The sequence below is a fragment of the Bradyrhizobium oligotrophicum genome (genome assembly GCF_051168495.1).
GTDB lineage: Bacteria > Pseudomonadota > Alphaproteobacteria > Rhizobiales > Xanthobacteraceae > Bradyrhizobium > Bradyrhizobium oligotrophicum_A.
This window is the reverse complement of the sequence record NZ_JBNPVB010000032.1, coordinates 1-52,800: the sequence shown is the minus strand read 5'-3', so window position 1 is coordinate 52,800 and position 52,800 is coordinate 1. Positions and strand designations below refer to the sequence as shown.

Here is a 52,800-nt window from a genome sequence, read left to right as displayed (position 1 = left end):
AACCGCCATCTCAAAGACGGAACGCATGTTGACGATCAAACCGCCAGCAACAAGGTGGGGGGAAATGATCGCTTACGCTCTATCGTCAGTCGCAGATCTTCGACCGTCATGGCGTCGATCTCTGCCGCTCGACGCTCGCGGGCTGGGTTGGCGGCGCATGCTGGTGGCTTGAGGCCTTGCACGAGCGGCTGTGCAAGAACGTGTTCGCCTCCAACCATCTCTTTGCCGATGACACGCCGATCCCGGTACTCGATCCTGGCCGCGGACGAACCAAGACGGGATGTCCGACGGAATGCACGGTAAAGACGGCTCCAAATCGCTCGAGCAGATTATCGAGAAGCTGGAACATGCGGAAACGCGCTTGTCCAAGCGCTAACCCGTACCGAGCGCGGTCAGAAGGGCTCGATCATCTGTTTTACTGACGGAGCCCCGTTTGCGAAGGTTATGTCGAGGATCAGATTGAAGACTTTACGGTCCCACGCCTCAGGATAGCTGCCATCGGGGAGCCCCAGCGCGTAGGCCATATTCGGAATGTTGCCGTGATGCCAGCAGACGACGGTGAGCACCTGTTCATAGCGGTTGTTCTTCAGCAGATGATGGGCCAGCGCTCCATAATCCTGATCGGCAAAGGACGTATCCAGCGCGACCTTGATGTCTGCCGATAGCGGCTCGAGTGTCTCAATGGGCCTTCGGCTGTGCTTGGATTCGGCGGTGGCAAACAGATATGAAGGCTTCTCAAATTCTTGCGGAATATAAGTGACGAGCCGCAGAGCCCGCTGCCGGCCGGCTTCAGACAGGTGTGGATCCTCCAGATCGCCTGTCTTCTCGGCATGGCGCATGATGAGAATACGACCCGACTGCATCGACGCCTCCATGGAAATGCAAATCAAAAAACGGACGAGCGGATCCTGTCAGAGCCCTACGCAAACACATAACGATGGAACCGCGCGGCCGCGGCGTTAAACGATTGAATGCAGCAGCGCATTGGTACAGACGCGTTCGAGCCTAAGCTTCTTTTCTTTCTTGTTCTTAATGCTCATCGCCTCTTCATATTCCTGCAGCAACTCGCCGATCCGGTCACGCAGACCCCTTTTGCTGTCGACGTGGCGCAATCGCGACCCTTGAGCGAGCAGTGCATTGATCTGCGCCACGACGAAAACACCGTCCAGCATGCGCAGCATAGCATCCCGGGCCGGCGAGGCCCTGGAGGGTACCCGCCACTTTGGATCTCGATTTCGCGAGTTTCTTTCTCAGCTTGGCAACATCCTCGTCTGTGCCCTTCCCCTGTGCCAGCTTTTCAAGTTGCTCCAGCATGCCGTCCGGCCAGAACATCAGCTCGGCGACTGCGCGCGCGGCCTTCTTTTTCGGGCGGTCCGTCCACGCCTTGGCAAAAGCCGGGACTACTTGACGAGAGCTTCAGCAAACGCATGCCCTGACATGGCCAGTCCCCCTTTTTTCAATCCCTATCGGCGGTTCATGCGGAGCGTAGCTATCTTTAATGGCTCGGCCGCGAGCGCGTAGTTGAGGTTTGTCTGGGCTTTTTCAGCATGCTCCCGCAAGGCGGCGATGATGGCGGCATGATCGGTCGTGAAAAGCAGCTTCTGGAGCAGGGAGGCGTCGACGGCATCCTTGGGCTTTGCGGGCGAAGTGATGCCGTAGGTAAGGATGTGCCGGATCATGGGTTCAACCAGAATGCCGGGCTTGTTGGCTCCGGTCGGACCCATCTCGGCCTCAGTGCGCCAGAAATCATCGCCATCGAAGAAAATCATCGGCGTGAGTTCATCGAGTTTTTTGACGTAGTAGTTGCGTTCGACGTCCTGAAAGATCTCGCGCATGGTGCCGCCGCCCCCGCGCCCATAGATGATGCCCGCGCGGGAATTGTTGACCAGAGCCTCTTCGCGCAGGCTGTTCTGGAAATACTTCGCGTAGTGCGTGGCAAAGGGCATCGTGGGCTCGGCGCCGTAGAGCCAGGTAGGTATCGCGAGGCTCACCGGAAGAATGGCCGGTGCTTTTGCCCGTGCCTCGAGCGCAACCTTGAGCCATTCGCGCGCCTGGGCGATAGCGTCCAGTTTGTCTTTCTTGATCGTCCAGCCTTTTTCAAAGAGTTCGTCGAGCGACGGCGCGGTCGGGACCGCACTGATAACGCCGATCGCCTCGTCCAGCGGTCCGGTGTCCTTGGAAGATGAGAAGGCCACGCCGAGATGTGCGGCCTCCATCACGCCGGGGCCCCCGCCGGTGACCAGCAGGAATTGCTCGCGTGCAAGATCACGGGCGAGGTACGCAATCGCCTTGTAAGCGGCATGGTTCCGCGGCAGACTGTGGCCTCCCATGATGCCAACGAGCGGACGCTGGACGGTCTTCAGGAAAATGCGCAGTGCATCGGCGATTGCGGCGTCATGCTCGGCCTGTGCGGCGCGGACCGCGAGCGAGGCTGGTAGCGGCCCTCCATTGGCGACGAACTCTCGGTAGATCGCAAAATCCTGCGAGAGCGTATAGCCCATGGTGTCCCATGGATTGAAGCCGCCAAGCAGATCGTCGGACGTGTAGAGCTGGTGCGGTATCACTGTCATAGCCAGAATCCTTGGATCGCGGGCGACGTCTCGACTTGACGATGTCTAGGGCGGCGGCTCGAACTTGCCGCTCTTGGCCATTTGATCGAGGCTAAGGCTGGGCACGAACGTGCGGTCGTTGCGGTAAACCGGCTGCAGCTCCTCCTCGGTGTATTCACGGATTTTGTTCTTGGCGATACCGGCGCCGCTGCCGCCCTGCACCCAGGCCGAGGTCCAGAGCGCGGCAAGGACTTGAACGCTGTCCGCCAGGGACACGATCGTCGCGTCGCGGATTTTCTTGTTGTTCCAGAGCGCGGCGGCGCGTTTCGTCGGGCCTTGACTCGGGTCGTCGGCATTGATGATGTCCATCGGCTCGAGACGGTCTTGCGAGTCGGACATCAATTTGATGACCGCCGTCGCCGCATCATGGCCTGTCTTACCGACGTTAAGGGGCCGCCGGCCTTTAAGCGCGTCATCGATCCCGGCTAGCGCCGTCGCCGTATCCACCTCGAGCATATTCTCTTCATAGATCCCGTGGATCTTGGCTGGCGCCGTTTCCTTGAACGCCTGGAACTCTGGATCATCGCGCGGCACTGGATATTCGCGGCCATTGACCTTACGCATCGGCGGCACGCCGTGATGCAAATAAGAGCAATGCAGCGGCTGCGACGCGTCGCCCACATAGTGAGCCATGACGCCGGCGGCCGCGACGAAACGCAGGACATCTTTCGCCTTGAGATAGGCGACCATGGCGTCCCAGATTTGCCAGATACGGAACGGCAATACGCCAACTTCTGGACCGACACCTGCATTGGCAAAGCCGTCGAAGTACGCCTTCCAGACGCTGGCGGCAATGTCATCCGAGTTCTTGGCACAGCGTTCCAGCATGGAGGGGCCGCCGTTGATGTCCTCGATATCGATGTCGGCGAAATGCTGGATGTTCTCGTAGGTACGCCAGCTATGGACCCAGACATAGTCTGGCACATCAGCCAGCGGCACAAAACCTTCGCGCCCGACCTTGAAGGCCTTACCCTGCGCGATGGTGTCGTCCGGGAAGCCGATGCGCGCCTGGTTGAGCTGCATGAGCTCTTTGAGATCGCCAGAGACCTTGTCGCATGCCTTCCAGCCGATCGAGAAATGACCGACCTTGCCCCAATATTCGTCGTGGCCGAGACTCCAGTTCCGCACGACTTCTGTGTCGAGCGAACGGCAGATGCTGGAGAGAAACGATCCCAGAGCATAGGCGCTTTTCTTGCCGTCCGCGGTGCGAACGCGCTGGCCGCCCCATTGCATGGCGAGCGGCCGCAAGCGCCGGGCGTGAGCACCCTTCTCCGGGACGTCCGGGGCGGTGCCGAGATCTTCGTTCCCGTCCGAGGGGCGGGGGGTCGCCGGCGGATCGTAGAACCAGAGCGTGCCGGAGTCCCCAGGTCGGGTCAGCGGGTGCTCGATCCTGGGGTCTTTCTTCTGGGCCTTATCATCCTCACGGCGCGGACCGATCAGCATGTCCGTCACATGCTCCTGCCCCCCAACCACCTCATAACGGAAGAAGAGCGCCCTCACCTCGCCCTCGATGACGCCGCTGACACCGCCGAAGGCGCGCACAGGGCAACCGATCATGTCGAGGGTGATCGAGTGTTCCGTCGCATCAAAGAGTTCGCCGATCTCGCCGATACCGAAGGCCTGCGAGGTCCAGTCATTGATGTTGTCGATTTTGACCAAGCCCGCATCGAGCGTCAGAAGGGCGCTTTGCTGGCCCCAGAGCGGGAACATGGATGCCATGGGCTGGCGATCGACGGCGATGTTTGATGTGATGCCGACGGGCTCATAGGCGCCGCGGATATAGGCCTTGACGCTTTCCCCGTCGCCGCCGGCGACATGGCGGTTGGTCAGCGCGTAGTATGAACCGCCCTTGCGCGTGAGGCAGGCGAAGGTGCCGAGCGACTGCTCTCCCTGATGCTCGCGTAGGCAAGCATAGCCGCCCCCGAGCAGATGGCTGGCATGGAAAGGTCCCCCGCTTGGCGCCGGCAGCTCCTCGTCGGGTGGTGCTGCGATCACGCAAGTGGGAACGACGCGTCCGTCCGGCAGGTAGACTGTGCTGGGGACAAGATCGCTAGCAAGTTTTTGGGGCTGCTCCCACTGGCGCACGAAGACGAGGACTGCCGGCCATGACCAGGGACGGATGACGGAATTCGCCAGGGTGCGCGGCGCCGTGATGCGGTGCACATCTTTCGGCCGTGGCCGGTCGGGTGGATTATGGGCATACCAATCGTCCTGATGGATGCAGTATCGCCCGATCGCGGTGGCAATGACGTTTTCCAACTGCGAGAGATAGACATGATAAGCCTCGCGCGCGTCGAGCAGATCCTTGATGGAGAGCGACGTGTAGTCGCGTCGCGGAGGAAAAATGCTTTTGGTGCCGGCTGGACGGCGGGTCTGCATGGGCATTACCCCCTTCGGGGGGCGTGATGACTTGGCCATGGAAGGTCCGCTCCGTGGAAAAATGCGGCGGAGATGAAAGGCAGGTCGAGCGAGCGGATCGCTCGCGGTGTAGACAATAAGAATTTGATTCTGTGACGTTTTTTCTTCAGGATGATCACGGCCGGACGGCGGCAACCATCCGCAACAAGTGCTTGCTCTTAAAAGCCTGTTCTTCCCCTAGAAAGTCTCCGCAAGCAGTCTACAACTGGAAATTGACGGACGGCAAGCGGTCAGCGGGTATTTTCCGCAGCTGCGGGCGATGGGTTGGATCTAGCCCGCTCTGCGCGTTCCGCGCTGCACGTATTGCGTGAACCTCAATTTGGTGCATGATAGCGTTTTACGTGTCCGCTTAACCCCCGACTCTCTAGCCCGTGTGGCATTCATAGGGGTCTGCGGATCGGCAACGATTGCTGCCCACCGGTGTTATTCAGAGCTGAAAATTGACGATGTCTAATCGGATGCGTCCGGCCGCGAAGCGCCGCCAGCCTTTTTTGATTCTGCTTGTCACGCTTATCACAATTGATGCCCTCCCCATCGCGAAGGCCCGCGCATGGGGTCAGGAGGGGCATTCGATCATCGCCGAGCTTGCCGAACGGCGTCTCGATCAGGACACCCTGCGAAAGGTCAAAACGCTGCTCGGCGGCGTCTCCATGGCCTCGGTTGCCAGTTGGGCCGATGACTATCGCGCCAATCATCCCGAGAGCGGGGGCTGGCATTTTGTCGATATTCCATTCGATCAAACGGCCTACGATCCGATGCGGGATTGCAAGCCTGAAAAGGGCGATTGCGTCATCCATGCCATCGCACGCTTCCGTGCCGACGTCACCGACTGCTCGAAGTCGCTTACCGAGCGTGGCGATGCCCTAAAGTTCCTGATCCATTTTATAGGCGACGTGCATCAGCCGCTGCACGCCGAAACGCGCTTTGCCGCTGACGGGACCGACGACCAAGGCGGCAACAAGGTGATCGTCACTTTCTTTGATCAACCCAACATGAAGCTCCATGCGCTGTGGGATACAGGCCTCATCATGCACACGGTCTATAATTGGGGAGCTTATGTCACGCGCCTTCAGACCGGCTGGCTCAATGGGCGCGATGTGAGCTCTCTTGACGGCGGCACGCCGATCGACTGGGCCGTTGAAAGCCACAGGTATGTGGCCCTGGCCTATGATATCCCGGCCAATGGCGTGATTAGCCAAGCGTACTATGACAAGGCCCTTCCTGTCGTAGACCGGCAACTTGCTGTCGCTGCGATACGACTGGTGCGGTTGCTGAAAAAGACATTGCATAACGCCGACTCCTGCCCCTGAGAGCGACCATGATCAGAGTGTTTGGCGTGACTGCCGCGCTTCTCCTGGGCAGCATCGGTGGTGCGCAGGCCGACAAGGCGACGGAATGCACCCGCGCCGGCTTCTGCTATTGCATCAACACAGATCTACGCGGCGCCATCCAGCAGAACATTACCGACATCCGGGCCACGATCGCGGCGCAGCGTGCCGCCGGAAAGGCTGTCGGTTATCTCAGCATCCCGATCTCATCGGTGGCGGGCAGCGTTTTCGGCGAGAACATCAAGGTCGCGGCCGAGGTCAAGGAGCGCGTCGAAGAGCGCCTCGGCATCCACGCCGCGTGGCTGCTCAATACGGGTGCAAAAGAGTTCTCTCTGCCGGCGTCTGCCAGTGGCGCCGACTACATGCTCATGTGGACTAACGTGCTTGAAGGGGTCGACGGTTTTGGTGATTTCGATTTTGTCTATTTCGTCGGCCCATCGGAGTTTGCCCGACACTTCGGCCTCACCGGTAAGGCCGATCTGGAAAAGCTCGAGGCTTATTACGACGCAACGGCCAAGACCGACGCCGATCTCAAGAAGATCGACCGCCGCGCATTTCGCGACTATTACGGGCTGCGGGCTTCGATCGCCTTCAGCCTCGGCGCTCACGATGAGTGGGATATCATAAAGACAATCAATCAGAAGCGCATTGTCGACGCCAAGTTCGGTATTCCCAAGCAGATCGGCGTGTTCTTTGATGGAGCGGCGGTCGCGCCCGGCGGTCTGGAGAGTCCTGTTGCGGCCGGTTCTGCGGGCGCCTGCCGGGACTGAGGCATGCGCGCGCTCGAGCGGCTTAGACCGCACTTCGATCACCGGAAACTCGCGAGCGTTGTGATGCAAGCCCTCGATTGGGTTATGAAGACCGTGTCTGAACTCGTCGAACATGTCACGCTGTCACGCGTGGGCTATTCGGTGTTCGTCCTTTTGATCGTTGCCATCCTGCTGAAAAGCCTGATTTCGACTTGGCAGTCTGGCAAGATTACTGTCGGTGAATTCGACTATTATGCCGATGGCATCAAAAAGGCCGAGTTCGGCGAGCAGATTCGCGCTGAGACGTTTGAGTTCTACAATCTGATAGTACGGCTTATCCAGAAGGAGGCCGCACGGACAGCTTTCGAGAATAATAATCCAAAAGAGAAAGAGGACGAAAACCGGTCCGAGCGCTTGCCGGCCATCCGCAACGATGAGCTGGCTGCGCTGAGCAGCAAAAGCGGTGAGCTTCAGCAACTCGAAATCACGGTCTAGGGCGTCAATATTAAAAATCTCCTTTCGGCGCTCGGAGGGCTCGTAACACCCAGCCCACGGGAGATGAAGGCTTCGATCTTCAGCGGCAATAGTTCGCGCCGTGTATTCGTCACCGCGCCGCCGCCGCGGGGCAAGGCAGATGGAGTGCCCGCATTGATTTCCGGAGGCGTGGAAAGCGACACCGCGACGGCATTCCGCATCGCTTGTTACATGATCTGGTCGCAGTGGGAGGCGGCAAGCACCGAGCGCTACGACGCCGTCAATTTTAGCGAGTTCTGCCGCGTGGCCCGCCTGCTCTACATCCGCAACACGTTCGATTCTCTTCCGTCGTACGAATTTCAAAAGCAGAAATTCAAGGACGAGATCGACTTTCTCAAGGATGCGTATCAGACGGCCGCACTCGCACGGCCAAGCTACAATCTGATCTACTCGTCTCTTCGAGGACTAGAGCGCTATGTCGGTGACGAAAAAGTCTCGCTCACGTCGACCACGACGGCTTCAATCGATTCTCTGGTCGATCTTATCAATTTTTTTTCTTTGCAGACAGAGCGGCCTCGGCCGCGCGATCAGCACGGCAATTGGGTCAAAGGGCTCGCGCCCGACATCACGGAACGCAGGGTCATTGATCTCGCCTATTTCCAGGAACAGATCCTACCCGACTGCAAACCAACTCCGAATGATCGAGATACCATACCGGGCGAAGCGCGGATCCAATTTGATAACGTCGTTCGCATACTCTCCGAGCACGACGGGCAGAAGATCGTTCGCTCGGGCCTCATCGTTGCGGACGACACCGTTATAACAGTAGGTATTTATCGTCGCACGCAGGAGCTGGAAACGCTGTCGGCGACCAACACCGACGTGCAGATTGTTCGTTGTGGCAAGCTACTCGAGACGCACAAGATGGCGTCCGTCACTCCGGTCTCCCCGCCTGGGGGCTCCCCTTATTTGCGCCTTATCGTGCCGGGCCTGAGAGCCGTTGCGCCACCGCCCACACTCGCGTCGGAGGATGACAAGCCGTGGAAGCATACGTCGCTCTTTGTCGTCGGCTATCTCGAGCGTTCGGATGGATTGTTTCATGACCGCCGTGAGCCACGCCAGACGGGTATCGACAACAATGATCGGCTTGTTTTCGCCGCGCAGGATCTTCCGTACTGGACGTCCGTCGGCGAGGACGACGACGATGCGGAACGGTTTGATCTCAACATCCCCATGGCGTCCGGAATGATCGGGAGCCCGATCTTCACGTCCGAAGGACAGCTGGCTGGACTGCTCGGCCCTGGCCAATATTTGGGCGGTATGATTCTTGGAGTCGGTATTTCAGCCAAACCACTCTTCCCGCCGGTACTCGCAGCCCATTGAAAGTTCATTCCCACCGTCGGCGCAGCTTTTCTGAGGTCGCGGACACGTCAGGAGCAATCGTCTGTGGAAAGCACTCTTTCATCCATACCCGTCGTCCCGCCGCCGTTCGCCCACGGCTTGACTCATTTTTCGCAGGCGTTGGCGCGGGGTCAGGCGAAGGTTGTGGCCATCGGCTCATCAACAACTGCCGGCGAAGGCAATATCGTGGCCTATCCAGACCGGTTGTTGCCGCTCCTGCGGGCTCAGTACCCGGCTGCGGCCATCAGTCTCGATAATAGAGGGGTCGGCGGACAGGAAGCGCCGGTGGAGTTGTTGCGTTTTGATGCAGACGTCATTAGTCGTCATCCGGATCTGGTGATTTGGCAGGTGGGAACGAATGCCGTCTGGCAGGATCCGGGCCAGGTGCCGCCGCCGCCGACCTTTTTCGAGACTACCAAAGCTATCCAGGACGGGCTTATTCGGCTGCACAACGAGACCGAGGCCGACATCATTCTCATGGACCTTCAATATGTCCCGGCCCTCCTCACGCCGGCCAAAAAAGATAAGGCGATCGCGATGGTGGTGGCGATTGGCGAACTGGCCCGTGATGCGGGCGTCAACGTGTTTCGCCGCTTTGCCTTCATGAAGGCCCTGCACGAGATCGAGGGCGTTTCGTTCGACAAGATGGTCGATCCAACCGATGACAAGCGTCTGCATGACAGCGATTGGGTGACACAACGCCTCGCCTGGGCGCTGAAGCTCGCGATTGCAGCTGGCGCCGATATTGCTTGAGCCTTCGCGTTATTATGAAGGTGTAGAGGACGCCGCCGCGACAGCCTCGCTGTTTGAGAAGGGTCGCTTTGAATGACTGGTAAGCAGGACGTTCGATGACAAAGCTCCAACTAGCCAAGCGCATCGCCGCCATTGTTGTTTATGGACACATTTTTCTGTTCGCGTTCGGTCTTCTGATCACGCTGGTCAGCCCATACGACCGCGCCGACACTGTTCAAATGATCCTCATGGGCTCGCCCTTGTTGGCGATGGTCGGAATTTCAGCCTACCGTTTTATGTCCAATCTTCCGCCGGCTGATACCACGTCCAGTGCGGATCCGGCCTGGGTACGGATGAGCACAGCGACGACCGTGGCCTTTTTGGTTGCGCTGTTCGCAGCGTATGCAGCTGCGACCGTCAACACCGCAATACACGTAAACTCGCTGAAATTCATCGTAGGAGCGATCGAAACAATTTTGGGTGCCTACTTAGGAATTAATCGGGATGTAATGTTTCCGGAGGAAGCCCATGGTAAGTAGTCGGCGGCACTTGTTGGCTACTATGGCCGCAGCTGGTTCGGCCATTGTTTGTGCACCACTCCGGCGTGTCCATGCGCTGGTCGGTGTAGACCAAATGTTTCATTGCATAGGGTGCGGGAGCTTCAAGACGGGCGCGCGCGACAAGTTGTTTCAATGGTTGACGGCGCTCAAATCGCAGGCCCACTCCGCATTCGATTTTTACGTTGGCAGGGAAACCAGAGAGTCGAATTCTTCTCTTAGCGGTTGGCGGATGCTCGCTATCGTCCCATCCGAGTATGTCAGGGACTCGAGTCTCGATTGGGACCTGTTCGAGGTCTTCATGTTTACGGACCCGGACGGTCTGGTGTCTGTAGAAAATTACCAACGACGCACGAAGGGGCTCCTCGCGCCAGCAAGGCCCTCTCGGGATTGGGAATACAGTCGCCCCGACAACGAAACATCAAGAACCCGACTGCATAACATCAGGGATGTCTTGTTGAAACTGACCGAGGAGAAATACCGAGCCAATTAGAGTGGCATCGGCGTTCCTCCGTCAACACCGGATACTTGATCCCGTCTATCTCTTGCCCTGCCACCACCAGCGGCCTCCATTCTTATCGACCTGAGAGGACTTGGTCCTTTATCGGTTTTCAATTCAAGCCGATCGGCTAGACCAGGGCCGAGGCGGCAGCAAATCCCGATTTTACCGAGGGAATCTCTCTCTCTCTGGCTTTGCGGTGGATGGGGCGCAGACCGCAGCTTCGAATATGTCCCCGAAACTAGCTTGCTGACTGGACATTCCGCGGTCGAGCCCGCCGATGACCATCTGCGAGGATGGGAAACTCAGTGATATCTGGCGATTACAGAAACAAGTCTCGATCGTAGGTGAGCAGGGCTTTCACCTTTTTGCCACGCTGCAACTACCAGACGGCGCGGAATGCGCTGATGGAGGCCGCCCAAGGCCTTGATACCCTCGTGAGCATCCGAGATCACGAGCTTCACGCCACGCAGGCCACGGCGTGTGAGCTTGCGCAGGAATGCGGTCCAGAACGTCTCGGCCTCGGATGGGCCGACGTCCATACCCAGCACCTCGCGCCGGCCGTCGCTGTTGACGCCGATCGCGACGATCACCGCGACCGAGACGATGCGCCCGTTCTGGCGCACCTTCACGTAGGTGGCATCGATCCACAGATACGGCCAGTCGCCCTCGATCGGACGGGCGAGGAAGGCCTTCACCTTTTCATCGATCTCGCCACAGAGCCGGCTCACCTGGCTCTTGGAGATGCCGCTCATCCCCATCGCCTGAACGAGATCGTCGACCGAGCGGGTCGAGACGCCCTGGACGTAGGCTTCCTGGATCACGGCCGTCAGCGCCTTCTCAGCCATCCGGCGCGGCTCCAGGAAGCCCGGGAAGTAGCTTCCCTTGCGCAGCTTGGGAATACGCAGTTCGACCGCACCGGCGCGCGTCTCCCAGGTGCGGTTACGGTACCCGTTGCGCTGCGCCAGACGCTCGGAGCTCTTTTCGCCATAGGCGGCTCCGGTCAGCCCGGCGACCTCCATCTCCATCAATCGCTGGGCTGCAAAGCCGATCATCTCGCGCAGAAGATCCGCGTCCGGGGCCTTCTCCACGAGCGCGCGAAGGTTCATCATCTCGTCGGTCATCGGTGGTTCCTCGAATCAGGTTGGTGTCAGCAACCCGACCCTACCGAGCAATCGCCGGTGACCACCGCAAAGCCGCCCACCCGCTACGGCGCAATGGGGGAGCGCGCGGGCGGACGGCTTTGCTCTACCGAGTTACACCACGCCTGGGGACACGACCCTGCAGCATGCGGATTATCGTTTTATGGAACGCGGAGAGCTCACTTTTTCCGCGTCCAACCTTTCCGCAGGGATCCAGGCGGCTGACGTCTTAGCCGGTTTCATAATGCGCTATGTTCAAAGCATTATTGCCCAAGCCAAGATGCCTCCACCCGAAGCAATAAAAGCATTCGGATTGCTGCTGCTATTGGCGGAGCCTGAGCGGGGAACTGGACTCAACTTCGTTCTCGGTCGTCGCGATTTCAATCGTCTTGGCTTGCTGCAGGCATGACATCCGCCTACGTTCTGCGGTTGCCGTTCAAAGGTAGCATGCCGACGCTGTCGGTACCCAACACGCAAACTTGCTAGTCCGACTATCAGCGTGCGATGCAACGAGCCACGATTACCGAAACGTTGTCGCGTCCCCCCGCGTCAAGGGCCATCGCCACGAGATCGTCAGCCACGTATCCCCTAGTGACCACATCCGCAACAAACAAACGCTCGTCGACCTCATCTGTCAGACCGTCTGAGCAAAGAAGTAGCGTCCACGGAGCCGGACTACGCAGATGAAGCGTGTGGGGCTCAAGGCGGGTTCGCCGCAAAGCGCCTCCTCCGAGAGCCTGTGTTATCAGATGGCTGGAACGGCCGGTTATCTCGCCATCGGACAGGCTTGTTGTCCGAGAAGAGGCCGGCGAATCGTCCTTGCTCATCTGTCGGAGGTCACTGCTGCCCATCGAAAAGTAGATACGGCTATCGCCGACGTTCGAGAGTGTTAACGCATCCGGAGAGACCAGGGCCATCGCAAGCGTGCTCGCCATGTTGAAAAACGATGGATGCGAGCTCGCTTTTGCTCTCAAGTCTTCATCAACGCACATGATTGCTCTAGTCGCTGCATCGATGTCGCCTACAACCAGACTTGATCTCATCAGTGAGAGGCGCTCGGCAACTAGTCGGCTGGCAATTTCGCCAGCGCTATGACCACCAACGCCGTCAGCCACGGCAAGCAACACGTCCGCAAACGAGCTTCGCGTGATGCCATGGGAATCGGCATCACCGAGACCTACCCATTGTTCCACCAGTATCGCGTCCTCATTGGTCCGACGAGCCAAACCACGATTCGTGGCCGCGGTGACCTCTAAGATGTACCCAGACTGACCCACGTCACTTTTTCTTTCGAAGAAACACGGGACTGACATCCTTCAGGCCGGCCAAGGACGCTATCTCCCTGACCTGCTGGGGCACTCTCGTAACCACGGCAGCACGAGGGGTAAAGCATTTCTGGGGGGGTTCGTTCAAAAATGGGTGGTTGGAAACAATCGCCAAGTCGTCGTCCTTGATAAGAAAGAATAGCTCATTTTCATCCGGCGTGTGGGCGAGAGAAAACCCGACCCGTTGCTGGGCCTCGAGACATAGCTGCACAGCCGGCTCAAAAGCTCCGGCCTTTCCTTTCGGATTGACGTTCAGCTCGAGCGAAGTCTCGATGCGGATATTGACCCCATTTGACAATAGATCCGTGATCTTCTTTATAACACCTTTGGGAGCCGCTTTTGCGTCAACCGTTCTTGACGTTATCAAGAGTCGGCGTTCAGCCTTGTCCAGAGCCTCATCAAGAAGTTCTCTGAGCTCGTAGGGCGAGCCGAGTCGAAGACCTTGTCTGTCGAGTTTGAGTCTTAGCTCGGTTAGTCGTTGTTCAACTCGAGCTGGATCCGGCCAAGTTTGATCCTCCGGCTTGGGGCGCCTCTTTGGGCGCCCCATCTTCGCCAGAAGTACCGAATACTCGTCCAGCGCCCCAGTGATTTCGCGCTGCAACTGGCTAACTGTTTGGCGGTCGGCAAGCGAATTCCATAGCGCACCGCCAAGGCGGTGGGAAATCGCCCCCATTGCGTCCATATAAGATTGTACCCTGATGAAGCCCGGCTTCTTCGCTCCGCCGTGCCGAGCGAAGAGCATTTCATGCTCTTGGCTGAGCGTATCGCCGATCGCGAACCCAACTTGATAGTCGTTGGATTCGATGCCCCGATAGACAAGTCCGACCGCCTGGCGAAATAGTGTTTGTCGTCGAACGATGCGTCTGATTGCGAGCAGCGTACGCTCGAACGGACGATCGGAGATACGACGTACTGCCGGAACCACTTGATTCAGAGCGATTTCCTCGACCGGCGGCGCGTCGACCGGATAGGGCCGTATCTGAAACGCCCGCATGTCGGAGAGTTCGGTCGCACGCAAAAGACTCTCCTTGCCCAATCGTATGGGGCGTCGTCGAAGACCGTCGTAGTCGAATACTAGGGTCTCGTCTCGATATACGCGAGTGCCTTGGGCCAGAAGCTCCTTTCCACGCTACGTTACGTTGTAGGTGCGATCGGCAGCATCGAGATCATCTTCTGATACTGCTACGAGCTCATCATACGCCAAAGTGTCCAAACCGTCGCGAACGACGACTTCTGAGAGGCCCAATAGACGCGATATTCCCTCCGCCTTCCGCTCGCCTGCTTCGATCGAGCGCAGCACGAACTCTTCGATGGTAGGCATTGATGTCTTCTGGAGCGTCACGGCCTCTACTGTGAGCCGAAACACGGGTAATCCGACTTCTGCAAAGTCCACCAGCTCAAAGCCGTCGCGCGTGTCGAATCGTCGAATCTTTGCCGCGGAAATCATGATCGCAGACTTCCGAGGTGGCAAACATTAGAGTGAGACTCCACCCATTCGATCACCGGACGAAAGGGATTGAAGCCCTTTGCAGTCCTGCAAAAATGATGATCTCCTATCAAAATCAACGCTGAACGGGCTCGGGATAGTGCGACGTTAAGGCGAGGCTTCTCCTTTAGGAACCGCAGTTTTCCTCGTCGGTTCGAAAGAGTGACCGAATAAATGCATACATCAGCCTGCTTGCCCTGGAACGCATCCACCGTATTGCAGACAATCTGCAGCGAGGGCCAATCGGAAGCGTTTCTCTCTGTCATTTCGGAGAGACGCTGCACCTGCGCGGCGTAGCCGGCGATCAGGGCCACATTAATTTGCTTTGCCTGACGTCTAGCTGCGCGCTCCAAGCGATCAAGAGTAGCGCGCGCCCATTCAACTTCCAGAAGATTTTCGAAAGTATTCCTAACCGGTCGCTCGAACCTTCGATGCTCTTTCGAGGTTGTGTACCAAGTGATTGAGGCCTCGATCTCCGGCGTCAGCTTCAGCCCATGCGACTTGATTGGGCTCTGTAGGGTGCCATCATAAAAGCAGTCGCTCACGAGGTTGCCGATCGGCTCAATCATACGGCGTTGGATCTTTAGCTCCGCACGACAGGCTTTCGGCAGTCCCTTTTCGGGCGCAATCATTCGATCGAGGACCGTTGCTCGAATTTCGCTCTTCTCGTCAAATTTTTCGATGAGTTCTTCTCCGAACTCCTCGAAGAAGGGTGGCAGTTGCTTCGGATCGCCTACAATGATCCAGCGATGGCTTCGCGATAGCGGCACAAGTATTTCGGTTGCGGTCGCTTTCGAGGCCTCATCGACGATACACAGGTCGAATTCGACGTTTTCGACGCCTCTGGTCCCCGCTATGCCAACGCACGTTGCGGCGAGAATTCGAGCAGAATTCATTACAGCCGCATTGAAGTCACCGCTGCGTCCCACCCGCAAGTACCAACTCTCGAGTAGTGCAAGACGTTCGCGGCAAAGCCGTACGTTTTCGTTACCGTCAAAGCACAGATCTTGCCACTGTTGTAATTCGCCGATGTCCGTCATGCGGGCAAGATCGGGTCCTAAATCCGGGCATTCCGATAGCTGGGATCTCACCTCTCTCTCTTGTCTCTTAATGGTCCGCAGAGTGTCCTTCAGCAGGGATATGCGGTTGCTGATCTCTGTTGTCGTGACCTCAAGCTCCTCGCTCTCGTCTGGCGACAGCGTTGGCTGGGCAAGCTGGCGCTCCGCGCTTTCGACGCCATCGACCTCTTGATCGATCAATCGTTCGGTTTCGTAGCGACGCCACAACAATTGTACCAGGCGCTCGACTCTTATCCCGAGCTCGACGGTTTGCCGATTTACACCGTTAGCAGCGGCCCACTCGGTCATATTGGCTTCAGCGAGCCTACGCACGCTCTCCGCCCAATCATTGACTTTTTGCTGGAGCAACAGCCGCTGTGAGGTGAGCGCTATTCTTGGATCATCGTTGCGACCAATGCGAATTATTGCGCTGCCCATTTCGGATCTCAGCTTCGTGATGCGCTCTATCGCCTCATCAAGCGCCGTATGTGTCTGGGAGGCGATCAAGATCCGATGTTTAGGAAAACGCTCGAGCCAGGCGGTTACAATCTCGGAAATCAGATCAGTTTTACCCGTTCCGGGCGGCCCTTCGATCGATAGCATCTCGGTCGTTCCCAGAGCCTGGCATATGACGCCAAGCTTCTCGCCGGAAAGGCCCAGACGTTTGATCTCCGCCCCCTCCAAGCGATCAGGTCCGCGCGCGCAGCTGGGGTCTAAAAGAATCTCCCGCAGACGCGGATTGGGAATTCGCCCATACATCACCGCGTCGAGCGCGGAGCCTTGATAACTCAGCGACGATTCGGCCGCCCGCGTATTGAGGAGAAGCTCACCCTTTCTGGGCAACGATTCGGGGTCGCCTCCGTCAACTCTCATTGCGATCTGATCGAGAGTCACGCGAGCAATGGTGCCGAACACGTGCCGACTCCCAACCCGAACGAACCTTTTCTGCCCAAGAATATCGGCGGATTGGGCGATATCAGCGGTGAACGTCACCGTGTCATTGTTTATCCGTCTGCTCACAAAAATGATGGCGCTAGACCGGTTGGCCTCAAGATCGTGACGGTCTCGAAGATAGCTTTTCCAGGCCCGGAATATGCGTTCGCTATTGATTGCTTTCCGTTCCTGAGCGCGTTTGGCGTCGTGACGTCGAATATCTTCGATCAGCTCGTCAAGGCTTTGGGCCGACGAGTCGGGATCAGGTGATTCCGAGAATGAAAATGATAGGCTCGGACGATAGGCTTGATCGCGAATTTCTCCGGCTTTCGCTGGATCCAGTTCATAGGCCGCGACTATTTCGAGCTTTTCACTAGCTCGGCCGCTTCTCACCGCTCGAAATCGCCATGATCCGCCGATTATGTCCAAGGCGTCGAGGGCAGGTTCGCCCTGAGGCGTCCGCTTCATCTCAATGACGCAAATGTCGGAGACTTCTTCCAGGATGAACTCCTCAACGGCATCGTGCGAAGTGAGCTCCAGCGCTGTCTGAAGTCGCGTCATACACGCGTCGGAAAGCTCAAGGTAGCAACGAAAACCAGCCGCATGTTCTCTGGCTCGCGCGTCTTCGACCTGTTTCAACCGAATCTGCAGAGTCCTTGCATCGATCGGACGCCGGCCTGGATCCTCAGACAAGGTATCTTCGATGAGCGGTCGAACCGAGTCAGGGAGGTTTGCCTCCTGGCAAGCGATCGTAAGGTCCGCATCAGATTCGAATCTTCGGCCAACGAGACAAAAGACCGCGATGGCGGCAAGCGAGTAACAATCTCGCGTACGGGTAAACGCACGATCGTCTGCCTCCTTGGGGCTAAATCCAGGAGTTCGCGCGTCAACCAAGGTCCGGCCTGCCTTGGGGAGCCAGGCGTATCGATCATCCAGCACCTTGGAAATTCCGTAGTCCGTAATTTTCGGAATGCCCTGAGCTGTAACGAGGATGTTCCGCGGATTGAGGTCGCGGTGCACGAGGTCGTGTGACATCTGCGCGTACTCGATCGCGCTAAGAAGGGGATGGCCGAGGTTTCTCAGAAAGGCATTCCAGCCGAGCGCTCCGTAACGGAGAATCCAGTCTTCGAGGTTGTCGTCGATCCACTCCATTGCCAGAAACCAATGGCCGGACGGGTCCCGATCCACAGTCAGCATGGTAACGATGTTAGGGTGCTTTAGCCGCTCCAGTGCGTTTACTTCCCGGTTGAAGGACGCGTTCGATCGCTCCTGGTCTGCGGTTTGCTTCATTCGCTTGATAGCGGCGAATTTGTTGGACTGAAGATCGACCGCTTTCTGAATTGTGCCCATTCCGCCCTCCTTGATTTCAGGGAGCAGAATGAATCGGTCGCAAAGTGGTCGCTGAAGCCCGGCGCCCTGTGATGGTGTAACGTCCGTCATGGAGGCCTGTTGCCAGACGCTTCGCCAAGCGAAGCGGATTGCCGAATTGGTTGTCGAACGAGAATGAGTGAATCTCTTTCAAAGCGCGCGTGTTTTCTATATTTATTCGACCATAAGTAGGGGGATTCTACTAGGCTATACCTTGCTTAAGGTTGCCTAGATGGGCGAAATCGTCGCCTTCAGCTGTGGAATTCTGCCCGTTTGGTGCATGTTCCCGTGACGAACGAGCGGAGAGAACGCAGTATGGCGCTGGTCCGTGTGCTTGAAATCGAGAACTTTCGGGCGGTGAAATCCCTTCGCTGGCTGCCTGGTCCCGGCATAAATTGTCTGGTCGGACCGGGCGACAGCGGCAAGTCGACGATCCTTGATGCAATCGATCTTTGCCTCGGTGCACGCCGATCGCTTTCGTTCACTGACGCGGATTTCCACGCCATCGATTTCCGCCGACCGATCCGCATTGCACTGGCTCTTGGTGACCTCGACGACCCTCTGAAAAATATCGATTCCTATGGCGACTTCCTCGTGGGCTTCGATGCGGACACCGGGCTCGTGGAGCCGGAACCCGGCGCCGGGCTCGAAACCGCCCTAACGCTCCAGCTCACGGTGCAGGACGACCTCGAACCAGAATGGACGCTTGTCTCGCCGCGTGCCCAGGCTGCAGGTCGGACACGTAATCTCAACTGGGCCGACCGCACGCGTATCGCTCCGGCGAGGCTTGGCGTCACCGGGGACATGCATCTGACTTGGCGGCGAGGATCCGTGCTGACAAAGCTCAGCGACGGCAAGGCAAACGCATCGAAGGAGCTGACGCGAGCAGCTCGCGAGATGCGCGACGCCTTCGACAAGAAAGAGCTCGAAGAGCTTGAGGAACCGCTCAAGATCGTTAAGGACGCTGCAGGTAATATGGGCGTACCGGTCGGAAAGGCTGTACAGGCGCTGATCGATGCCGGTTCTGTCACGTTCACCGGCGGCACGATCTCGCTGCATGACGATGACGGAGTGCCGTTGCGCGCTCTCGGACTTGGTTCTTCGCGGCTGCTGATCGCTGCCCTCCAGCGGAAGGCGGCCGAAAAGGCGACGACGTTTCTGATCGACGAGCTAGAATATGGGCTTGAGCCGCACCGGATCATCCGCCTGCTCGGTGCGCTGGGTGCCAAGGAAGACGTGCCGCCGCTGCAGGTCTTTGCAACGAGCCATTCACCAATTGCCGTCACCGAGCTGAGCGCACACCAGCTTCATATCGTCCGCAAGAACGACGAGCAGCATACGGTCCGTCGCGCGAGCGACGCCGGGGACGTACAGGGCACGATCCGGGCCCACGCCCATGCATTGCTCGCCTCGTCCATCGTGGTGTGCGAGGGTGGCAGCGAAATCGGCCTATTGCGCGGCCTAGATCAGCATTTCACCAGCCGTGGCGATAAATCGCTCGCAGCAAACGGCGCGGCCCTAGTCAACGGCAACGGCGACGAAACCTTCAACCGCGCGATCACTCTGCAGTCTCTGGGTTACCGGACGGCTATCCTGCGAGACAGCGACAAGCCCGCCCCAGCGAAGGAGGAAGCTACATTCATTGCGAGGGGCGGCAGCGTCTTTGCATGGGGCGGCGGGCGAGCACTGGAACAGGAATTGTTCGACGCGCTTCCGGACGGCCCCGCTGGCGATCTTCTGGATCTTGCCATTGAGGTGAAGGATCGCGCATTGATTGAAGCGCATATCAAGACGATTTCGAAGAACGCAATGAAACTCAAGGATCTGGAAACTGAGGCACTGATAGATGGCCTCAGCCCCGATACTCGCACGCTTCTTGGAAATGCAGCGGCGCGCTTTGGATGGCTAAAGACCATCAGCACGATGGAGACGGCGGGCCGGACTATAGTGGGCCCTGCCTATAGCGAGACTGACGACAGCCTCACCGACGTGATTGACGGCGTTCTGGACTGGGTCGAAGATGGCGGCCGCTGACATCGACCTGCGCACGATTGGGCGTGGACTGGTGATAGCGCCGGCCGGCTGCGGTAAAACCCAACTTATCACGGATGCTCTCGCGAGACATGACGGCTCAAAGCCTATCTTGGTGCTGACTCACACAAACGCTGGCGTCGCCGCACTACGCGGCCGCCTCGAAAAAGCGGGTGTAAAGCCGAGCGCTTACCGCGCAGCAACATTGGACGGCTTCGCCATCAGACTTATTTCGACATTTCCGCAGCGAGCGGGGCATGATCGGCGCATCGTCACCGGCGCCCGACCGAACTATGAGGCGATCCGTGACACGGCTACCCGTCTCGTCGCCGCCGGCCACCTCAATGACATTCTCGCGGCCAGTTTCGCGCAACTTTATGTAGATGAGTATCAGGACTGTTCGACCCGACAGCACGCACTGGTAACGTGGTTGGCTCAGAGTCTATCCACAGCCATCGTCGGGGATCCGTTTCAAGCCATCTTTGGATTCGGCGCCGATCAGTTGGCGGATTGGCAGACGGACGTACTAGGGTTCTTCCCAAAGGCGGGAGAACTTACCACGCCGTGGAGGTGGAACAACGCAGGCGCGCACGATCTGGGTCAGTGGTTGTTATCGATAAGACCCGACCTCGCAGCAGGGAAACCTATCGATCTTCGGACCGCACCGGGCAGTGTGCAGTGGGTTCAACTCGATGGCCGCCAGGACGATGCCTTGCGGCAGGCGGCGGCTTCGGTCGCCGCACCGGGCGACACGAAGGTTTTGATTATCGGCGACAGCACGGACCCTCGGGGACAACGTCGTTTCGCCCGGCAAGTCGAAGGAGCAGTCACCGTCGAGGCGGTGGACCTGCGCGACCTCACGGAGTTTGGCAGTGCCCTCGACCTTGCCAGATCAGACGCGCTCTCGGTCGTGGCCGGCTTCGCAGAAAACTTGATGAGCGCTTTTTCAGCAAGCGATCTGGTCAAGTCCGTTTCGACCGCACACGCCGGTAAACTCGGGCGGGCTCTCACGGCCATCGAGCAAGCGGCCTTAAGATTTGACAATTCGCGGTCGCTTGCAGATGTTGCGGATCTACTCACCACCATCAACCGCGCCGGCGGAGTTCGCTGCTACCGTCCTGCAGTTCTGGCAGCCGCACAGCGCGCTCTTCAACTTGCAACCTCACCGGAGGGACCATCGTTTCGAGAAGCGACTGTGACGATCCGAGAGTACTCGCGGCTCATCGGACGGCCGCTTGCGAAGCGTTCGGTCGGAAGCACCTTACTCCTGAAAGGTCTCGAAGCCGACATCTCGGTCGTCCTCAATGCCGGCGCTCTCAACGCGCGCAATCTCTACGTCGCGATGACTCGTGGATCGCGCCGAGTCTTGGTGTGCTCGCCGTCGCCAATCCTCAACCCTCCCTGGTAAATCGGGGCTACGGCGGTTCGACCCAAGACACTTGCGCCGCCGACATGTAGACGATCGCGCCCCGCTCGGCACCCGTGACACGCAGATAGTCGCGCAGTTGCGCCACATGCGCACTGTGTGTCGTCGCCGCGGGATTCACGTCTGACTTCCAGTCGACGACGAGTGTGATGCGCTCTCCCTCGATTGCGGCTGCATCTGCACGACCCGCAAGAAAACGCGGCGGATTTGCCGTCCAGAGCGAGACTTCGGGCACCAGTTTCGCGAGGAAGGGCGCGAGCTCAGGCAGGGCCAACGTGCTCAGCGCGGTCTCGGCCATCTCGATCGCGTCGGGCCTTGCGGCATCCGTCGGATCATCGGATTGCAGTTGAGCAAGCAGCTCGGTCGCGCGAAGGGTAGCCTCTTCACGAAATTGCTCAAGTTCCCCGGTGAGTAGCTCTTCCATAAGTTTGTGCAGGATCGTACCTCGGAGAGCGCCCGCTCCTACAATCCGCGCCGTCACGTCGGTCGCCGCATCGACTACGAATGCATCAACAAGGTCGGCGCTGCGATCAGCATCGCGGTCGCTCGGACGGTCCCATACGATAGGCGGTGAAGCGGCGTTTAGTCGCTGGCTTTCTGCAGAAAATACCGCCACTGTCTGATCATTGGCGATGGGTTGCGACGCGCTCATCACAGGCTCGGGCAACGCGTCAGCTCGAATCTCGGAAAGTCGCTTTTGCCCCAGATCCATTACCCGCGACCACGATCGCGAGGGAGCGCCAGGCAGATCAGGGATCACCAAGAGATCTCGGGCACGCGTTGTTGCGACATACCAGAGCCGCTCGCGCTGCCGCGCCTCGCGAAATTCCTCCTCTTCACGGGCGGTAGCCAGTTCAGGCGGCTCGATCCCTCCGACGATCCAGTGAATTGTATCGTCTGATTGCCTATAGACGAACTGATCCTGGGGCTTGAACTGCGTCGACGAGTTCACGGTGATGACCACGGGCCATTCCAGCCCCTTGGCGCTGTGCATGGTGACGATCTCCACCGAGTCCTCGGACGCGTCGACTCTCCCTTCCGGATGCCGGCGTTTGCTCTGCCATCCGCGCTGGAGATCGAGCGCGAACGCGCGCAGCCCGGCAACATTGTAGGGTCTGGCGAGTTCGACAATGGCATCAAGGTTGGCGAGCGCGCGCGCGTTGCGCTGGCCATGGCGAGCCGCCATGATCACTCTCAGGTTCAGGCGCTCGATTGCGAAAGCGACGAGCTGCATCGGCGTGAGTTCGGCGGCAAGGCGATGCAGTGCCTGGAGTTTCAACAAGACATCGTTTGCGATAGGGTTGACCACCTCTTCTGCTGAGGTCCGCAACTGGAAGCGCCGGCGCCCATCTTGGTCGGGTGCGAGAGCCGCCGTAATATCAAGAAGGTCTTCGTCGGTGAGTCCGACAACGGGACCTCGCATGAGCGCGCCGAACGCCAAAGTATCGAGTGGGTCCGCCAGCGCACGAACCAGGACGAGCACGTCCTGAAGCTCCTGGCGTCGGAAGAGCGCGTGACCTGCCTGGGAGGCGACCGCGATGCGTTGCGCTTCTAAGGCGCGTTCATAACGCCAGAGATCGGTGTGTGTAGGAGCAAGCAGCGCTATGTCGCCTGCGCGCAAATAGCGCTCAGTTCCATCCGGATGATGGATTTTCAGGGCGCCGATCAGGCGCGCGCACAGCTTGGCAACAGCTTCCGCCTCCGCTTCGCGCTGTTCCTCCGCGTTGGCATCACGTGGCACATCGATCGTCAGCTTCGCAGCCGCACTGATCGGCATTGGCGGCAGCGTAAGAGTCGGTGCGAGCGGGACGAAACCCGGTTGTCCCGCCTTTCCAAGAACGTCGCTGAACACGTGGTTTACGTGCGTGATGACATCCGGCCGGGATCTGAAATTCGCGGTGATAGAAAGTACGCAGCCATTGCCGGCCTTTCCAAGTACGGACTTCGCGAGGGCGTAAGACTCAATGTCAGCACCACGAAATCGATAGATCGCCTGTTTGGGATCTCCTACCAAAAAGAGCGCTCCAGGGCGCAATGTTGCGCTGCTCCAAGTCGCTGGCTGCGAACGCGCAGCGAGGCAGAAAACGATTTCCGCCTGCACGGGATCAGTATCCTGGAATTCATCGACCAGCAGGTAAGCATACCGGCCGGCGAGCCAAGCGCGAATATCGGGGTTCTCGCAAACAAGCGCTCGCGCCTGACGTAACAAGTCATCGAAATCGAGAACGGCCGCCTCTCGCTTGCGCCGGTCGTACGCCTCGATCACCCCGGTCAGATGCGCAGCCAATTCATGCGCCAGACCTTGCGCAATGCAGCCAATCAACGTTCGATACGCGGTGCGAACCGTCTCGAAGTGTTCGACCGCTTCATTTGCGCGACGCCGTCCATCCTTCTCGCCAAGACTCTGCTTCCAAGCGCGCATCCTGTCATAAGACAGCAAGTCGATGCTTCTTTGCCGCATCATACCGATACGGGGCGGCTGGGTCAGGCGCCACAACGCGGAAAAACCCGCAGTGGCGTGATCGCCTGCAAAAAACGCAGACAGGCGCTCAAGATCCGCGATGAGGCCTGCCGTCCACGGCTCTCCTGGTCCCGCGACATGCCAGCGGGCAAATGCAGAGACGACGTCTGCGAACGTTTTGTCCGGGCGAGTTGAGAAATCCGGCGCCGGCACGGTCGCGGTGCGATGCTCTCGCCGGAGGATGGCAAGTTCGCGGACCCGCTCGACCACCCCCAGCGGGTCATCCTTGGCAAGAACACCGATGGGACCGCCGTCTGCTTCGTCAGAGACCAGCATCTCCTTCAGCCAATTCGCGAGCACTTCGTCAAAGAGTGCATTGGCAATGATCGCGTCCACAACACGCGAACCGGGATCGAGGCCCACGTCTATCCCGTGCGAACGAAGAATTCCTTGGCAAAACCCGTGGATGGTCGTGGCGGTGATTTCTCCGATGCGTGGTGCTGCCTCATCAAGATGCGCCCGCTCTGCTGGGTCTAACGGTAGTGAGAGAATTCCGGCAAGTGCGGGCGGAGTCCTTCCGTGGCGAAGCTCCTCGACCGTCCAGCGTATCCGCGCCTCCAGCTCGCTCGCCGCCGGTTCGGTGAAGGTGATCGCTGCAATCTTTGAAGGATCAATCCCGCTCGCGATCATCATCGCGACGCGCGCGGCCATCAATGACGTCTTGCCAGTTCCAGCCGCGGCCTCGACCAGCATGTTGGTCTCAAAATCAGTGAGCGCGCGTCTGCGGGCATCGAGGTCAGGCACGCTCACGGGCTACTCCAAAGTTTGTCTAGCGCGCTGTTCACTCCAGCAAATAGGCGTCGCTTTACGCGACGGTAAGAATCGAGCTCGGCTGCCAGGGCGATAGCAAGCGGATCAAAGAATACAGGCGCAGGCCCTGGCGCAATCTGGCCATTGCGTTGCAGCTGAACGCCGGCCGCCGTGAATGCGACCGCCTGGTCAATCGCCTTCTCAAGTTCCTCGTTCGTAAGGCTTAAAGTCCGCGCCGGGTCGTGCTTTAGGTAAGTCAATTGCGAGCTCACGCTCCGAACATCAGCAAGGAGAGACCGCACGGCGAGGCCGTAGAAGACACGCTGGAGTTCTGCGCCACGATCGAACACGACTAACTTCTTCCGCTCGGGCGCCGTCCCAACTTTATAGTCCGTGACGACTGCCGCGCCGCGTGCCGCGTCTTCGTCAAGGCGATCAATTCGTCCACGGAAGACAATTCCGGTCTTTCCGATCTGGACCGGTGAGAGTGTGGTCCACGGATGAGGTCCGTCATTGGGCTCGCCAAACGAAAGCTCGGTCCAGCTCCTGCCGCGCGGCTCATCGATTGTATCTTTGAGTCCTCGCAGCGCTCGCTCGCGTGCCATCTCCACTGTATGACGCCAGAGAAGCCCCGGTGGAACGGCTCTGGTGATTAGCCATCTTTCGGTAAGAAGGGCGGCCTCTCGATCCAGGGCAACCTCAATCTCATCGATGTTTTTTGGCGTGCCATTCCGCAACACGCCCGCAATAAGAGCGTGAACGAGCTCGCCGAAGGCGCGATGGTTTAGAGCGAGGGGCTGAGGGTCTAGATTTGGCTCTCGCCAGTGAAGGGCGTACTCCCAGACGAACCCCAACGGATCGCATAGAAGGCGATGGAGAGAGGTCGTGGATTGGACTTCGGAAAGGGCATCGACAACGAGCGGGTGGTTGGCACGAACCTTCCCATCATGAGCCGTGTGTTGCTCACTATCCCACCATGCGCGCCAACACGCACGACTTGCACGCACTTGGGGATCTTTGCCGGCGTCGCCAGGTCTGGCGTACAGACGATCGCTTTCGCTGAAAGCATGCGGGGGTATCGCGCTTCGCCCGACGACACGTTCTGCTTTTCTCGGCCACAATGTGCTGGCTGCTTGTAGAGATCCAGTCGCACTCCGATGGGCGCGTGACAGCGAGTAGTTGGTCGATTGGCCGACAATGATGTCATGCGTCATCCGGTCAATTTCGGCTGCTTCAGCGGACGGAAGTCGTAATTGCCCAAGCAGATGTTGCGGTAGCAACGCGTTTTCGTTCGACCGCCTGGGCCACGCGTTCGCATCCAGCCCGACGAGGCGAACATATGCGCGCGGGGCCGCCGCCACGTGACGGGCGGGTCCCCACGCGATAGAATTTCCCGGCTCGCGTCCGTCGGCAACGCGAAGAGCCTGCAAGGAGAGCTCGATTGCCTGTGGGGGCGCCATGCGCAAAGCATCCCGCCACAGGCTCAGCGCCGGCCCATTCAAAAGACTGCGCCCTACTCTCTCTGCCGACGCAATCCCGCCGGCCAAGTCTTCGAGAATCGGCAACAATGTCCGTTCCGCAAGGTCACCATTTGCCCTTTCGTCTCGAGTTTGCTCCAGAACATGCCGCCAAAGGGTCGGACTGGTCAGCGCCGCGCTTCGCCGCAAGCCTTTAGCCCAGTCGCTGGGCACGTTTTCCTTGGCTGGGCTGCGCGGCAGCCGGGCAAACAGGAGCCTCACGCGTTCCTGAGACAGCCCGCGTAACAGGATGTCCGCGAGTGCAGCGCAGGCCTGCCCTTCACGGGTCGCTAGCGCCGGAATGCCGTGCGTGAAATGCACGGGCATACCTGCCTCGCGAGAGAGAACCAGAAACGCATCGTCCCAAGCCGACGGCGAGGCAGCCGAAATGGCGACCTCGTGGGGAGCGGCTTTTCCGTCCGCTACAAGCGCGCGCGCCCAACGCAATGATTCCCGCACTTCGTTTCGTGGATCGGCACAAAGGTCTGCGGAGCCAAGCAATGCTGTGCCGGATGGGCGCGTTTGGGTCTCCCCAGAGAACCAGTCGCGCCGACTATGCTGCGATGCAATCCATCGCACCGGCACGACATCGCAGAGCGCCTGAATGAGCGGATACCAAACGGTTTGGATATTGGCGACGTCTTGAATAGTGACGGCGCCGAGTACTTTTGGAGCGAAACGAAGTCGCGCCAGGGCAGCTTTGACCAAATCGGGAGGCGTCAGCATTCCAGACGGCAGTTCGTCTCGGACGCGGCGTTCGAGCAACACAAAGTCCCTAAGGCGGGCATTGTCGGGCAAAGAAGCCGGGGCCTCCATGTCCCACCAGTCCCGGAGCGCCGATAGCGCAGCCGCGGGCATCCCCGGCAGTTCGGAAACCTTGCCAATGTCCTCGTATCCGCCCGCCTCGAGCGCCTGCCTGATAGCCAGATACAGGACCTCGTGCGAGGCTGGCGACACGAAGCCGCCGGCAAGGCGTGCGGCGAGAAGCGGCAGCGTCAGGACCTGCCGACCCGTGGCCCCTTCGCGAGCCGCATCAAGGCGCCGCATTCGCAGCGCTAAAGGCCCATCGACGACTACACTATGGATTAGCATTTCGCGTCCTATCGCCGGACTGAAGGCAGCGATACCCCATCGCAGCCGAAATCGCGAATCTTAAGGGCGACGCAATTCCCGCCGTCTAACTCGTCGCTGCTATCGCGTCAGCCATCTCGTCGACGGTCTTCTTGAAGTGCGCCGGATCGTTCAGGGCGGCCTTCGCCGCTTCTGCCCATTCCGATCTTGTCAACATCCACCCGACCATCCTCCCGGCATCGATCCCGCGGTTTCGGGCGAGATAGGGTGACAATATCTTAGCCGGCACCGAGTCGCGCAGTAAGTCGGCGCTCTCTGGATGGATCATTTTAAACACGCGCCAAGCCCGGGAAACGGCAACCAGTTCTCCATTCTCTGCAAGCTTGGACAACAGTTCGAGGATTGGCCCAGGCGGTGTGATTTGTGTCTCCGAACCTTTGTCGACGACGGCTTCCGCTACACGCGTAGGCTGCTCAATTCCGGTTGCGGAGAGCGCCACGGAGAGCGCTTCCACTGCCTCGTCGCCTCCGACGCCAGCGAAATACTGTGCGCGGTCGGTGACCCCTCTGGCCGCGTGCGCAGCGACCTCGTCCTTGTCCGCCGGCAGTACCCGCAGGATGCCATCTTCGTATTCGAATATGCCGGCCACCACGAGGGAGGCGAAATCCTTCTCGAACCGAGGATGCTCCGCATCGACGCCGAAAAGATTTGCCGTGTCGCCGGAAACGACGAACGCTAAGGTGTCCGGCTCGAGCTGCGGGATCATTCTCTTGCTGCCTTTTCCTCCGAGCAAGAGAGAGACGACCATCGATTCCCGCAACCGCTGTCCCGGACCTGAGCCAGGGCGAAGCAGAGCGGACTTGCTTCGGTGAATGACAGACGACGAAAACACGTAGGGCACGACGGCGCGGTAGTAGTTGTGCGAGAGTCCGTCGCCAGCCGCTGTCTCCAGCTTCCCCTCATCCAACCAAAACAATGCGGGTATCCAGCACGGCTGGGGCAAAAACGCGATCAGCCTGCGGCGAAATGCGCGAGGATCAACGGGTCGGTCCGACCCTGCCAACGTTCTGCCGAGGTCGTGCCAATCTCGAAAGCCGCCTGCGATCGCGGCTTTCTGGCAGCGATTAAGCGGAAAAATGATCCCACTGTCGTCAAACAAAGCTTTGAGATTCTTGGCGAATTTCTTCGCGCCTTCAAGCGTCGAAAACATGCGAGCGTCCTTCATCTCGGCCGGATTAAGACGCGTTGCTCGTCTCATCGGCCGAATGAGGGGAATCGGTCGCGAGAGCCAAGTGAAGGAATAGTCGTTGGACCAAAAGTCCTTTGCCAAGGCAACGGCCTAGCCGACGAAGGCGGCATGAACCGAGTCTAGAGCCATTCGCCGATCTTTTCAAGAATTAGCGAAAATTGTACTCCGCTCTTTGCTCGTCCGGAATTCGATCGCGGGAAAGACCCACAATGCCTTCGACCTTGTCGCACGCTCCAGCGCCGCGGGATGCACGAACGGACACTAGAATTGTTCGGGGTCCGATTTGCGTTTAAGACGAACCATTTTCGGTCCGCTTGCAACTATGCTCAGCCTTCGCGCCATTTTTTAGCAGCGGAACGGGCGCTGCAACCTAATTTGGCGATGGGGTTGAAGAAGTCCCAAGGCTTGGACCAACTATACTCCAAACCCCTCGATTTTGCGACCAAAGCGCTTAGCACATTCACTTCAGAATGTGGATTTGCCAGATTGGCGACAGGCGAGTCCGCCAAGGACTGAGTCACCTCAGTAGCGATCATGAAGCGTGCGCCCTCGCGAATCGACATATTGCCACTTTTGCCAGTTGTATTTGGCCTTGGCGAAATCGAGGCGGCTGCGGCGATCGGCGTCTCCGCAAGCAAGTTCCGAGCACTCGTGAAAGAATCCCGGATGCCGCGCCCTCGACGAATTGACCGGCGATTTGTCTGGGACGTTGATGAGCTCCGCGCAGCGTTCAAGGCTCTTCCTCATGAAGGAGAGAGCGAGGGATCCGATACATGGGCGGACGTGGTGTAATCCGGTTGAAGTATGTTCACGCATTTCGTGATCGTCAGGGCCGCATGCGTTACTACTTCCGCCGCGATGGGAAGCGGACGCCTCTTCCCGGCTTGCCCGGCTCTGGTGAGTTTATGGACGCATACGCGGCGCTGTTGGCCAAAAGGCCGAAGGCTGCGGAGTTACGACGGGCAGCCGCTCCCAAGACCTTCGCCGCACTCGCGATCCTCTATTACGGTTCTCCTCAGTATCGATCGCTATCCACGTCCAGTCGCACTAACTATAGGCGAGTGATCGACGGCTTCCTTGAAGAGCACGGTCACCGGCGTGTCGATCAAATGACGCGAGAGCACGTCGACATCGTTATCGGCAAGATGGCTGACAGGCCTGGTGCTGGCATCATCTTACTGAAGCGCATCCGAACCCTGATCCGCTACGCTATAGCGCTGGGATGGACCCATCGAGATCCAACTGCCGGTGTGCGGGGCTACAAGTCGAAGGAAATCCATACCTGGAATGAAAGCGAGATAGCGGTCCTCGAGCGCCACTGGCCGGAAGGCACACGGGAGCGTCTGACGTTTGCGCTGCTGCTCTACACAGGACAGCGTGGGTCAGACGTTCATCGGATGACGTGGGCAGACATTTCGAGAGGTGCGATTCGCGTCGCGCAGCAGAAGACCGCCGCGAAGCTCACCATTCCGATCCACGAGGCATTGGAGCGCGTTCTTTCGACCGCGAACCGTAGCCACTCGACAATCCTGGCGACGGCCTATGGCGAGCAGTTCTCGGTGAAGGGCTTCGGCCAGATGATCTCGGCTGCCATCCGGGAAGCAGGGCTCCCCCAACGCTGCAAAGCCCATGGGCTCCGAAAAGCCGCCGCGCGGCGACTAGCCGAGGCCGGGTGCTCCGCGAGCGAGATCGCGGCGATTACTGGGCACAAGACTCTGGCAGAAGTCGAGCGCTATACGCGCGCGGCTGACCAGGAGCGGTTAGCGAGACAGGCGATCCAGCGGCAGTCCGAAAATGAAAGTGGCAAACCGCCAGTAGGCGAAGTGGCAAACTCCACCGATCAAGCCCTAGATATCAATAGCTTGGCCTGGAAAATGGCGCTCCCTAGGGAAGAAGGGAAAGGCAACAAAATCAGAGACTTGAGGAACCGTTTGGGGGAAAACGGCATCATTGCTCTGCAACGCCTTTTATGAGCAGGACCCAAACAACTGAACGAACTCAGCCGCAAAGGTAAGAGCGCCGGAGAGATGCGAACCGGTGAATTTGGCGAGCCGAGCGACCCTGACTCATTCTGGGGGCTCAAAATCCCGGGAACGCGACCTTCAGAAGTCTGCGATCTTCTTGGACTGATGCCGCGCGAAACGAGCGGGCTCGTAGGGCCTGGGATCGACGATCGGTTGGGCGGAGGTCACGAGATCGGCGATGAGATGACCGGCGCCGGGACCGATGCCGAAGCCATGGCCGCTGAAGCCGGCAGCGACCGTCAGGCCGGGCAGCGCGGCGAGCTCGCCGATGACGGGCACGCCGTCCGGTGTGGAATCGATATAGCTCGCCCAGGTCGCTGTGACCTGGCTCTGCTTCAACGCCGGCAGCAGCTCCAGCGTGCGCGCTTGGGTGAGGCGGATCGTCGCCGGATCAGGTTTCGGATCGAGGATGCGAGTGACCTCCATCGGAGTCGGCTCATCCAGCCGCCAGCGGCCAACCGTCTCGTGTCCGGAACGGAGGCCTTCGAGGCCGCCCGGCAGCAGGCTGCGCCAGCGCTTGGCGAACATCGGCAGGAAGTGCGCCGCGAACCGAAGCTGCTGCAACGTGGGATCGACGCGGCCGCGTCCGCTGATCGCGAGCGTATGGCCGCCGTCGCCCCGGCGGGTAATCGAGACGGCAGCCGTGTGCAGCGCCGGCGGCAGCGGCTCAGCCGGACGATTCTGGCGTGCTGTATTTTCGAAAGCCACGAGACCGTGACAGCCTGAATTTCGCGTACCGAAGCTTGCAGAACACCACTACGGGTCGCGTGGTGGGGAGCTATGGGAGAAATTGGAAAGATCCGTCAAAGGCGTCTTACTGGCGGCACTCCGGCTTTCTTCATCGTTTCGTGCGCTTGGCCGGACAGTGGTACGTGGAGGTCACACCAACCTATCATTTCACCTACAATGGAGAGGATACGGACGGTTTCGCCGGTGAGCGACTCAAGAAGATCAAAGAGATCGAAAACAACGCGGCGGTGATGGGACAATTCGTGATGTGGCGCGACTTCTTGATCACCTACCGGATTGGAGATTTGCTTGCGGAGCGTTACCCGTCCTGTCGTTTGTGGCCCTCGAGCCGCTAGAACTTGACGTCGGCGTGCCGGACGACCTCTGGAAGGCGCAAGAAGCCGACCCATCATCGCCCCTGTTGGAATATGCGCTCTCAGGTGAGACAGTCGAGGACAGGGGGCAATGAAACTTACACATCTCGGAGAGCCGCTGCTCGAGTTCGGCGGCGCCTTTCGTCATGTCGATATCAGATTTGGAATAATGGACTATGGTCCTTTCGACCTCGGAATGGACGCTGCGCCGACACGTATCAGGCTAGGCATCGTCGGCAGCGCTGAGACGGTGGAAGGGACCGCAAATGGATCGAGCGATGTAGCGAGGGTTTTCCCGCAAAGACGAGTCGCCAGCCCAACTTATTCCCCGCCTTCCCGGGCACGAGTTTCGAGACGACGTTTAGATGCGAGTTTCTAACGTCGGACGAACTGCACCGCATAATGCCGCCCCGCGAGATCGCTCGCCTGGTTGCCATACCGAGTCAGAGGGAAATGACCCAAGCGGTCGTGGAAGCGATCTCGAACGAGATCGGAGTGTTGTCCGAGCGCACCGTGAAACCGCATGTGGTTCTGGTGGCATTACCGATCGAGATTATCGAGCGTACCTACAATGCTCGTGACGTTGTTGGGGGCGAGGACGATGATGAGACGGAGGCCGGACCCGACCTGGATTTCCGGGGCCTGTTGAAGGTCGCCTGCATGCGGTTAAGACTTCCAATACAGTTACTTTGGCCGACAACGTTCGACCCAGCCTACAAGATTTCCCGTAAGCTCAAGGAGAGCAGCGAAAGACGGACGCAGGATCCGGCCACGATCGCGTGGAATTTGCTGACGGCTGCTTACTACAAAGCCGGATGGCTGCCTTGGCGTTTAGCGCGCGATGCGCAGCAACTAAGGACTTCCTACGTTGGGCTCAGCTTTCACCGCTCGGTGGATGGCGAGCAGGTGCACGAGCACAGCTCAAATGTTTGACGAGCGCGGGGAAGGCTTGATCCTACGCGGCGGCCGCATGGTCGAAAGCGATGAGGATCGCAAGCCACACTTGACTGCACAGGATGCGTACGACCTGTTGCGAAACTCACTCAAGGTGTTCAGGGATCGGCACGGGCACTGGCCCGCACGGGTGGCTTTGCACAAGACATCCAGATTCGATCGCAATGAGCTCGACGGTTTTCACAAGGCCATTGACGAGAGAGATATCGATTATGCGGATTTCATCTGGGTGCAGAAATCGTTGAACCGCCTGTATCGCCTGGGCATTTACCCCCCCGCACCGAGGTTCTTTCGCTGCGCTTCGACAAGGCCCAAGCTCTTCTCTACACACGCGGCAGTGTTGAGTTCTTTCGTACTTCTCCGGGAATGTACGTGCCGCGTCCGCTGATGCTGCGGTGCCAAGCACTGGGGCAGCAGCATCAACACGTTGCCGAAGAGATGCTCGCCCTTACTAAGATGAATTGGAATAACACGCAGTTTGATAATGGCCTACCGATAGCGATCGCTGCAGCCAGACATGTAGGTGAAGTGTTGAAGTATGTTCCGGAAGGCCAGGCAATCGCACCCCGATATAGTTTCTATATGTAATGCAACGCGAAATGGCCTAGCCGCCGGCGAATTCAGGCGCATAGCCAAACCAAGCATCGCTTGGGCCAGTGCAAGCTAGCGAAAGAAGAGTATGTGCGCACAGCGGCGCATCCACTCAGTATGGATTATGATTCCAGTGTTTGTCCTTAACCCAGTCGCCCTGCTGCTCAATATTGTTGTCTTTGAACGGAATACCATAATTCGGCTTGTATAAGCGCTCCGTACTAAAGATCGCGGTCAGCGGATTCTGTACCCGGAGCATTAGACCCTCCAAGGCTACATTCGTTCCCTGTTGCGTCTGCCAGACGTGTGTCGATTCATGCAGGAACCAGCCGCGGTTTTGTCTTATGGCGTAGTTGTCAGCTCCGCATATCGAGAAGTCCGGGCAATAGATCCTCTCGGGGAAATACATCTTCCCGTCAGGCGACATCGCCGTTTCCGAGAATTGAAACAACATATATCGACCTCGAACGACCCTGGCCTTGTCCATGTCCAGGTTGGAAATTTCATCGGCGCCAGCAATAAGGCGCCGTTCCCCAAAGGTCAGCGATCTTTCTCGACGCTCTGCATGCATTCGGGCGACCTCCGATACAACGCCTTGATAGGCTCCTGTAACAGCGCCATTCTCGAATTTATCGCCACTCAGTTCGGCCGCAGTGCCGCCCAATGCCGCTGACCCTGCTATCCGAGCCGCAGGACTCGAGTCGTATTGCGGAACTTGTTGGAGTGTCGCGGCACCGGCAGAGGTTATCAAACTGACTTTCGCCCCGGTCCAATAGTCGCCTCCGTTTGCTGCCGCCGATACACCACTAACATGGGCGGTCATTGCTGCTGCGGCGTAAGGGTTCAATGCCCCCGTCTGCACGCCGTAAGCAATTCCTCCCATCATCGCACCGACGACGGCTCCCTTAAAAGCGCCTGCCAAAATATCTTCTGTCGAACCTCCATAAAGGTAACTCGAGAGCGCGCCTTGAACCGCACCGGCAATGAGTCCCGCGGCGACAGGCCCCAGCGGAGACGCCACCACAGCGACTGCGATTGTCACGGTGATGATGAGGACCTCTCTCCAATGCTCCTTTACCCACTTGCCAACCTCCTGTGCAGAGCCGCCAATGATAAAGCCCGCAACAGCACCAGCTGGCCCGCCGACAAAGAAGCCGACAACTCCTCCAACAATTGCTCCTATCGGATCGAACCCCAAGCCAGTCGGATCGACGTATCGTAACGGATTCCGTCTTGCGTACTGATACCCGTTGGTGGTCTGCGAGTCGCCGAGCGACTGCGTTATCAGGTCGACGGATGTAAAGTTGGCCAGCGCGCTATCGAACACTCGGCCATTCATATGCACTAGTGAATAAGCATCTCGGTGTTCGTGGCCCGTGAAACCGCGATCCCACGTCTTTTCTAACTTTAATCCCGACCGGGTATCTCCCGTTGGATCATTGACATACGCTGTCCTCTTGCCCCACGGGTCATACCAATAGGAGGCGGCAACGCGTCCGGCTTCGTCACTGATTTTCAGAACCGAGCCGAGTTGATCCCGGTGCAAGTACCATACCTTGGTCGTCTCCAGTCGGCTCCACGGCGGCTTTACCGGCGATCCAGGACGAGTGTTTTCTTGGTCGAGTACATCAGCATACTCACTATTCAACTCTACAGCAGCAAAAACTCCTTCGCTGTTTGTCAAATAGTGCCTGTGTCTTGTAATGCGACCTCTCCTGGCCTCGGTAAGAGCGCCGGTAAACTGCGTAACGCGCTCATATGCCCCAACGTAAATAGTTTCCCTCGACTCTGGGCCGACTCGTTCGAATTGTCTGTAACGAGAGCCCGACGGCGAGTAATCAAATCTCACCCATCGAGCCTGGTCGGCAAAGATGGTTTTGAGACGATTGTCAGCGGTATACTCGAGTATCCCTGCCGGGCTTCGCACAAGGCTTCCATTTGCGTCATAACCGTAGCTCGTTCGCGTTCCAGCTAGCTGAGTGGCCTCGACAGCATGAAATGGCTTAGCATCTGTATCCTCGATAACTCGCGTTGCCGGGACAACTGATGGTACGTAGGAATAGTCGCCAATCCCCGATTTGAAGGTAAAGCGGCCGGATGCATCGAAAGCATATCGCTCGCGCGCTGCGTTGGACTTAGTCATGCTAGTGAGCCGGTCGAGAGCATCATACTCGAAGGTCTCAACGATCGGCTGACCTGTACGTAGCCCAATCTTTTCCTCTCGACGCGAGAGGTTTCCGACCAGATCAAATTGAAGGTTCAAATCAACGATAGTGTTGCCAGACTTCGTAGCCTGCAGTTGCTTCGGCCGACTTGTCTGGTCCTCAAACGTCCAAATTGTTTCGAAGCCGTTACCGTAGGTATCGCGCGCAACACGCCCATAGTGATCGATCTCGCTTACCTTCCAGTAGGCGGTGGCTTTGCGGCTATCACGGACTTCGGTCAGGTAACCCTTCGCATCATAAACGTTCTGGACGCCAAACCCATCGGGATAGAGCGTACGATTCACACGGCCTTGGCGATCGTACTCAGTCGACGTTGAGAACGTCTCGTTGTTCACCGTCACCGACCATGATGCCTTCCGGCCGAACTCGTCGTAAAAGGAGCTTTCTTTGTAACCGTCGGCGCCGGTGATCGATGCGACCATACCTATTCCGTGCGCTGCTGTGTCATATTCCCACCAACTCACGATGTCGTTTTGTGCCTTGCGCAGCGGCCGTCCAAGCAAGTCATACTCAACGGTAGTCACTTGGCGCTTCGCGTCGACCTGCCTGACAAGACGACCGAATGGATCGTAGCTGTACTGCCAATTGCCTGAATCAGGATCCGACGTTCCGACGCGTTGGCCGACGGCATCATAGGAATGCGATGTCACGGCTCCTCCAGGGCCGACAAAGCGAAGCAACCTATCGCCGGCATCATAGCTGTAGGTCATCTTGCCCTGCAGAGCGTCGGTGACGGCGACGGTCAATCGCCGCATATTTGACTCCGACGTCGTCTGACGTCCCAAAGGATCGGTGATAGTTACGATTGAGCCGCCGCCAGTTCTCGATCTAAAGGTCGTCTTTGTGGTTGCGCCGCTCGGCGTTGATGCTTCTTTGACGCGACCGAGCAGATCATACTGTGCCGTAGCCCAGAACATTGGCTTACCCCGCTCATAGGGCAGAGTCGTGCCGAGCGTCCGACCGAGGCTATCGTATTTAACATCGCGCTGGATCGGTCGCGTCGCAGACGCGTCAGACGTGTACCCGTCCGCAATCGTACGTAAAATCCTCCCCTTGCTATCCAAGATCTTAAATGATGCAGCAGTTCCCGACGACTGCGACTTAAGCACATACACCGCAGTGGCTAGCCCGCTGCGCGCTGCATTCGCATCCGGCAGATCCGACACCTTTAGAAAGGTAGTCGTTGTGGTCGTTCCCATCGGGGAGGTCTCGGAGACGAGCCGTCCGAAGGCGTCGTACTCGAACCTGGTCGTAAGTCCATTTGAGTTAGTGGTCGAGGTCTGTGCGCCAGTTGCTTCGTTGTAAGTTCGAGTTATCCGATGGCCTAGCGCATTAATGTCGGCCGCGGCAAATCGCCCGAGGGTATCGAACTCCTTTTGGCTTGTTCTTGGCTGTTCGCCAAATGCCGAGACTTGTGTCGCGACAACGTTTCCGTACGAATCTCTCTCGTATGTGCTTGTTACGGCTTTCTCCGGCACATCAGTATTCTTGGCTTCGTAGCGCAATAGGCCAGTCCGGCGGTCATATCCGAATGTGGCGGTCCGGGATTCTTGGCTGCGCGCAGGACTATCAGACGTGATCTGATCTCCGGTTTTGACCGACACTGCCTTTGTCAACCGTCCAAAAAACCAGCGGGCTTCGCTATCCTCACCATATTCGTTAGTAGTGCGAACGGAGGTGCCATCGCCCCGCTCGCTCAGGGTTTCCAGCGCATTCAGACGGCGCTGGAGGATGTCTCCCGGTTCGTCGAAACGGAACGTATCCGTCTGGCTGGTGAGTACTCCGCCGTCGAGTTCGAAGGTCACGGACGACGTCTTTGCCAGATGCAATTGCCGGATTGTATGCCGAGGCAACCCGTCGACGCCGCCTACCTCTCCTTCCCTCACCGCCCAAACGTTTGCCGTCTCTGAGAGCTTTCGAACAGATCCGAAAGCGGCATCAAGAACCGCGGGGCATAGATTGCTCCGAGAGGAGTCAAAAGGTCGCGTTCGATTGGATGGAGTTGTTGTTGCCTCATCGAAGTCCACGGGAATATGACACGCGGCCTCGCGAACCGGATTATTCCTCTGCTTGATGTCTTGCAGGAGTTCAACGCGCGTTACGATCCGACTATTCGGATCTTCGTTGAACGATTCACGCCAACCAAAACCAAGAGAGCGCATCGCAAGCGCATGCATGCGAAAGTCGCCGTAGCGATAAGAGAAGCCGATAGTTCGATCTGAAGATTCGGCAACGACTGCGCGGCGGACAACGTAAGTCGCTGGCACTGGGGTGATAATTGGATAGGGCTGGGGCGTGCCGGGGACGTACACAGAATTCCAGGGAACGACCGTCGTTACGTTTTCGCCAATACCGTCCGGATTTGCTTCCAGCATCGATTGATAAAACAAAGTTGTCTTGAGACCATAGCCGGCGTCGATGGAAGCCAAGACATCGGTGCGGCGTCCGGTGTTTAATAAAACCTTGTTTCTGGTTGCACCGGGAGAGTCCGCGGTAACATACGACTCGACGACATCCAGAATTCCGTTGCCGTCAACGTCCAACGCGCGGATGCCGAGGTCATTACCGTCCTGGTCTACGAAAGCCGGCAACACCTGGACAATCGCGCTATCTACACCAACCCAACCGGACCCGTTATTTACGAACAGTCCCGTTTGCTTCGACCCAGATATCTGCCGGGAGTAAAGTACGTCGAGTAGGCCGTCGCCGTTCATGTCGATAAGGCGAAGCCCCGAGTCTCCATCTCTATCTAGCAATGCATCCGTCGGGATTTTCCAATCACCGTTCAGAACGAAACCGCGCCCGGTGGACAAGAACGTCTCCGATTCGTTGGTCGCGCCTCTAAGTCTGGTAAATACTATGTCGGCTAGGCCATCGCCGTTGACATCTGCCCACTGGATAGATGCTCGGGAGTCGCGCGACCCTTCATCCAGGAAAAGACGGGTGCCGTTGGTATGATTTGGAAGCGAAATTGATCCGTCAATTCGCCAACCCGCTCCAGTATTGCGCCACACCTCGAAAATGTCTTTGGTCTGTGAATATGGATGCTTGGATCCTGCGACGATGTCTGGCAACCGATCTCCGTCCACATCGATGAGTTCGACTGAAAGTTCGCGGGTCCGGCTTCCTAAGTTTGCAAATTGACCGACAAAGGGAAGCGGCGGATCGTATTGCGGCGCCCGCGCCCATCCGCTACCCGTGTTAAGAAACGCTGATACCCGGAAAATTGAGCGATTTAGTTCGCAGATTTGGATTCCGTTCTCGTCACGGCAATTTTCGATCGGAGGAATCGGCGACGGTGCCGGAGGAATCATTCCAGCGATTAGATCCACGCGTCCATCACCATCGAGGTCAACGAAGCGAACGCCGAGGTCCCCGATGTTCTCTTCGGCGAATGGTAACCCGTCTGGCGGCGTGAATGCGGACCCCTCTTGCTTGACCCACTTGCGATTGAATCGGACGTCGCGCGCGCTTACCTCCCCGCAGATGCTGGGGTCTTCGGTCGTATCCAGTTTGCATGGCTCATTGCGAAAATAGGCGCGAACGAGTTCCCCGCCTGCTTTGCGATAGCTGTATAGCATGTCGACAAAGCCATCACCGTCGACATCAACAAACTGAACGGGATTTCCTAGGATGTGATCAGAGGCAAATGGCAGCGGCGGTATAAATCCGGGAGCGGACAGCCAGCCCTTGCCGGTGTTGATAAAGGCTCCCTTTGCAAAAGGATCAGACGACGAATCGGCCGTCTCGCGATTGAAGACGATGTCCGGCAGCCCGTCAGCATTGAGATCGAGAATTCGGATACCACGATCTTGCTTATCGCGCCGGGAGAAGGGCACTTTCGGGCCGTAGTCGGGTATCTCTTCAAATCCCGAGGTCGTGCCCTTCCAGACTCGGCCAAGGCTCGCTCCCGAGCCGCCAGGCAAAACAATATCTGGCCGACTATCACCATCCAAGTCGCCGATGTAGGCAAAGAACGGCAACGCGTTCGGATCTAAGCTGCCTAGCGGAGGTGGCTCGAACGAGTTTTGCAGAGGAGCCCAGCCCGCTGCTGTTTGCGCGTAAGCCAGCTTGATGGGGGTCGATTGTGGGTCGATTTGGTGAGCTATAACGTCGAGCCGACCGTCTCCATTTACATCTGTAATCACCGGTTTGGCTGGTCGACCATTCTGATCGACCAAATCAAAGATTGGTGTTCTCGAAGAAACGTCCCAGCCACCGGCGTTGGGCTGAAGCGCGATGCGGAAACCACCGTTCTGTGCTGTGGCGGCAATCAAGCCAGCGCACGTGGTCCCAGGAAAATTGATGTCTTGTATGGCTTGAGGATCGGTAGAAGCAGGAATCTGCTGGGGACCAAATTTCTCATCAAGCTCTTCGTTCCATTTGGTACTCGAAAACCGGAAAACCCGCCATCGCGGCGCTCCTGCAGAAGCATCGACACCAACAAATTCCAGTTTTCCATCGCAGTCGACATCGATTAGCCGAGAGTAGGCATCAAGAGGCAGTGGAGGCTTCAGATCATTGACGGATTGCCATCCCGTTCCGGCATTTCTCAGGAAGCCTGATTGGCCGCCACTTTCGAAAAGCACGTCAGGACCAGCCGCTCCACTCAACCGCGCCGTCAGGATCTTTGCAATTCTCTTTCCTTCGCGACTTAGGTCGAACGGAAGAACGTAGCCGTCGGCTTTTGTCCATCCATTGGTGTCGGCGAGGTACGCGCTCCGGTCTGAAGAAGCGTCTTTCGGCTTGTGACTTTGAAGGAGGTCGGGCTTCGCATCTCCGTTTACGTCGAGCAGTAGAGCGCCAAGATCAGCGCCATCTGAATTCGTAAAGGGGAACGGCGGCTTAAATCCGGCTGGAGCATCGGCCCATGTGCCTGCATTATTTTGGTAGGCAAACGCCTCGTGTCGGCCGCCAATCTGCGCAGAGAAAAGAAGATCCGGCGTACGCAAAGCGGAGTCCGTGAAACGAGTGAATTTGTAAGCGCCGGCGAGTTGGTATCGGGTCGCGAAAGCCGTTCCAACCGGCAGAGCGAAAGATGGCTCCTTCCAACCGATGGCAGGCCCGGAATAGGTAAATCTCGTAGGCTCGATTGTGCTTCCGTCTGCACCAAACTGAGTGACTGAAGTTAAGACAAAGCGATTGGAGGTTGTTGGTCGATCCTCGTATTCCAAGAGATAGCGGGAGGCCTGCGACCAGTTGGCTACCGGCAAACCTGGATTTGAGGTCGCAAGCGAAGCGATCGATTTTAGGCGTGTCTTTCGTTTGTATACAAAACCGGCGACATAGCTCTCGATCAACCGCGGCGCAGCCTCATACTCAAAGGTGACCACTGCAAACGGATTGCGGTCGACGGTAAGGTCACCGGTCTCGGAAAGAGAACCGTGAGCTGTATAGTAGACTCGAGCGACATCATAATCGCCATCGCCCTGGTTGTACTCGAATTGGATGAAGTTGCCGGCCGTATCGATGATGCGGGAGGCAGCCAGCAGAAACGTCGGGCCACCTGGGAACATCACCCGGCTATTGTTTGTACCACCGGTCGCAAACGATGGAGTGTCCCCATCAAAAAGTATCGTTAGACCGCCCTTAGTCCTGACAACGAACCTGGAGGACGAAATATCTGTGCCAAGCTGAATAATTTGGCTTTGATCGTCAATTTCCTTTCTAAACTCAATCCTTCTGCCAGGTCCACTCCCCGTCTTTTTGATCGGAATGAGACGCTGCCCATCAAGATATAAAGCGTCATTGTCAGACAAATCGACGCCTTCGACGACGCCATCTACGAAGCGCGTCTTTGGCCCTCGCGCAATCGTCGAAATCCCAGTGACCGACCAACCTGCGCCAAGCGAACCCGCTGGCGCTTGACTGTCGTACGTCAGAGCCAGCTTTGGTTCTGTGCCAGCGGCTCCCGGAGCGACGCGGATCGGAATGGTGTAAGTCGACGTTCCAGAAAGGCTAACGTCAAATGATCCGCCAATCGTTCCAACAAGTCTCGCCGGCTGGGCACCCAGACCGGTTGGCAATACAATGGCAAGAGAAAAAGCAGCAAGTCTTCGAAATATGCGTCGAATAATCATGAACGCCCCCGTCCATTTAGGACGATGCTAGAGCGATTTATTGAATGACGCAATCAGGGGTCGTGACAATATTTTGACGGATGGCCAAGACGAGCGAGCCGGCCGGGTCGCCTTGAATACCTGCGGCCCAATGAAATGGGGTACCACCTTTCATCTTGGCAAAGCCGCCAAAACTATCGACGTTGCGCCCGCGCAACCTTTCTGGTCGTGTTCTCCATCGCCGCACAGCACCTCCAATCGTGTTTGGGACCGTCTGTGTAACGACAGCGCCTTATGGCTGTGTTCCAAACGCGACAGACGGCCGTTCGTGACGTCGGTTACTCGGCTATGATAACGTCCTACCGCATTTCGTAGTCGACGAGATCAAGCGTCCTCCCCGAGGCAAGCGATGAAGCGCCCGCGCCAACATGTGATGGAGGATGCATCCATCAAGTTGTTTCATGGTCTACTGCCGGACGAGTGGGTCATACGGCCGATCGCGAAGGACTATGGGGTCGACTTCGAGGTCGAACTCGTAGATCAGGAGATCGTGTCGGGCGATCGCATCTGGGTGCAGTTAAAGTCGACAGAAGAAGCCAAGAAGGCTGTGGCTCGTTGGCCAGTGGCCGATCGCTTCCCCGACGTTCCGTCAGACGGGAACGGAAACATTGCGGCGGAATGCATTCCCTATTCCATGGAAATGAAGGAGATTGACTATGCGCAGCGATGTCATTTTCCACTGCTACTGGACCTGGATTGGGTTCGCATTTGTGCCGTTTGCTACCGGCTGGATTATCTACTTGCGTGGCGGTCTCAGCGATCTGCCGCCGCCGCTTTGCGTGCTCATCTCTCGTGGATACGCGGGCTTGCTAATCAGCCTGGTGGCTGGCTGCGCTTTGATCTGGGTCCTCGCGCTCTATGATCACGTCACCGAACTTCGGACGCAAGTCGCTCAACGAGATCAAAGAGGTTCTCGATGAGCTGGACCTGCATCTCGGGATGGACCTGTCGCGTTGGCCCCTTGGCCCTGCGTCCACGGAGTAGACCCGAACGCCAGCCGACCTGAGCCAACGGACTTTCTCCGAATGGCCGTGAATCGCCTAAATCGCGGATACCTCATGGCAATCTGCTTGGGCAAGGCTGACCACATAGTCTGGGCATGCCGAACCGCGACATAGTCTACCTGGGCACCGCCGCGTACTTGTCCGGGATGAGTTCTAGACTGGCGTGGAGCGGGGGCTTGATGTCAAACATCTGAGCACCGTTCTGAAAATGGAAGACTCTTCGGACGCGGTAAGTCGACGGGTTCTGAGCCGCAACTTCGTACTGGGTACGCGACAACCAGAAGCGAGTCCGCGCGTGCCCGTTTGTGGTTTTGATCTCGAGGAGCCGCTCCTCGCCGTCCGATTCGAAGGTTCGCACGTCGTAGCCTCGATGGTCTTCACCGCGATCTGCAGGCCAATCCATTTCCTTTGCGAGATCACGCCGGCCAGCCCGGCAGAGTCGATCAAATTCGAACTTGAACACCATTTCCTCGCCGGCGCGCCCTAGGGAGCGGTTGAACTCGTCCCTCACTGCCGGGTCGTATTTCCGGACCAGGCGCTGCAGCGCCGGATGACGGTCCTGCAGGTCCGAATTGAGGAAGGCAGGTGGTGGGACCAACACAGGCGCTCCCGCCGGCGTAAAACGCGGCGCCACCGAGGTCGGGCCAGTAAGAACCTTCGGATGTCGCCCTAACTGGATCTCTACGGCCTCCACCAGAGAGTCCTGGTAATTATGGGCGGGCACCAGCCCAGAGACCCAGGCGATCCCAAGCTCGTCCAGGACCGCGGATACGTTTCGAAGTTTCCATTCGATCGATTTCTCGGATCGGCCCACGTCTGGCGCCAATCTACGGTATAATTCGGCCTTGTTGAGCTTCTCGCCGGCGCGCTCCTTCTCGAGAAGCACGAAGTAGTTTGCGACCACGATGGCAACCTGCTCGGCTGTCCAGTCAGTCCGCTTGGATCCCTGCGCCGAGCCTTTGGTATTCACCGATCGCTTCCCGTGCTCCGCTGGGATCCTACCATGGACCCATAGATCCGCAATTTCGCCAAGGCGCACCAAGCAGCTGTGCTTCTAAGTCCGCCTCAATGCGTTTCAACTTGCCCGAGAGAGGCCCGCCCCAAATCGTCAGCCCGCCCCAGGGTCAGCATCGCCAGATTCGAATCCCTGCTGCTCGCTAGCCGCACGGAACGAGGAGGCGAGCGGAAGGATTCTTGGTGATGGAGTGAATTTCGATGCTGACGATGTCATTCGGCCTGCAATATTTGAACGCCGATTGACAGCCATGCGTCATCCGATCCTACACGAAGTAGAGGGACCTGCGACTCTTCGGATTCGTAAGCGCAGGGATCTCTGGACGGACGCGGATGATGCAGACTGGGCGGAAATGGCGAACCCGCTCCGGGCAGAGTCTAAGAGCCCAGCCCTTAAGGCAGCCAACGGTCAGTTTCCAGGTGTCCATAAGGGAGCTCGGACCGGCTTGGGTGCCGGTGTGACCGATAGAGGTTGTGGCTTCTGAACAGGTCTCGACCTTGGCATGGGCACTGGCGTTGTAATAGCTGGCTCAAGCGGAATGGTTGATGTTATCTCGCGAGGCACCGATTTCCGCAATCGGATCTCTATGCGCCGGCGCTGCGGATCATCACGTGGAGCCCCTTCGATCGACAACGTCTCGTCCGTGTTGACCAATTGGGCGCCCGATAGTGGCAAGAGCTTGTAAGGCGCCAAGAGTTGGCTCTGTCGGAGCACGCTTACAACAGAAACCGCCCTCGCCAGCCCGAGGCCGGCGTTGTCGGCAGGAACCAACGTCGAAATGTTTGAGGTGCCTTTGAGGACGGAAGGGAGATCGCGGTCCAAATTCGTTGGCCGAACGCCAAGTGGCTGTTCGTCGGTGTGGCCAACGACTTCAATAACATCCACGTCGTACTTTTTGATGTATGCCAAGATCTCCTCAGGCGTTTTGCCGGTCAGCGCATCCATCAGTTTCTGTGAAAGCTCCGCGCTGCCGCTCTTGAATGAATAACCCGCTGCGTCACTCAGTGTAATGATCGGCGGCCACTGGTGGCCACTCGGCCCTGCTCCGGGAGTCTCGGCTGATCCACGTTCAAGTTTCTCCAGAATCGCGGTCGTCGAGGGTGGAGGCTGACCTGACTTTGACATCGCCCGATTAATTGCGTTGACTGTCTCGGCATTCTTGAGAGCCTTTTCGATATCTAAGCCGCTTGCTTTCAGCTTCTCCAGATCGGCGATCCGACTTCGAATCTCCTTGATCGATACCCCACTCCGCTCAAGATCGGCCATCGCCGTTTGGCTGTCGACCAGCTCCCGCCAATACTTATCGATCTCTGCGGGATCGGTCAGGCCCGAAACGTTCTTAAGCTTCTCCGAGACCGCTGTATTCTCCCGTAGCGCGGCCACCACGTCTCGATCACGCTGGTTCTGCGCGACTTGCCGCTGCAGCTGCTGCTCGGCAGCTAAGCGCTTGTCTTGTTCGCGCTTCAAGAAGGTGGCCATCGCGATGAGGAGACAGAATACCAACAGCAGCATAATTTCAGCCATCGTCAGTCCGAGCACAAGGCCCTGTCGATACGACGAGCGCTGCTGAATGATCTCTCCATCCATAGCCATGCTTGCAACCTTTCAGCGGCTAGGGCGCACGATTATTGGACCCCCAAGGTCCAGCGGGTGGGCGCGCAGCCTCTGCAGCCTGAACAGTCTGCACGAGGCGATCAATAGCGGCACCCATGGCCTGCGTTTGGCGGAGGCTCGAATCAATCGTCTTGGCTTGAACCTCGGCACTCTTACTGAATGAGTTGATTGCCTTTGTTAACCCGGAAATGACCGGCGCGAGCTTTATCTCAATGATCTGCTCAGGCATTTGCATCGATGCGAGCTTGGCCGCGAGGCCATCAATCGCCTTTACGATACTAGCCGTACTTCGCGAAAGCTGGTCGGACTCATTTACGAGGCGGGCCGAAGCCGTTTCGAGAGTATCGACAACCTTTTCGTTCAGGGCGTCGAGAGTTTTGCCAGACTTCTGGGAGGCTTCTTCCAGAGGTTTTCCGGCCGTTTGCGCGAACGTCCGGATCTCGGTCGCGAGCTTATCGCTCGCAGTGCCTAGCGCTTCGTTTATCTCGTCCAACGCCTCTGTAATCGACTGCTGAGTCATGCGTCGGAAGTACCCAAATTCCAAAACCGTGCTTTCAAGCTCACGCTTCACTTTTCGCGAAGCATCTGCCAACTCCAGTCGGGCGGTCGCTTCCACTTCAATCGGATCTCGCCGCATCTGATTGAAGAAGATACGGAGTGTGATGCCGGCGATCGTCGATGCGATGGCAATACCAAAGTTCTGAACGATCTGCTCGGCGGCCCCGTCAGCCCTGAATTGATAGAGCGAAACGGCAAGGCTCGTCAGCGTGAACAGGAACCCCATGTAATAGAGATTATCGCCCGACTGGTCGTCCCGCAGGCGAAAGAGCCGCGCAATTCCTAGGATGAGCGCGTATCCAATCATGATGAGAACTGGAACAGAGGTGACGTACAGCGCCGGCCAGCTATACATCTTGGAGATAGTAATATAGCCGCTACCCAGCGCCACCACCGAGAAGAATAGCAGGCCGTTGGCCAACCCTGGTGCAATTCGAAGGTTGTTTTGAACAGCCATGCCTAGGCTCCCTGCAGTCGTTTGACGTCAACTGAGGACGCGCCAATATCCTTCATCCATTGAATCCAGAACTCGGCGTGCTTGATGTCATTGAGCAGGGGCTGCCCCTTCGGCTGGCGCGTGACATACCGGATTGATACTGCGGCGCCATACAATTCGGTGCGATACTTCATGTAGGCTGGTGATTGTTTGTAGCGCTGGAACGTAAGATCACCGGCAGAAGGGTACTGGCTATAGTCTCGCGTGTACTCGATCATGTCGGAGATCACTATCAGAGCTTTCTTTGCGTTCTGATTGGCCGCACCCGAAAACTCATCAATGGCAATATCTTGGATCGCTGCCATGAGCGGTGAACTGGCAGCTTTGGCCGAGGCTATGCTGTTCTTCACTGCCTCAGATGCCGGCTTACGGAAGTTCTCTATCCAACGCAGCCGAGCAATTCTGGGATTATCGGTCCATTCGCTGAGGCCCGCACCGTCACCCGGATTGCACTTTGAAAACAACGAACGACTGCGGCCGCGTACGATATCGAGCACCCGGATATCAAGCCTGTAAAACGGAGGAAGAGTGGCGACTAGGTCGTCGAGGATCACTTGCACCTCCCGCCGCGTCGCCTCGGGCAAGTCGTCGGACGTATCGACCAAGACCACGTTGATACCGTGCGGACCATCAAGGGGGCACAGGCTTTGTGCATCGAGAGCGGGTCGCTTGGGTGTCGATAAATAGAAATAAGCTAGGGCAGCGACACATGCGACTGCGACCAAAATCAGCAAGATCCCCCCAATGCCGGCCCAACCGATGCCGGACGCTCTCTGCCGTTTGGGGCGCCTCTTAGCCACTCTTCTTCTCCGGCAGCAGCTCGTCGATCTCACGATATGTCTTTACGGCATCGTCGAAGGCCTCATGAATGCCTTTGATCTGCTGGTTTAGAAGCTCCTGGGTTTCGGCGATCATCTTCCGCAGGTGTTCCCTAGCCGTTGAATCCGGTTCACCGCCAGCGTAGATGATGCGCTCCATAGTATAGCTGCGCGAAAAGGTGCTCGGGGGCGGTGTAGAACGTGCCCGTCGGTTGGCTTCGCGATAGATCTCAAGCAAGGCACGGCCAGCTTGCTCTGTCTGGTTCTGGTGCTGAGTAAAGCGCTGGGCGAGGCGCCCCCTACCTTGAAGCAGCGAATCGTATTCCCCACGTCGAACGGAGAGGTCCCTCGCCGCATTGTTCATGGCGTCGGTGCAGTCCTCGCGAATGTCGCGTAGTCGATCGATTAATTCACTCCGGACACCCGAAAACTGCTTGCTCGCGTCTAGCCATCGACGTTCTAGGCCAGCATACCCCATGTAGGGGTCAAAGAACATCAAGCCGTCGGCCATCGCGACCAGAGAAAAAATAAAGCCGACGCTGAAGAATACCCACGAATTGATGTCGGTGAGCATATACGGTGCGGTTTGGAGACGGTGGAGCACCTCTTGGCCGACGTCGCCGCTGATCGTCGGTGGAATCTCGCGCAGGTGGGCAAGGGTCAAGTTCAGTACGACGGCAAAAGCAAGATAGCCGACACACGATAAGACGCCGAGCAGCTTCAGGAAGTAGCTTCGCTGGTTGACCAGACGGATGAGCACCATGCCGCAGAGGAAGCTCGCAAGGATGTTCAAGGCAGCGAATACCACCGCCTGGACCAACCCTCCTAGCAGACCGCCTATGTTTGCATTGGCAAGAAAGCTGCCGTTCACCACCACTTCGGAAACGAACAGGATTGCTAGGATGCCGATCTTCAGAATGACTTTCCCCGGGCTAGCTAGCCTGGCGGGCCGTTCTATCCGATGACGGGTGCGAAAGCGCTCCCGTTCGATTTCAGATTCATTGAGCCGACGCCGTAAGGCAAACAGCTCATCTCGGCCGACAGTCGCCTCGGCCCTGAAATCACCTACGGCCTCGGGTGCCGCCTGCTGAATAGTCGCGAAGCGCTCCTCGAAGCTGAGTGCCGTGACGCGTTCATCATAGGTGTGCAGGTGATCAAGGTATATCGAGTGGGAGTCCTGCTTGTGCCGCTCAATTCTTTCAATGATCTGATGCTCGATATCGTCGAGCGTCTGTACATCTGAAGCAGGATGGTTTTGCGCTCCCCGTTCTCTCCCGTGTTCGATGAGTTGGAGCTCATCGGCTATGCGGTCGACATTGAGATCGAGAAAGATGTTTGTCGCCGGCTGATAGTGATGAACGGGTTGGCTCAGGAGGCCCAAAATGCGTGTGAGCGCTGACTGACGTGTGCCGGTAGATTTCATAAGGATCTCAATCTGCATCTAGAGCTTGGACTTGCGACAGCCAGCGGCTTCAGCATCCGCTACCGAGCAAAACCAACGACGAGACGAGCTTCGATCCATCGACAGCCGATCGTAGAACCGTCCTCCGGGCACGTGATAGATGCATTCATGAGCACCTTTAAGATTGCCCTTGATGACACAAGCGGGCGAAGGCGGCTCGGCCACAGTAGCCGGCGCCATCAGTATCCGTTGCGCCTGCACGGGTACGGCGACCGCGCCAAGGATCACGGTATTGTTGCTGCGATGCCTCCACTCCCAGGGAGCTACAAAAGCGCCGCTCCAGAGGCCGCGCTTCTGTTCTCGGGCGAGATCTTCGTCCGCAACATAGACCGTCGAGTAGCGTCGAAACGCTAGCGCCCAGCCGTTTCTCACTAGCCAACGTGAGACATCCTGACCAGAAACTGTGCAGGACCCAAGATGCCGCCTATAGACGTCCTGGCCGGTCAGTTCGCAGTTCCAGGATTGCTCGCGCGCAAAGGCTCTCAGCTGTTCTCTGGCTACAATGCCGCAATCCCAAGCCTTACCACCCGCGTCCAGGCAAACCTGGTCCGTCTCAGGCGCGTCGATCCCAAGAAGTCGAATCTTGACGGTCCCCTCGTAAACGGTGTCCGCGTCAACAATTTGCGGAACTCCCTTTACCTCTCGCGCAGTTGCGGAAGAGAGAGCCAAAAAGCAGCATGAGATGACAACAGCAGCGCGCATACTGCACCGCACTCAAATCTGATGAAAAATCGATAGTTAACAGCCTATTACACTTTCTTCGCGAGGCCTAGGAAGGGACAATCTGTCGGACACGGTGCCCGCTGTCATAGTTAATTCGACTCATGTTCGGCTGCTGGACGAATGCTGCCCTGAGGCCGCCGGGAATAGAGCGTGGAGACCTAATCCCTCGACTGGCGCAGCGTTTCGTTGAGCTTTCTCCGTTCGCTCTCCCATCGCGTCTCCTCGGCCTCGATTCTTTTCTCCAGGTCAAACCGCTCGGCGTCGAGAGCTTCCCTTCGTTCTTCGTACTGCCGCTGTCCTGCCTCCAGCGCCGCCTGCGCCTTGACGATCAGCTCTTCACGTCTGGCCCGCTCTTTCTCCCGCGCTGCCTCTTGCCTGCGGCGCTCGGCCTCGCGTCTCTTCTGCTCGCGCTCGAACTCCACGGCGGCCTTGCGCTTGTCCTCCGCGCTGATCTCGGGTGCCGCTTTCCGTTTCGGTTCGAGACGGCGCCTTCTCTTCGCACCGCTGGAGTCATCATCTAAGTCTGGCATACCAGCTTGTTCTGCGAAGCGGCCGCTCGATCCGGCCGGGCGCTTCAGGACCACGCCCGGCTTTGCCATGGTGGCCGCGACCACGTCCGGATCTTCGGTCTCCTTGGCGACCCCCTGATGGAAAAGATTGCTGCCGGCGCCCCACGCTTCGAGCGCGGCCTTCATGGACGGCGCAGCGATCGCGAGATCGTAAAATCCGAGCGAGGTCTGATAGGTTTTCAGCTTACGTGACACGGGAGTTTACCTGCACGATCGTGAGACTTCAGCGTACCATGTGGCGTAAGGCGTGTTCTTCGCCATGTGGCGGTTGAAATCGGGCGAGCCGTCCGTCCACCAGACCGGCCCCCGCTCCCCCGGCGCTCTCTTGGCCTGGTCCACGGCGCGGTGTGCCGCGGCTACGTCCTTAGGGTCCTCCGCCATCTTGGCCGCTCGAACGGCGCGCCTGGCCAACATCAGCTGGCGCGTCAGATCGGAGCGCTCGGTCTCTCCGAGCCTCGGATCAGCCATTCGCCAAAGGCGCCCGCGGACCACGAAGTAGCGCCCGTCCGGAGTCACGGGATGCTTCAAGCGGATTTCCGCTGACGGCCGGCGGCTGGCTTTTTCGCCGGCGCCTCCTTGGCGGCAGCCTTCTTGCCGGCGATCGGCATCAGCATCTCCTTCTGGCCGGCAGCAGGTTTCTTCGGCTTCTTCGCGGGCTTGGCCGCCTCCGAAGGCTGCGCTTGCTGCCCGACCGAGCGGCGCAGCGCCTCCATCAGATCGACCACGTTCTCCCCCTTCGGCCGGGCCTTCGGGCGGATCGTCTTGCCCGCACGCTTCTGGTTGATCAGGTCGACCAGCGCGGTTTCATAGTGGTCCTCGAACTTCTCCGGCGTGAACGTCCCCGCCTTCTGGTTCACGATGTGCCGGGCGAGGTCGAGCATGTCCTTCGTGATCTTCACGTCCTGAATCTCTTCGAAATACTCCTGCTCCGACCGCACCTCATAAGGGTATCGCAGCAGAGTGCCGACCAGGCCCTTGTCCATCGGCTCCAGCGCGATGATGTGCTCGCGGTTCGTGAGCACGATCCGGCCAATCGCGACCTTGTTCATCTCACGGATGGTCTCACGGATCACCGCGAAGGCGTCATGGCCGACCTTGCCATCCGGGCGCAGATAGTAGGGGCGGATCAGGTAGCGCGGGTCGATGTCGGTCTTGTCGACGAACTCGTCGATCTCGATCGTGCGCGTGGACTCCAGGGCGATCTCCTCGAGCTCCTCCTTCGAGACCTCGATGTACTGGCCCTTCTCGAGCTCATAGCCCTTGACGATGTCCTCGTTGGGGACCTCCTCACTGGTGTCGGCATCGACCTTGACGTACTTGATCCGGTGACCCGTCGTCCGGTTTAGCTGGTTGAAGCTGATCTTCTCGGACTCGGACGTGGCCGGGTAGAGGGCCACCGGGCAGGTGACGAGCGACAGGCGCAGGAAGCCTTTCCAGTTGGCGCGCGGGGCCATGTACGCGGAACTCCGGTTTCAACGGTCCAGATTCAAGACGGATGACAACGCCGGGTTCCGACATGGCGGCTGATCAACATCGGGAGACCAAGTGATCCTCTTCGCACTGCCCTGAGAGGCTCGAGGTGGGCCGAAAATGGCCGTGAATCGCCCGACTCTCCGATACCTGGCGGTCATTTGCTTGGGTATGGTGGCGCGTCATGACTGCCGCGCCGCGATTCCACCGACACCATTTTGACGAGGCTGCCGACTTGGCGGCCATGGCAGATGCGCTCGCCCAATCGCCCGATTACCGGGTGCTGCGCAGGCTTGTCCCCCGAGCCCCCTCCCCTGCCGCCATCGGAGAGGAGGTCAGGACGGCCGTCCTGCTGGATACCGAAACTACCGGCCTCGACCACTCCCGGGACGAGATCATCGAACTCGGCATGCTGTCATTCGACTACACCCGGGAAGGTCGCATCGTCGGCGTCAGGAGCGTCTTCTCCGCCTTCCACGAACCCAGCCGCCCCATCTCCGCCGAGGTGACGGCGCTCACCGGCATCACCGACGAGATGGTCGCCGGACAGCGTATCGATCCGGACGCGGTATCGGCGTTCGTCGCCGGCGCGGCCATCGTCATCGCCCACAACGCGGCCTTCGACCGTCGGTTCGCCGAGCGCTACTGGCCGATTTTCGAGCGTAAGGCCTGGGGCTGCAGCGCGACCGAGGTCGACTGGCGCTCACACGGTTTCGCCGGCGCGCAGCTGGGATATCTTCTGCACGGCGCCGGATTCTTCCACCAGGCCCATCGCGCCGTTGACGACTGCCACGCTCTGCTCGAGGTCCTGGATTTCGTCCTGCCGACGACGGGGGCCCCGGCATTGGCTGCCCTCCTCCAGACCGCGCGCAAGCCGATCATGAGGGTGTGGGCAGAGCAGTCTCCCTTCGGCCTCAAGGATACCCTGAAGAAGCGCGGCTACCGGTGGGCCGACGGCACCGATGGCCGGCCGAAGTCCTGGTATATCGACATCCAGCAATCCGCCATCGAAGCCGAGATCGCCTTTCTCAGAGAGGAGGTCTATCTCTGCGACGTCGAACCCCGGCTGCAGCGCCTGACCGCGTTCGAACGATTTTCGAATCGTGGCTGAGAGGAACGGCGGCCGGTGGCCCGTCCAATGGGCGCAAAGAAACAGAGAACTGTCTTGGCAAAACAAAGAGCCTTCCAAGAGGGCAGAGAACTCGCACGAGAATACGAGGTGCAAGCAGGTCCTGATCACGCTTGGTCTTTTCAAGCGAGGGATTCAAGAGACTTTCGATATTCTACGCTTGAGCCCGCTGTACTACGATTGGTGCCACAGATGGCTTTGATTTAGTTCGCAGAAACTGCAAGCGCAGCACGCGCTCCGACCGAACGGCACGGTTGAACGCAAGCCATGTCAATGGCTTGC

Annotated in this window: 37 protein-coding genes and 4 pseudogenes; 17 read left to right on the top strand and 24 right to left on the bottom strand. The window is 58.2% G+C overall.

Annotated features, from left to right (window positions below; all coding sequences use genetic code 11):
* Positions 1-71: 71 nt before the first annotated feature.
* A pseudogene (locus tag ACQR1B_RS34570) lies at positions 72-281 on the top strand (IS66 family transposase); the annotation flags it as partial.
* Between the two features lie 111 nt (positions 282-392).
* Here ACQR1B_RS34570 and ACQR1B_RS34565 read toward each other — a convergent pair.
* The 4 genes from ACQR1B_RS34565 to ACQR1B_RS34550 all read right to left on the bottom strand — a co-directional run bounded on the left by ACQR1B_RS34565 (position 393) and on the right by ACQR1B_RS34550 (position 4,994).
* On the bottom strand, positions 393-863 hold the full coding sequence (locus tag ACQR1B_RS34565; protein ID WP_434837340.1) for a phosphoglycerate mutase family protein: 471 nt from the start codon (positions 861-863) through the stop codon (positions 393-395).
* Positions 864-959: 96 nt separating this feature from the next.
* Positions 960-1,181, bottom strand: a complete 222-nt coding sequence (locus ACQR1B_RS34560; protein WP_434837341.1) for a hypothetical protein — start codon at positions 1,179-1,181, stop codon at positions 960-962.
* A gap of 282 nt (positions 1,182-1,463) precedes the next feature.
* Positions 1,464-2,570, bottom strand: coding sequence for a hypothetical protein (locus ACQR1B_RS34555; protein WP_434837342.1), 1,107 nt, complete (start codon positions 2,568-2,570; stop codon positions 1,464-1,466).
* Between the two features lie 45 nt (positions 2,571-2,615).
* Positions 2,616-4,994 carry a hypothetical protein gene (locus ACQR1B_RS34550; RefSeq protein WP_434837343.1) on the bottom strand — a complete coding sequence of 793 codons (2,379 nt, stop codon included), beginning with the start codon at positions 4,992-4,994 and terminating at the stop codon, positions 2,616-2,618.
* A gap of 479 nt (positions 4,995-5,473) precedes the next feature.
* Here ACQR1B_RS34550 and ACQR1B_RS34545 point away from each other — a divergent pair, with 479 nt between their 5' ends.
* From ACQR1B_RS34545 to ACQR1B_RS34520, 6 genes are all read left to right on the top strand, one after another.
* A complete protein-coding gene (locus tag ACQR1B_RS34545) occupies positions 5,474-6,337 on the top strand; it encodes a S1/P1 nuclease (protein WP_434837344.1) in 864 nt (287 codons plus the stop codon).
* A gap of 8 nt (positions 6,338-6,345) precedes the next feature.
* Positions 6,346-7,125 carry a hypothetical protein gene (locus ACQR1B_RS34540; RefSeq protein WP_434837345.1) on the top strand — a complete coding sequence of 260 codons (780 nt, stop codon included), beginning with the start codon at positions 6,346-6,348 and terminating at the stop codon, positions 7,123-7,125.
* 3 nt (positions 7,126-7,128) lie between these two features.
* Complete coding sequence (locus tag ACQR1B_RS34535; RefSeq protein ID WP_434837346.1) at positions 7,129-7,599, top strand: hypothetical protein; 471 nt, start codon at positions 7,129-7,131, stop codon at positions 7,597-7,599.
* A 63-nt stretch (positions 7,600-7,662) separates the two neighbouring features.
* Positions 7,663-8,961, top strand: coding sequence for a hypothetical protein (locus ACQR1B_RS34530; protein WP_434837347.1), 1,299 nt, complete (start codon positions 7,663-7,665; stop codon positions 8,959-8,961).
* A 63-nt stretch (positions 8,962-9,024) separates the two neighbouring features.
* On the top strand, positions 9,025-9,732 hold the full coding sequence (locus ACQR1B_RS34525; protein ID WP_434837348.1) for an SGNH/GDSL hydrolase family protein: 708 nt from the start codon (positions 9,025-9,027) through the stop codon (positions 9,730-9,732).
* Positions 9,733-9,827: 95 nt separating this feature from the next.
* On the top strand, positions 9,828-10,250 hold the full coding sequence (locus tag ACQR1B_RS34520; protein WP_434837349.1) for a hypothetical protein: 423 nt from the start codon (positions 9,828-9,830) through the stop codon (positions 10,248-10,250).
* Between the two features lie 882 nt (positions 10,251-11,132).
* Here the strand turns inward: ACQR1B_RS34520 and ACQR1B_RS34515 are convergent.
* Positions 11,133-11,891 (bottom strand): annotated as a pseudogene (locus tag ACQR1B_RS34515) (IS256 family transposase); the annotation flags it as partial.
* A gap of 181 nt (positions 11,892-12,072) precedes the next feature.
* Here ACQR1B_RS34515 and ACQR1B_RS34510 point away from each other — a divergent pair.
* Positions 12,073-12,318 carry a hypothetical protein gene (locus ACQR1B_RS34510; RefSeq protein ID WP_434837350.1) on the top strand — a complete coding sequence of 82 codons (246 nt, stop codon included), beginning with the start codon at positions 12,073-12,075 and terminating at the stop codon, positions 12,316-12,318.
* Positions 12,319-12,403: 85 nt separating this feature from the next.
* On the opposite strand, the gene ACQR1B_RS34505 is transcribed toward ACQR1B_RS34510, so the two are convergent.
* The 4 genes from ACQR1B_RS34505 to ACQR1B_RS34490 form a co-directional block, all read right to left on the bottom strand.
* Positions 12,404-13,135, bottom strand: a complete 732-nt coding sequence (locus ACQR1B_RS34505) for a PP2C family protein-serine/threonine phosphatase (protein WP_434875149.1) — start codon at positions 13,133-13,135, stop codon at positions 12,404-12,406.
* 52 nt (positions 13,136-13,187) lie between these two features.
* Positions 13,188-14,252, bottom strand: a complete 1,065-nt coding sequence (locus ACQR1B_RS34500) for a hypothetical protein (protein WP_434837352.1) — start codon at positions 14,250-14,252, stop codon at positions 13,188-13,190.
* Positions 14,253-14,363: 111 nt separating this feature from the next.
* Positions 14,364-14,681, bottom strand: coding sequence for a hypothetical protein (locus ACQR1B_RS34495; RefSeq protein ID WP_434837353.1), 318 nt, complete (start codon positions 14,679-14,681; stop codon positions 14,364-14,366).
* Positions 14,678-18,151 carry an AAA domain-containing protein gene (locus ACQR1B_RS34490; protein ID WP_434837354.1) on the bottom strand — a complete coding sequence of 1,158 codons (3,474 nt, stop codon included), beginning with the start codon at positions 18,149-18,151 and terminating at the stop codon, positions 14,678-14,680. Before ACQR1B_RS34490 ends, ACQR1B_RS34495 begins: the two co-directional genes overlap by 4 nt.
* A 243-nt stretch (positions 18,152-18,394) precedes the next feature.
* Here ACQR1B_RS34490 and ACQR1B_RS34485 point away from each other — a divergent pair, with 243 nt between their 5' ends.
* Positions 18,395-20,113 (top strand): ATP-dependent nuclease, encoded by a 1,719-nt coding sequence (locus ACQR1B_RS34485; protein WP_434837355.1) that lies wholly within the window; start codon positions 18,395-18,397, stop codon positions 20,111-20,113.
* Entirely contained in the window at positions 20,100-21,518 is a 1,419-nt protein-coding gene (locus tag ACQR1B_RS34480) for a UvrD-helicase domain-containing protein (protein WP_434837356.1), read from the top strand. The genes ACQR1B_RS34485 and ACQR1B_RS34480 overlap by 14 nt, the downstream gene beginning before the upstream one ends.
* Positions 21,519-21,525: 7 nt before the next feature.
* Here the strand turns inward: ACQR1B_RS34480 and ACQR1B_RS34475 are convergent, their stop codons facing one another.
* The 4 genes from ACQR1B_RS34475 to ACQR1B_RS34460 all read right to left on the bottom strand — a co-directional run bounded on the left by ACQR1B_RS34475 (position 21,526) and on the right by ACQR1B_RS34460 (position 29,282).
* Positions 21,526-24,807: a UvrD-helicase domain-containing protein gene (locus ACQR1B_RS34475; RefSeq protein ID WP_434837357.1), complete on the bottom strand. Its 3,282-nt coding sequence runs from the start codon at positions 24,805-24,807 to the stop codon at positions 21,526-21,528.
* On the bottom strand, positions 24,804-27,371 hold the full coding sequence (locus tag ACQR1B_RS34470) for a PD-(D/E)XK nuclease family protein (RefSeq protein WP_434837358.1): 2,568 nt from the start codon (positions 27,369-27,371) through the stop codon (positions 24,804-24,806). Before ACQR1B_RS34470 ends, ACQR1B_RS34475 begins: the two co-directional genes overlap by 4 nt.
* A 130-nt stretch (positions 27,372-27,501) precedes the next feature.
* The gene (locus ACQR1B_RS34465; protein ID WP_434837359.1) at positions 27,502-28,605 is read right to left on the bottom strand and encodes a hypothetical protein; all 1,104 of its coding nucleotides are present in this window, start codon (positions 28,603-28,605) and stop codon (positions 27,502-27,504) included.
* 365 nt (positions 28,606-28,970) lie between these two features.
* Positions 28,971-29,282, bottom strand: coding sequence for a hypothetical protein (locus ACQR1B_RS34460; RefSeq protein ID WP_434837360.1), 312 nt, complete (start codon positions 29,280-29,282; stop codon positions 28,971-28,973).
* A 198-nt stretch (positions 29,283-29,480) separates the two neighbouring features.
* On the opposite strand from ACQR1B_RS34460, the gene ACQR1B_RS34455 reads away from it, so the two are divergent.
* Positions 29,481-30,617 (top strand): tyrosine-type recombinase/integrase, encoded by a 1,137-nt coding sequence (locus ACQR1B_RS34455; protein WP_434837361.1) that lies wholly within the window; start codon positions 29,481-29,483, stop codon positions 30,615-30,617.
* A 129-nt stretch (positions 30,618-30,746) separates the two neighbouring features.
* Here the strand turns inward: ACQR1B_RS34455 and ACQR1B_RS34450 are convergent.
* Positions 30,747-31,340: pseudogene (locus ACQR1B_RS34450) on the bottom strand (NAD(P)/FAD-dependent oxidoreductase); the annotation flags it as partial.
* A 71-nt stretch (positions 31,341-31,411) separates the two neighbouring features.
* On the opposite strand from ACQR1B_RS34450, the gene ACQR1B_RS34445 reads away from it, so the two are divergent.
* The 3 genes from ACQR1B_RS34445 to ACQR1B_RS34435 all read left to right on the top strand — a co-directional run bounded on the left by ACQR1B_RS34445 (position 31,412) and on the right by ACQR1B_RS34435 (position 33,113).
* Complete coding sequence (locus ACQR1B_RS34445) at positions 31,412-31,753, top strand: hypothetical protein (protein ID WP_434837362.1); 342 nt, start codon at positions 31,412-31,414, stop codon at positions 31,751-31,753.
* A 471-nt stretch (positions 31,754-32,224) separates the two neighbouring features.
* The gene (locus ACQR1B_RS34440; RefSeq protein ID WP_434837363.1) at positions 32,225-32,704 is read left to right on the top strand and encodes a hypothetical protein; all 480 of its coding nucleotides are present in this window, start codon (positions 32,225-32,227) and stop codon (positions 32,702-32,704) included.
* A complete protein-coding gene (locus ACQR1B_RS34435) occupies positions 32,697-33,113 on the top strand; it encodes a hypothetical protein (RefSeq protein ID WP_434837364.1) in 417 nt (138 codons plus the stop codon). Before ACQR1B_RS34440 ends, ACQR1B_RS34435 begins: the two co-directional genes overlap by 8 nt.
* Positions 33,114-33,428: 315 nt before the next feature.
* Here ACQR1B_RS34435 and ACQR1B_RS34430 read toward each other — a convergent pair whose 3' ends face one another.
* A complete protein-coding gene (locus ACQR1B_RS34430; protein WP_434837365.1) occupies positions 33,429-41,621 on the bottom strand; it encodes an RHS repeat-associated core domain-containing protein in 8,193 nt (2,730 codons plus the stop codon).
* 388 nt (positions 41,622-42,009) lie between these two features.
* Here ACQR1B_RS34430 and ACQR1B_RS34425 point away from each other — a divergent pair, with 388 nt between their 5' ends.
* Both ACQR1B_RS34425 and ACQR1B_RS34420 read left to right on the top strand, forming a co-directional pair.
* The gene (locus tag ACQR1B_RS34425) at positions 42,010-42,522 is read left to right on the top strand and encodes a DUF4365 domain-containing protein (protein ID WP_434837366.1); all 513 of its coding nucleotides are present in this window, start codon (positions 42,010-42,012) and stop codon (positions 42,520-42,522) included.
* A 2-nt stretch (positions 42,523-42,524) separates the two neighbouring features.
* Positions 42,525-42,644, top strand: a pseudogene (locus tag ACQR1B_RS34420) (hypothetical protein); the annotation flags it as partial.
* Between the two features lie 135 nt (positions 42,645-42,779).
* Here the strand turns inward: ACQR1B_RS34420 and ACQR1B_RS34415 are convergent.
* The 9 genes from ACQR1B_RS34415 to ACQR1B_RS34375 all read right to left on the bottom strand — a co-directional run bounded on the left by ACQR1B_RS34415 (position 42,780) and on the right by ACQR1B_RS34375 (position 51,373).
* Positions 42,780-43,634, bottom strand: a complete 855-nt coding sequence (locus ACQR1B_RS34415; protein ID WP_434837367.1) for a DUF3883 domain-containing protein — start codon at positions 43,632-43,634, stop codon at positions 42,780-42,782.
* 453 nt (positions 43,635-44,087) lie between these two features.
* Positions 44,088-45,272 carry a hypothetical protein gene (locus tag ACQR1B_RS34410; RefSeq protein WP_434837368.1) on the bottom strand — a complete coding sequence of 395 codons (1,185 nt, stop codon included), beginning with the start codon at positions 45,270-45,272 and terminating at the stop codon, positions 44,088-44,090.
* Between the two features lie 19 nt (positions 45,273-45,291).
* A complete protein-coding gene (locus ACQR1B_RS34405) occupies positions 45,292-46,308 on the bottom strand; it encodes a hypothetical protein (protein WP_434837369.1) in 1,017 nt (338 codons plus the stop codon).
* A 2-nt stretch (positions 46,309-46,310) separates the two neighbouring features.
* Positions 46,311-47,081: a hypothetical protein gene (locus ACQR1B_RS34400; protein ID WP_434837370.1), complete on the bottom strand. Its 771-nt coding sequence runs from the start codon at positions 47,079-47,081 to the stop codon at positions 46,311-46,313.
* A 58-nt stretch (positions 47,082-47,139) separates the two neighbouring features.
* Positions 47,140-48,606 (bottom strand): hypothetical protein, encoded by a 1,467-nt coding sequence (locus ACQR1B_RS34395; RefSeq protein ID WP_434837371.1) that lies wholly within the window; start codon positions 48,604-48,606, stop codon positions 47,140-47,142.
* Positions 48,607-49,329, bottom strand: a complete 723-nt coding sequence (locus ACQR1B_RS34390) for a thermonuclease family protein (RefSeq protein WP_434837372.1) — start codon at positions 49,327-49,329, stop codon at positions 48,607-48,609.
* Positions 49,330-49,508: 179 nt separating this feature from the next.
* Positions 49,509-50,114, bottom strand: coding sequence for a cell envelope biogenesis protein TolA (locus tag ACQR1B_RS34385; RefSeq protein WP_434837373.1), 606 nt, complete (start codon positions 50,112-50,114; stop codon positions 49,509-49,511).
* Between the two features lie 6 nt (positions 50,115-50,120).
* On the bottom strand, positions 50,121-50,447 hold the full coding sequence (locus tag ACQR1B_RS34380; protein WP_434874980.1) for a hypothetical protein: 327 nt from the start codon (positions 50,445-50,447) through the stop codon (positions 50,121-50,123).
* Positions 50,444-51,373 (bottom strand): Ku protein, encoded by a 930-nt coding sequence (locus ACQR1B_RS34375; RefSeq protein ID WP_434874981.1) that lies wholly within the window; start codon positions 51,371-51,373, stop codon positions 50,444-50,446. The genes ACQR1B_RS34380 and ACQR1B_RS34375 overlap by 4 nt, the downstream gene beginning before the upstream one ends.
* Positions 51,374-51,573: 200 nt before the next feature.
* On the opposite strand from ACQR1B_RS34375, the gene ACQR1B_RS34370 reads away from it, so the two are divergent.
* The gene (locus tag ACQR1B_RS34370; RefSeq protein WP_434874982.1) at positions 51,574-52,500 is read left to right on the top strand and encodes a 3'-5' exonuclease; all 927 of its coding nucleotides are present in this window, start codon (positions 51,574-51,576) and stop codon (positions 52,498-52,500) included.
* Positions 52,501-52,800 lie beyond the last annotated feature (300 nt).

What these genes read in the sequence shown, in the direction of transcription:
- ACQR1B_RS34565 (WP_434837340.1), bottom strand. Translation starts at nt 863, where the DNA reads ATGCAGTCGGGTCGTATTCTCATCATGCGCCATGCCGAGAAGACAGGC.
- ACQR1B_RS34560 (WP_434837341.1), bottom strand. Translation starts at nt 1,181, where the DNA reads ATGCTGCGCATGCTGGACGGTGTTTTCGTCGTGGCGCAGATCAATGCA.
- ACQR1B_RS34555 (WP_434837342.1), bottom strand. Translation starts at nt 2,570, where the DNA reads ATGACAGTGATACCGCACCAGCTCTACACGTCCGACGATCTGCTTGGC.
- ACQR1B_RS34550 (WP_434837343.1), bottom strand. Translation starts at nt 4,994, where the DNA reads ATGCCCATGCAGACCCGCCGTCCAGCCGGCACCAAAAGCATTTTTCCT.
- ACQR1B_RS34545 (WP_434837344.1), top strand. Translation starts at nt 5,474, where the DNA reads ATGTCTAATCGGATGCGTCCGGCCGCGAAGCGCCGCCAGCCTTTTTTG.
- ACQR1B_RS34540 (WP_434837345.1), top strand. Translation starts at nt 6,346, where the DNA reads ATGATCAGAGTGTTTGGCGTGACTGCCGCGCTTCTCCTGGGCAGCATC.
- ACQR1B_RS34535 (WP_434837346.1), top strand. Translation starts at nt 7,129, where the DNA reads ATGCGCGCGCTCGAGCGGCTTAGACCGCACTTCGATCACCGGAAACTC.
- ACQR1B_RS34530 (WP_434837347.1), top strand. Translation starts at nt 7,663, where the DNA reads ATGAAGGCTTCGATCTTCAGCGGCAATAGTTCGCGCCGTGTATTCGTC.
- ACQR1B_RS34520 (WP_434837349.1), top strand. Translation starts at nt 9,828, where the DNA reads ATGACAAAGCTCCAACTAGCCAAGCGCATCGCCGCCATTGTTGTTTAT.
- ACQR1B_RS34510 (WP_434837350.1), top strand. Translation starts at nt 12,073, where the DNA reads ATGGAACGCGGAGAGCTCACTTTTTCCGCGTCCAACCTTTCCGCAGGG.
- ACQR1B_RS34495 (WP_434837353.1), bottom strand. Translation starts at nt 14,681, where the DNA reads ATGATTTCCGCGGCAAAGATTCGACGATTCGACACGCGCGACGGCTTT.
- ACQR1B_RS34490 (WP_434837354.1), bottom strand. Translation starts at nt 18,151, where the DNA reads ATGACGGACGTTACACCATCACAGGGCGCCGGGCTTCAGCGACCACTT.
- ACQR1B_RS34485 (WP_434837355.1), top strand. Translation starts at nt 18,395, where the DNA reads ATGGCGCTGGTCCGTGTGCTTGAAATCGAGAACTTTCGGGCGGTGAAA.
- ACQR1B_RS34480 (WP_434837356.1), top strand. Translation starts at nt 20,100, where the DNA reads ATGGCGGCCGCTGACATCGACCTGCGCACGATTGGGCGTGGACTGGTG.
- ACQR1B_RS34470 (WP_434837358.1), bottom strand. Translation starts at nt 27,371, where the DNA reads ATGCGGCGCCTTGATGCGGCTCGCGAAGGGGCCACGGGTCGGCAGGTC.
- ACQR1B_RS34465 (WP_434837359.1), bottom strand. Translation starts at nt 28,605, where the DNA reads ATGTTTTCGACGCTTGAAGGCGCGAAGAAATTCGCCAAGAATCTCAAA.
- ACQR1B_RS34455 (WP_434837361.1), top strand. Translation starts at nt 29,481, where the DNA reads ATGCGTTACTACTTCCGCCGCGATGGGAAGCGGACGCCTCTTCCCGGC.
- ACQR1B_RS34440 (WP_434837363.1), top strand. Translation starts at nt 32,225, where the DNA reads ATGACCCAAGCGGTCGTGGAAGCGATCTCGAACGAGATCGGAGTGTTG.
- ACQR1B_RS34435 (WP_434837364.1), top strand. Translation starts at nt 32,697, where the DNA reads ATGTTTGACGAGCGCGGGGAAGGCTTGATCCTACGCGGCGGCCGCATG.
- ACQR1B_RS34430 (WP_434837365.1), bottom strand. Translation starts at nt 41,621, where the DNA reads ATGATTATTCGACGCATATTTCGAAGACTTGCTGCTTTTTCTCTTGCC.
- ACQR1B_RS34425 (WP_434837366.1), top strand. Translation starts at nt 42,010, where the DNA reads ATGAAGCGCCCGCGCCAACATGTGATGGAGGATGCATCCATCAAGTTG.
- ACQR1B_RS34410 (WP_434837368.1), bottom strand. Translation starts at nt 45,272, where the DNA reads ATGGCTATGGATGGAGAGATCATTCAGCAGCGCTCGTCGTATCGACAG.
- ACQR1B_RS34405 (WP_434837369.1), bottom strand. Translation starts at nt 46,308, where the DNA reads ATGGCTGTTCAAAACAACCTTCGAATTGCACCAGGGTTGGCCAACGGC.
- ACQR1B_RS34395 (WP_434837371.1), bottom strand. Translation starts at nt 48,606, where the DNA reads ATGCAGATTGAGATCCTTATGAAATCTACCGGCACACGTCAGTCAGCG.
- ACQR1B_RS34390 (WP_434837372.1), bottom strand. Translation starts at nt 49,329, where the DNA reads ATGCGCGCTGCTGTTGTCATCTCATGCTGCTTTTTGGCTCTCTCTTCC.
- ACQR1B_RS34375 (WP_434874981.1), bottom strand. Translation starts at nt 51,373, where the DNA reads ATGGCCCCGCGCGCCAACTGGAAAGGCTTCCTGCGCCTGTCGCTCGTC.
- ACQR1B_RS34370 (WP_434874982.1), top strand. Translation starts at nt 51,574, where the DNA reads ATGACTGCCGCGCCGCGATTCCACCGACACCATTTTGACGAGGCTGCC.